This window comes from Accumulibacter sp. (assembly GCF_029255285.1).
In the GTDB taxonomy this organism is placed as follows: domain Bacteria; phylum Pseudomonadota; class Gammaproteobacteria; order Burkholderiales; family Rhodocyclaceae; genus Accumulibacter.
Map to the genome: position 1 here is coordinate 1 of NZ_JAPUVI010000110.1, position 52,302 is coordinate 52,302.

A 52,302-nucleotide genomic window follows, 5' to 3' on the forward strand; every position below is an offset into this window, starting at 1 on the left:
CAGCGGCACCCGGCGATCCTTGTTGCCTTTGGCGTCGCGGATATGCACGCGGGCGCGGGCGCCGTCGATGTCGGCGACGGTCAGCCGCAATCCTTCGCCCAGGCGAAGCCCGAGACTGTAGAGAGGGTCATCAGCACTCAAGCACCAACTCACGCAACTCACGAACTCACGCACGCTCACGGGGTCACGCGCGCTCACGGGGTCACGCGCGCTCACGGGTCAGCTCACGGGGTCACACACTCACGACACTCACGGGGTCAGGTCTTTCTTTTTTTCTTCCTCGCGGCAGCTCACGGGCAGCTCACGCAGCTCACGCGCAGCTCACGGGGTCAGGTCTTTCTTTTTTTCTTCCTCGCAGCTCACGGGGTCCTCACGGGGTCAGGGTCCTCACGCGTCCTCACGGGGTCAGGTCTTGCTTTTTTTCTTCCTGGCGCACGGTCCTCACGGGGTCAGGTCTTTTTTTTTCTTCCTGGCGCGCGCATTCGCCGAGGCGCACGATCTTGCTTACGCGGGAGTAGTGCAAACCGAAGTAATCGCCGATTTCCTTCAGGGTGTACCCGCCGCTCGCGTACGCCCCGGCGATGGCGCTGTTCCGATCGTCGCATTGCCGTACGAAGTCAGCGAGAGGCTTTGGGACGGGCCGAGCCCGGGCCTGCGGAACCTCGCGCAGATCGCTGCCGGCAGGAAGGCGGCTGCGCACTGAATCGACAAACACGTCAGACCCCAGGAACAGTTGCTGTTTGAGTTGTCCCCACGGCGTCGTCGCTTGGCGGTGTCCTTCGGCAACGAAGCGACTGTACGCCGCAACCGCTTCCGGCATGGTCTCGCCGAATGCTGACAGGACCCACCGCGTCGCCAACCAGTCCGGCGTGCATTCATCGCCAATCGTCGCGCGATAGCTGCTCCACTGCCAGTCTCCAGGAGTGCGGACCATCGCTGCACGAACCGGGTTGAGAACGACGTAGCGGGCGAGTTCCAGCAGGTAAGCGTCCTTTTCGACCACTATTGCTTTGTAGCGACCTTGAAAGACGTGCCCGACGCGATGATGGGACTTGTTGAAAGCCTGCGTGTAGACACCGTTGAGCTGCCTCATGCCCTTGGAGAGATTCGCATCCGGCGTTTCTACGAGCAGGTGATAATGATTGCTCATCAAGCAGTACGCATGGATCGTCCAGTTGAAACGACCCACCACGCCGCTCAGCACCGCCAGAAACAAGCGCCGGTCCGCATCAGAGAGGTAGATGTCCTCTCTCCCGTCACCTCGCGCCGTAACGTGGTACAGGCCGCCAATAAACTCGATGCGAAGTGGTCTTGCCATGTGACTGATTCTAAGGTGCAACGGAGAAAAATGAAAGACCTGACCCCACAACCTTATGACCCCACAACCTTGACCCCACAACCCATGACCCCACAACCCATGACCCCACAACCACATGACCCCACAACCACAACCCCACAACCACAACCCCACAACCACAACCCCACAACCACAACCCCACAACCACATGACCCCACAACCACACAACTGCACAAAAGACCTGACCCCACAACTGCACATGACCCCACAACTGCACACAACTGCACTTTGGCAGAATTCATGCAACATATACTACACCGTCGCCGAATGGACGGCTTAGGCGAAATGAAGCCGCTACCCGTGGCCTTGCGGTCGACGAAATTTGATGTGGGGATACTCTGTGGGGGAAACGGGAGCGAGGACTGACAAGGGAGTCAGGAACCGACGCGCGAAGGCGGCAGACCGTCAGGCGCCGCGGCGAAAGAACTCATCGAGCGACGGCGGAAAGGAACCCGGCACCCGGCTGATCAAGCCAGCCCGCCGCGCTTCCGTTCAAGGTGCGCCCGAGAAGAGTTTTCTCCGCGCCGGTACGCCTCGGGTATCCCTCGGCGATCGCGCGTGTCTATACTTTAGTGTAGGCAACTTGTCCGGGAGAACGAACATGATGAGTTACGCGGCAGAACCTATTCGGCCGGCGGCGGTGGCCGGCAGTTTCTATCCGGGATCGTCGGCGGTTCTGGCGCGCGATTTGCGTGCTTTGCTGAGTCGCGACACCGGGATCCCGGCCCGGCAGCCGAAGGCCATCATCGCCCCGCATGCGGGCTATGTCTACTCGGGACCGATCGCCGCCCGCGTCTATGCCCCGCTCAGCGCCTGGCGGGCCGGCATCCGGCGCGTCGTGCTGCTCGGTCCGACGCATCGCGTCGCGGTCGATGGACTGGCCGTTCCGTCCTCGACGGCCTTCGCCACGCCGCTCGGGACGGTGCCGGTGGACCGGTCGGCCATCGCTCTGATCGAGCAACTGCCGCAAGTTCTGGTGAGCGACGCGGCGCACGCTTTCGAGCACTCGCTGGAGGTGCAACTGCCGTTTCTGCAGAGCGTCCTCGACGAGTTCATGCTCGTTCCGCTGGCCGTCGGCCGCGCCTCGGCGACGCAGGTCGCCGAAGTGCTCGAATGCCTGTGGGGCGGCGACGAAACGCTGCTCGTGATCAGTTCCGACCTCTCGCACTATCTGCCCTACGGGCTGGCGCGCGAAACCGACACGGCGACCGCGCGCCAGATCGTGGCACTTGGTCCGCCGGTCGACCATCAGCAGGCCTGCGGTGCGACGCCGGTCAACGGCCTGCTGCTGGCCGCCCGTCGCCACGGGCTGCGGGCCCGGCTGGTCGACCTGCGTAACTCGGGAGACACCGCCGGCGACAAGTCGCGCGTCGTCGGTTACGGGGCTTTCGCCTTCAGCGCGGAGCCCGAACATGCTGGCTGACGCTCTCGGCAGGGCCCTGCTGAGCACCGCGCGCAACGCCATCGACCAGCGCTTCGGGCGGCCGGGGCAGGGCGTCGAACCGCTCCCGGAACTGAACGAGGCGGGTGCCAGCTTCGTGACGCTGACCCGGGAAGGCCAGTTGCGCGGTTGCATCGGCAGTCTGGAAGCCTACCGTCCGCTGGCCATCGACGTGGCCGAAAACGCCATCGCCGCCGCCTTTCGCGATCCCCGCTTCGCGCCGCTGACGGTGTCCGAGTGGCCGCGCATCCGGGTCGAGGTTTCGCTGCTGACGCCGGCCGAGGACTTCCCGGTGGCCAGCGAGTCGGACGCTTTGAGCCGTCTGCGGCCCGGCGTGGACGGCGTGATCCTGAGCTATGGCAGGCGGCGCGCGACTTTCCTGCCGCAGGTCTGGGAATCGCTCCCCGAGCCGCGGCGCTTTCTGGCGCAGCTCAAGCTCAAGGCCGGGCTGGCGGCCGATTTCTGGCACGAGGATGTGGTCCTGGCGCGTTACGGAGTACGCAAATGGAAAGAGACGTGAAAGACTCGCCGAAAGTGCCGGAATCGGCTCATCCGGCCCGCTGGTGGCACACGATCGACGACCGACGGATCCAGTGCGACCTCTGTCCGCGCGATTGCCGGCTGCACGAAGGTCAGCGTGGCGCCTGTTTCGTGCGGCAGAACATCGGCGGTCAGATGGTGCTCACGACTTACGGCCGTTCTTCGGGCTTTTGCATCGATCCGATAGAGAAGAAGCCGCTCAACCACTTCCTCCCCGGTTCGTCGATCCTCTCCTTTGGCACCGCCGGCTGCAACCTGGCGTGCAAGTTCTGCCAGAACTGGGACATCTCGAAGTCGAAAGACATGGACCGTCTGCTCGACGCCGCCAGCCCGGAGGGCATCGCCGCCGCGGCGCTGGCCTATGGCGCCGCATCGGTGGCCTTCACCTACAACGACCCGGTGATCTTCGCCGAGTACGCGATCGACACGGCGCTTGCCTGTCACGCGCGCGGCGTCCGGACGGTCGCCGTAACGGCCGCCTACATCCATGCGTTGCCGGCGCGCGAGTTCTACGCCGTGATGGACGCCGCGAACGTCGATCTGAAGGCTTTCAGCGATGATTTCTACTTCAAGCTTTGCGGCGGCCACCTGCAACCGGTACTCGACGTTCTGGCCTACATCCATCATGCCACCAAGTGCTGGCTCGAGATCACCACTCTGCTGATTCCCGGGCAGAACGACTCGAGCAGCGAGATCACGGCGCTCGCGCAATGGGTGGCGCGCGAACTGGGGCCGGATGTGCCGCTGCACTTCACCGCTTTCCACCCTGACTGGAAAATGGACGATCTGCCGCCGACGCCTCGCGCCACCCTGACGCGGGCGCGGCGTATCGCGCTCGACGCCGGTTTGCACTATGTCTACACCGGAAACGTCCATGACAGCGAGGGCGGCACGACCTTCTGCCCGAGTTGCCAGGCGGCGCTGATCGAGCGTGACTGGTACGTCATCCGCCGTTACGATCTGCCCGCCGATGGCCGCTGCCCGCATTGCGCGACGCAGATCGCCGGCCACTTTGCGCGCTTCGGCAAGCCGTTCGGACCGCGCCGCGTACCGGTGCGGCTGGTGCGCCCTTGAACGGGCAGCGCGCCATCGAGCGCGCCAACGCGCTGCTGCCTGGCCGGCTGACGCTGCCTGCCGACGCCTTGGCGTTGGTCCTCCTGGCGCACGCCGGCGCCACTCCCGAAGCTGGCGGCGACGCGCTGGCGAGCGAGTTGGGCAAGGCCGGCTTGGGTTCGCTGAAGGTCGACCTGCTGCGCGACTCGGAGGAGCGTTTCGCCGACCTGCACCACAACGTCACGCTGCTCGCCCGGCGCCTGCTCGACGATCTCAAATCGATCACCTGGCGGATGTTCCTCGGCGAACTGCCGACCCTGCCGATCGGCCTCTGCGCCGCCGGCGACTGTTCGCCGGTCGCGCTGCGCGTCGCCGCGCTGCGCGACAAGGACGTCTTTGCCGTGGTTTGCCGGTCCGGCCTGATCGATCTCGCGGGGACGCTCTACCTGCGTTCGCTGACCGCGCCGCTGCTCGTTTTCGTCGCTGACGACGACGAGCGGGTGGTGGCCAGCAATCGGCGGGCCTTGCGCGAGTTGTCGTGCCGCAAGGAACTGATGTTGCTGCCGTCAGGTGGCGAAGTGTCCGACCCGGTGACCGTCGGCCAGTGTTTGGCGCGGGAGACGACACGGTGGTTCGTGCGCAACCTGCCCATCCGTACGGCTTGAACGACGCGCGGCCGGCGGGCGAACCGGCGGACGTTTGCCCGGCGCCGATCGTCGCTTACAATCGCCAGCGCGGCGCGCCGAAGCGCTCGTGCCGCCGCGCGGCGCGACAGGCGGTTTGACGATCGTAGCGCCATGACGGCCGGCTGCGCGACAGACCATCACCCGAGGATGTTTGGCATGCGTCAAAAGATTTCGCTCATCGTGCAGCCGGGCGACAGTTTCTTTCCCATCGTGCGTGCGATCGACCGCGCCGAACGCACGATTAACCTGACCGCTTTCCGGATGGACGATCCGATCGTCCAGCGCGCCTTGATCGAGGCTCAGCAACGCGGTGTCCGGATTCGCGTGCTCATTTCGAGCAGCGCGCGGGGCTGGGAGGAGAGAAACCGCAAACTCCTCAAGGACGCCAGGGAAGCCGGCATCGCGACGCGGGAGCCGGCGGGTGACAGCAAGCGGGCCCGATATCACTATAAGGTGATGACCGTGGACGACGAAGCGGCGCTGGTTTTCACCTTCAACCCGACGCGCGAAAACCTGCACTACACGCGTGATTTCGGCATCGAGATCTATAGCCCGGCGATCACCGCCGAGATCAACCGGCTGTTCGACGCCGACTGGGACGACCTGCCCTTCGTTCCGAACGACTCCTCGCCGCTGCTCATCAGCCCGTTCAACAGCCGGCAGAAGTTCGAGCGCTGGCTGGCCGCCGCGGAACACTCGATCCAGATCGCCGACGCCAAACTGGAGGATCCGGCCATCGTCAAACTCCTCGTGCACAAGGCGCGCAGCGGCGTCCGGGTGCGCGTCCTGGGCGACGAGGCGCACGGCGGCCGGCTGCCGCCCGAGATCGCCTTCGGGGTCGTGCCGCGCTACAAGCTGCACGCCAAGTGCACCATCGTCGATGGGTCGGCCGCGCTGGTCGGCAGCATGAACCTGCGCGCCGAAAGCCTCGACCGGCGTCGCGAGTTGGGCATCCTGGTCGATGACGGCGACGTGTTGCACCGCTTGCAGGCCGTTTTCGAGAGCGACTGGGAGCGCAAGGCGGCGGCCTTCGACCACAGCACGACGCAGGTGATGCGCGCCGGGTGGATGACGCCGCGCGAGCCGCCGGAGAGTCCGGCGGCGGGTCTCGTTCTCCTCTCGCGCACCAATGCCCTGCGGCGGCATCCGGTGCGCGAGGGCGTGACGACCATCGGGCGGGCACAGGAGAACGACGTGGTGATCCGCGACGCTCTGGTCAGCCGCTACCACGCGCGCATCACCTGCGACGCGCTGAGTTGCCGGATCACCGACCTGGCGAGCGGCAACGGCACCTTCCTGAATGGCGGGCGAATCACCGAAACGACCTGCCTGCGTCCCGGCGACGTCATCCGTATCGCCGATAGCGAAGAGTTCCGCCTTCTGGAACTGTAGGAGCGTTGCCGGCCAGCGGCGCATCGACGCCCGTCTTGCGCGCTCCGGCGGACCTACCCGAAAACGGCAAAATGGTTTATATTGCGCTGCAACAGACGCGCCTGCGGCGCCCGGACTGGCGGTCACATCCCGCGCCGGCCGGCACGATCGTCGCTGCAGCGTAGGAGACGTGGCGCGCCGCCCGTCTGCCAGGCCCGGCGCGCTGCCGCGGCCGCGGCAAGTCCGGAACGTAGAATATCTCACCGCGCCGCCACGGCGGCCAGAAATCAGGACCCTTTCATGAAACAAGATCCTCCCTCCCTGTTGAGCAGAATTTCCCTGGCCTTCAGCAGCTTTTTCGCGATCATCGCCGACGGCCATTTCGCGGCTCGTGTCCAGGCCTTGCGTGCCGACGAACAGCGCAGCGAACCGTCGACCGCGGCGCCGGCGCCTGCGCCGGCGCTCCGGCCGGCCGCACCGCCGCTGCGCGAAGCCGCGCCTGACGGCGCGCTCCAACTGCTCGGCCTGTTGCAGCGCGAAGCGCGCTTCGTCGACTTCATCGAGGAAGACGTCGCCGCCTACGCCGACGCCGATGTCGGCGCCGCGGCGCGCGTCGTCCATGAAGGCTGCCGTAAGGTACTGCGCGAGAACTTTACGATCAGTCCGGTACGCGACGAGGCCGAAGGCAGCCGTATCACGCTGCCGGAGGGCTTCGACGCCGCGGCGATTCGCGTCACCGGCAACGTCGTCGGCCGTCCGCCCTTCGCGGGCAGCCTCGCGCATCGTGGCTGGCGGGTCGTCGAAACGCGCCTGCCCAAGCTCTCCGGCAGCCACGAACTGCGCATCGTCGCTCCGGCCGAGGTGGAGCTATGAGCGAAGCACGCTTTTCGATCGGTATCGACCTGGGGACGACGCATTGTGCCCTCTCTTACGTGGACATCGGCGGCAGCGACGGCGAACAGGTCAGTCAGCAGGTACTGGCCATTCCCCAACTGACGGCGCCCGGTTCGGTCGAGGCGCGCGGGCTGCTGCCCTCGTTCATCTATCTGCCGCATGCGAGTGAACTTGCTGCCGGCGACCTCGATCTGCCGTGGACCGCCGAGCAGGAATACGCGGTTGGCGAAATGGCGCGCAGCCGCGGCGCGGCGACACCGATCCGCCTGGTGTCGAGCGCCAAGAGCTGGCTCTGCCATGCCGGCGTCGACCGACGCGCCGCGATCCTGCCGAACGATGCGCCACCGGAAGTGGCCCGTCTGTCGCCGCTCGAAGCGTCCTTGCGCTACCTCGCCCATCTGCGTGCGGCGTGGGACGAGGCGCAGCCGGCGGCTCCTTTTGCCGACCAGGAGATCGTCGTCACCATTCCTGCGTCTTTCGATCCCGCAGCGCGCGAACTGACGGCCGAGGCGGCCAAGGCGGCCGGATGTGGACGCATGATCCTGCTCGAGGAGCCGCAGGCGGCGCTCTATAGCTGGATCCAGAAAAGCGCCGGCGGCTGGCGAAAGCAGGTGCGGCCGGGGGACATCATCCTGGTGGTCGATGTCGGTGGCGGAACCAGCGACTTTTCGCTGATCGCCGTCCTCGAACGCGACGGCAAGCTCGAACTGCACCGCGTCGCGGTCGGTGAGCACATTCTGCTCGGCGGCGACAACATGGACCTGGCGCTGGCCTACGCCGTCGCCGCCAAACTGTCGGCCCAGGGCCACAAGCTCGACGCGTGGCAACTGCGTGCGCTGACGCATGCCTGCCGGTCGGCCAAGGAAACGCTGCTCGGGGATCCGGCGATCGCCGCCGTACCGCTGGTTATTGCCAGCCGTGGCGCGAAGCTGATCGGTGGCTCGATACGCAGCGAGTTGACGCGCGAAGAACTCACTGCCACGCTGCTCGAAGGCTTCTTCCCGCGCGCGGCGATCGCCGATCGCCCGCAGGGGCGTGGCCGCGCCGGATTGACCCAGCTCGGGCTGCCCTATGCGCAGGACGCCGCGGTCACTCGCCACCTGGCGGCTTTCCTCGCTCGGCAGCGTGCGGCGACGGCCGATCTCGACGGTTTCGTCGGCCAACTGCCTGACGATGCCAGTTTTCTTCATCCGACCGCGGTGCTCTTCAATGGCGGCGTCTTCAAGTCCGACCTGCTGGCCGAGCGCACGCTGACGACGATCAATTCCTGGCTGGTCGGCGAGAACGCGCCACTCGCCCGTCTGCTCGAAGGTGCCGACCTCGACCTCGCCGTCGCCCGCGGCGCCGCCTACTACGGATACGTTCGCCGCGGCCAGGGGGTGCGCATCCGCGGCGGAACCGCGCGCTCCTACTACGTTGCCGTCGAGTCGGTGATGCCCGCCGTGCCTGGTCTGCAACCGCCGGTGCAGGCGCTTTGTCTGGCTCCTTTCGGCATGGAGGAGGGGACCGAGGCCGCCTTGTCGACGCAGGAATTCGGTCTCGTCGTCGGCGAACAGGTGCGCTTCCGCTTCTTCGGCTCGTCGGTCCGCCGTCAGGACGAGGTGGGAACGCTGCTCGAGGACTGGGAACCGGACGAACTGCAGGAACTCGACGAAATTCAGACTACCCTGCCCAGCGAAGGCCGCGCCGCCGGCGAGGTGGTGCGCGTCAAGCTGCATGCGCGGGTGACCGAAGCCGGGACTCTCGAACTCGAGGCGCTGCCGCACGGTGGCGACGAGTGCTGGAAGGTCGAATTCGACGTGCGCGGCGGCGCCGGCGACTGACGCCGTGCCCAAGCCCTACATCGTCGGCATCGATCTCGGCACCAGCAATACCGTCGTCGCTTACGCGGCGCCGGGCAAGACGCAGGTCGAACTGTTCTCCATCGAGCAACTGGTCGGCCTCGGCCAGGTCGCCGCGCGGCCGCTACTGCCTTCGGTGCGCTACCATCCGGCGGCCGGCGAAATCAGTCCGGGCGACCTGCAGCTTCCCTGGGAGATGGCCGGTGGCGGCGAGGCGGTGATTACTGGCCGTTTGGCGCTCGATCTCGGGGCCCAGGTTCCGGGCCGTCTGGTGGCCAGCGCCAAGAGCTGGCTGTCGCACGCCGCGGTGGACCGGCTGGCGCCGATCCTGCCCTGGGGTGGCGACGAGGAAGTCCTCAGGGTCTCGCCGGTAGCCGCCAGCGCGAGCTATCTGGCGCACGTCCGGGCCGCTTGGCGGCACCGCTTCCCGAGCGCGCCGCTCGAAGAGCAGCAGGTGGTCCTGACCGTTCCGGCGTCCTTCGACGAAGGCGCCCGCGCGCTGACGCTGGCCGCTGCGCGGCAGGCCGGACTGGCCAATCTGCGCCTGCTCGAGGAACCCCAGGCGGCCTTCTACGACTGGCTGTTCCGGCATCGACACCGGCTCGCCGAGGAGCTTGCCGAGACGCGACTGCTGCTCGTCTGCGACGTTGGCGGCGGCACCACCGACCTGACGCTGATTCAAGTAGCGATGCGGGACGGCGAACCGCAACTGACGCGCATCGGCGTCGGTGACCATCTGATGCTCGGTGGCGACAACATGGATCTTGCTCTCGCCCATCTCGTCGAAGCGCGCCTGCCGGCCAGCTCCGGACGACTGTCGGCGGCGCGTTTTTCTCAACTCACGGCACGTTGCCGCGTCTCCAAGGAGCAACTCCTGGTCAGCGGTGCGCCCGAGACGGTAGCCTTGACCTTGCTCGGCGGCGGTGCGCGGCTGATCGGCGGCGCGCGCAGCCTGGACCTCGCACGCGACGAGGTTCGGCAACTCCTCGTCGATGGCTTCTTCCCCGGCGTCCCGGTCGACGCCGCGCTACAGCAACGGCGCGCCGCGATCGTCGAATTCGGATTGCCCTATCCGGCCGATCCGGCGATCACGCGCCACCTCGCCGCCTTTCTTCAGCGCCACGCGTCGGCGGCGCGCCAGGCTCTGGCCGACGACGGCGCCGGCGGGTCGAGCGTGCCGATCCCCGACACCTTGCTGCTCAACGGCGGTGTATTCCGCTCCGCGGCGCTCGCCGAGCGTCTGCGCGAGACGCTCGGCGCCTGGCGCGGCAGCGCGCTGCGCGTCCTGCACAACGACGACCCGGACATCGCCGTGGCACGCGGCGCCGTCGCTTATGCGCTGGTCCGCCAGGGACACGGCCGGCGCATCGGCGGCGGGTCGGCGCGCAGCTATTTCCTTGTCCTCGACGAGGCCGGGCAGCGGCGGCGAGGCATCTGCCTGCTGCCGCGCGGCAGCGAGGAAGGACACGAAGTCCGCCTGCCGGAACGCAGCTTCGGCTTGCGCCTCGGCCAGCCGGTGCGCTTCCACCTCGCCTCGTCGGTCGCCGATACGTCCTACCGGCCGGGCGAGATCAGCGAACTGGGCGACGAGGACTTCATTCGCCTGCCGCCGATCGCCACCGTCGTCCAGCCGCTGGCCGGTAGCAGCCAACGCGAAGTACGCGTGCAACTGATTGCCGCGATGACCGAAGTCGGGACGCTGGAACTCCATTGCGTCAGCCTCGACGACGCCGCGCGCCGCTGGCTGCTCGAATTCCAGTTGCGCGGCGAGGCCGGCGAAAGCTTCGTTTCGCCGGCCGCCTTGCCGCCGCGTTTCGCCAGCGCCGTGCAGTGCATCGAGCAGGTGTTCGGGGCGCCGTCGCAAGCCCTCGACAGCAAGGAGGTGCGGCGTCTGCGCGGCCAGCTCGAGCATCTGCTCGGCAAGCGCGAGGACTGGGAAACGCCGCTGCTGCGCGCTCTTTTCGACGCCTTGCTGCAGCGCGCCCGACGGCGCCGTCGATCACCCGAGCACGAGCGGCTGTGGCTCAACCTGGCCGGCTATTGCCTGCGTCCCGGCCTCGGCTATGCGCTCGACGACTGGCGGATCGAACAACTGTGCCCGCTGCTCTCGCAGGGGATCGAATACAGCGGCGAAAGCCAGAACTGGTCGGAATGGTGGACGCTGTGGCGCCGCGCCGCCGGCGGTCTGCCGGCAGCGGTACAGGAACAGCTTTTTGGCGAGTTGTTGCCGGCACTGCGCAGCGAGGCGACGAGGAGCCGCCACCGGCGGCCGGCGCTTGCCGGTAGCCAGGATGACATGCTGCGCTTGGTGGCGTCGCTCGAACGACTACCGATCGAGCGCAAGATAGAATTCGGCGATGGCTTGCTGGACCGCCTGCGCAAGGCGGCGGAGAAGCCGCTGGGCTGGTGGGCGCTCGGCCGCATCGGCGCCCGTCAGTCGCTTTATGGTAGTGCGCATCAGGTCGTCCCGCCGGAGGTCGCCGGACGTTGGCTGGAAGCCCTGCTGGCCACCGACTGGAAGAAGGTCGAGCCGGCCGCCTTCGCCGCCACCCAACTGGCGCGCCTGACCGGCGACCGTTCGCGCGATCTGCCGGTGGCGCTGCGCCAACAGGTCGTCGCGCGGCTGACGGCGATCAATGCCAGCGACTCCTGGGTCAAGCAACTGGAGAGCGTGGTCGAACTCGACCGGGCGGACGAACGCCTGGCTTTCGGCGAGTCCTTGCCGGCTGGCCTGCGACTGGTCGGCGTGGGAGAGCCAACACGGAACAAGTGCGACGAAGTTTCCTGAGCCGCACGGCAAGTCGCCATAAATTCGCTGCATTGGCTTTTCGCGGGGCTTTTCCGGATAATCCGCGATTGCCCTGACAAGGGGCGGCGGCGTCACCAAAGGCAACGCATACCCGACAGTCGAGTCCGGAATTTTCGAGGAGTAAGCAATGCGCCCGCAACGAGGAACAGATCGTCGTCAGAGCCAGTCGGCACTACCGGCCGGACTGCCTGAACGCCGCTGCGGACCGGAGCGCCGCCGACTCCAGCTTACCGAGGAATCGATCGCCCTGCTCGAACAGCGTCTTGCCGCACTGACTCCGGACGATGACGACGACCCGGCTGAAGACGGCTGGGACAAGCTGATCATTCCTGTCGATTAGGCGGCGAGGGCTTTCTCGGCGAAGCTTCGAGAAGCGGCAACGGCAGGTCGCCGCGCCGTTCGAAAGGCAAAGTGCCCGCACCGGCCACGCCGAGGCGGCCGGCGATGCGGTAGTCGACCCGGTCGCGACCTCCTTTCTGTAGCTCGCGCAGTTGCTTCAGCGCATTGCCCAGCGTGCTGGTGGCCGTCACGTCGAGGACGGCTTCGCCCCAACGCGGAACCGTAACCGCCTTGTCCGACGAGCCTTTGAGGAAGGGTTGACCGTTGAGGTCGACAGCGAAGTCCAGGCCTTCGATCGGCAAGTCGGCTTCGTTCGGGTTGCGGATGCGCAACTGCAAGACGAAGCGCTGTTCCAGGAGGCCGAGCTGCAGCAGTTGCAGTCCGGCGACGCCGACTTCGGGTGGCCGGGAGAATCCGGCGAGATTCGCACAAGCCGCCAGGCAGGCGAGCACGACGATGGCAAGGGTTCTTTTCACTCGCCGCGTCCGGTTTCGACCAGTGCCCCGGCGGCGCTTGGCAAGTCGCGCCGGGCCCATCCGCTTCCAACCTCGAGGACACGCAGCAGGGCGGCCGTGTCCGCGTGTCCCCACCCGCTGGCCAGCAGCGCGTTGAGCTGCTGGCACACCGGCCCGCTGACCGGCAAGGGTACGCCGAGACGGTAGGCTTCGGCCAGCACGACGCCGTAGTCCTTGTGATGCAGGCGTGCCTCGACGCCGGCCGCGAAATCTCTGTCGACCATCCGGCGACCCATCACCTCGAGCACCCGGCTGTCGGCCGAGCCGCCGGCCAGCGCCCGGCGCACTTTGGCGGGATCGGCGCCGGCCGCGCGCGCCAGGTGCAGTGCCTCGGCCAGCGCCTGAATGGCGCCGACCATGACCATCTGGTTGCACGCCTTGGCGACCTGTCCGGCACCGCTATCGCCGACATGGACGATCGTCCGGCCGAGAATTTCGAGCAGCGGCCGCGCGCGTTCGAGTACCGCCGCCTTGCCGCCGACCATGATCGCCAGCGTCGCCGCGACGGCGCCCTGTTCGCCACCGGAAACCGGTGCGTCGAGCATCTCGACGCCCTGAACGGCGAGCCGCCGGGCCAGCGCGCGCGCCGTTTCGGGGGCGATGGTGCTCATGTCCACGAGGATAGAACCGGCCGCCAGGCCGGCGCCGAGACCGTCGGGCCCGAGCACGACGCTTTCGACGTCGGCACTGCCGGTGACCATGGTGAACACGACGTCGGCACGGCGGGCGACATCGGCCGCCGTCGCGCAGCGCTCCGCGCCGGCGGCGAGCAGCGGCTCGGCGGCCGCTGCACGACGCGCCCAGACCGCCAGTCGATGCCCGGCGTGCCGCAGGTGCAAGGCCATCGGCCGGCCCATCGCACCGAGGCCGACGAAGCCGAGACGCATCAGGACTCGGCGCCGGACAGGCGCTCGAGCAACTTGAGAATGGCGATCGAATCCTCTTCGCCGAGCCCCGAACCGACCATGGCGTTGTACATCTGCGCCGTCGCCGCCGACACCGGCAGGCACAGTCCGAGTTCGTGCGCGCTTTGCATGACGATGTTCATGTCCTTCTGGTGCATCCAGGACTTGAAGCCGGGTTTGAAGTTGCGGTCCAGCATACGCTGACCGTGATTCTCGAGGATCCTGGAATAGGCGAAGCCACCGAGCAGCGCCTCGCGCACGCGCGCCGGATCGACGCCGCTGCGGGCGGCGAAGTTGAGCGCTTCGGCGACGGTCAGCACGCCGACGCCGGTGACGATCTGGTTGGCCGCTTTCGCCACCTGTCCGGCACCGGCGTCGCCGACGTGAACGACGTTCTTGCCCAGGCAGGCGAAAGCCGGCCGGGCCGTCCCGAAGGCAGCGGCGCTGCCGCCGACCATGATCGACAACGTTCCGGCGATCGCGCCGACCTCGCCCCCGGAGACCGGTGCGTCGAGAAAGTCGACCCCTTGCTCGGCCAGCCGGGCGCCAATGTCACGCGCCGCCGCTGGCCGGATGGTGCTCATGTCGATAGCCACCAAGCCGGGCTGGGCGGCGCTGGCGACGCCCAGCTCGCCGAGCATCACCTGCTCGACGTCGGGCGCGTCGGCGACCATCGAAATGACCACGTCGGCGCCTTCGGCGACGCCGGCCGGACTGCCGGCGCCGACCGCGCCGGCGTCGAGCAGCGGCTGCATCGACACCGCCCGCCGCGCCCAGACGGTCAGCGAGTGGCCGCCGGCAAGCAGATTGAGCGCCATCGGGCGCCCCATGATACCCAGACCGATGAATCCGATTTTCATTGACGCTCCCTTTCCGGCCAGCCCATGAGCCGAGCCTGCAACAACGCGGCTGCCGCGGCCCTTCAGCCGACGACGGTGACGACGATCCGGCGCCGCTGCGGATGCGTCCGATGCTCCCAAAGATAGATTCCTTGCCAGGTGCCAAGGCACAGTTCGCCGCCGCCGACTGGCACCACCACCGAGGCTCCGGCGACGATGTTGCGCCCGTGCGCCGCCATGTCGTCGTCCCCCTCGCTGTCGTGCCGATAGGCGGCGTCGCCGTCGGGCGCCCAGCGCGCGGCCAGCGTCTCGAGGTCGCGGCGCACCGACGGATCGGCATTCTCGGTCAGCACCACCGAGCAACTGGTGTGCTGGACGAAGACGTTGGCCAGGCCGGTCGCGATGCCGGCCGCGCGGACGATCTGCGCCACTTCGCGGGTGATCTCGAGCGTCCCGCGGCCACGACTGTGAACGTCGAAAAGCTGCTGGTAAGCCATGTTTTTTCCTCTTCCGGCGCTAGAACGCCGATCCCGGCAGCTTCAGAAATTCGATCTCGGCCGGCGTCGACACACGACCCAGGATGGCGTTGCGGTGCGGATAACGGCCGAAGCGCTCGATGATCGCCCGATGCCGCAACGCGAAGTCGAGATTGCCTTCCATCCCCGGCGTGGCGAACAGCGCGACGGCCAGCGCCTGGATGGCGGCCGACTCGCTGTGCATGTAGGGCATGTAGAGAAAAGCCCGACGGTCGGCGGGGAGTGATCGGTCGGCACCGGCGGCGACGGCCTCTTGGGCAAGGACCAAAGCCATGCCGTCGGCAGCGAAGGCGGTTGCCTGGCCCCGGTAGATGTGGCGCGAAAACTGGTCGAGGACGATGACCTCAGCCAGCCGGCCATCGGCCGCATGGCGCCAGGCGTATAGCTCGCCACGCAGCGCTGCGGCGTGAACGGCGGCAAAACGCGCGGCGATCCGCCGGTCGAGGTCGTCGTTTGCCGACCACCACTGGGCGGACGCCAACTCACCGAACCAGAAACCGAGAACGTCGCTCGGTGCCATCAGGCGACAGCCGCGGTGCGGCACACATCGATCAGCATCGGATTTTCTCCTCCCTCAAGGCTCGTGGTGGACTTTGGCGCGCAGCAGCTTGACGGCCCCCCGCCTGACTTTGCGGTCCACGCGCCGAGTCTGCGAAGCGCGGCTCGGCCGTGTCGGCCGGCGTGGCGGTGCCCGGAAAGCGGCGCGGGCGATCAGTTCGCGCAGACGGGTCAGCGCATCGATCCGGTTACGCTCAAGGCTGCGGTGTGCCTGCGCCTTGATGACCACCACGCCATCGGCGCCGATCCGCTGGTCGCGCAGTTGCCGCAGGCCCTCTTTGACTTCGGCGGGCAGCGACGAAGCGGCGCTGTCGAAGCGCAGGTGAATCGCATTCGACACCTTGTTCACGTTCTGGCCACCGGCGCCCTGGGCGCGAATCGCGACGAACTCGATCTCCTCCTCGCGCAATTTGATCTGTTCCAGTCCACCACTCATCGTCAGCTCAGCGACTCCCGGTCGGTACGCCAAGGTCGAGCGCGCGCCACCCGGCGTGGCCCAGTTCGCGCAGTGTCTGCAGGTTGCGCTCGTAGATCGTCGCGGCTTCTGGGAAAGCCGCCGCCGCCCGCTCGACGCTCGCCTCGCGCAGCAGATGCAGCGTCGGGAAGGGCGACCGGTTGCTGCAGTTGGTCACATCGTCCGCCGCTGTGCCGGCAAACACATAGTCCGGGTGGAAGCTGGCGACCTGGACGATGCCCTCGAGCCGATGGAGACGCAGCACGACGTCGGTGAGATCGAGAAAGCGCGTGAAGTCGGCGAAGTCGTTGAGCACTCGGGGGTGGATCAGCAGCGTCGTCTCGATGTCTTCCGGGATGCTCGCCAGCAAAGTCTGAAGCTCGCGCTCGAGGTCGGCCAGCAGGGCCTCGTCGTCGTCTGCCGGGCTGACGACGTAGCGTATCCGACCCTTGGCATGCACGCTCCTGGCGAAAGGACAGAGCTCGAGGCCGATCACGGCACGTTCGAGCCAGCGACGCGTTGCGGCGACGACCTGATCGGGGCTGGGCAGGAAAGGTGTCAGGCCATCGGCGGGCTGGGGCGCAGTGCGTCGGGGAAGCATTCTTGGCAGTTTAGCGGCTCGCGTCGGCCAAGGCAAAGGTGCGAGTCGAAAATCAGGGAGCGAGTCACTTGTCGGGGTTTTTGGCAAGTGATGTGTCCGTTTCATGTTGCTCCAAACACTCGTCAGGGGGAAGACGCCTGCGGTCGATCTGGCAGCACGCCGGGCGAAGTGGCAACGGCAGCCCGGCGCCGGGTTGACTACAATGCTAGGGACGGTTTCCTAGCGAGCGTTTGCGTCACGCCGCTTGGTGAGTGCCAACTTTCTGCGCGGCTGGAGAAAGGGCCATGAATAGAGAATCTGACACTGAGGAAGCACGGTCGGCCAGTGCGCTGCGGTGCGAGGCGCCGGTCGCCGGGTGGCGGGCGCTTTTTCCTCCGGCCCAGTGGCTTGCGGCGTATCGGCCACAGTGGCTGGCGAATGACGCGGTGGCCGGTGTCACTCTCGCGGCCTACGGCATTCCGGTGTCGCTCGCTTACGCCTCGCTGGCCGGTCTGCCAGCGCAGTACGGCATCTACTGTTATCTGGTTGGCGGTTTCTTCTACGCGCTGTTCGGCTCGTCACGCCAGTTGGCGATCGGTCCCACTTCGGCGATCTCGATGCTCGTGGGCGTCACCTTGGCCGGCATGGCGCAGGGCGATCCCGAGCGCTGGGCCGATATCGCGTCACTGACGGCCGTGGTCATGGCCGCCATGTGTCTGTTGGCCTGGCTGTTGCGCTTGAGTTCGCTGGTCAACTTCATCAGCGAGACCATCCTGCTCGGCTTCAAGGCCGGTGCCGCGCTGACCATTGGCATGACCCAGCTTCCCAAGCTGTTCGGGGTTCCCGGCGGTGGCGAGCATTTCTTCGAACGGATCGTCATTCTCGCTGGCCAGATCCCGGATACCAACCTCGCCGTGCTCGCTTTCGGGCTGGCCGCGCTCGCTGTCCTGCTGCTCGGGGAAAGGTTCCTGCCCGGCCGCCCGGTGGCACTGTTCGTGGTGGTGGTGGCTATCATCGTGTTGTCGGTGACGCCACTCGCCGAACTCGGCTTCAAGGTCGTCGGCGCCTTGCCGCAGGGCTTGCCCGATTTTCGTCTGCCAAGCTTGCGGCTGCGCGACGTCGATGGAGTCATCCCATTGGCTTTCGCTTGCGTGTTGCTGGCCTACGTCGAAGGGGTTTCGGCAGCACGCAGCCTGGCGCAGGCGCGAGGCTATGAAATCGACGCGCGCCAGGAGTTGCTTGGATTGGGTGCGGCGAATCTGGGCGCGGCCTTCTTCCAGGCCTACCCGGTGGCCGGTGGTCTGTCGCAATCCTCGGTGAACGACAAGGCGGGTGCCAAGACACCGCTTGCGCTGGTCTTCGCCTCGCTGACGATCGGTGTCTGTCTGATGTACCTGACGGGAATGCTTTACAACCTGCCGAACGTCGTCCTTGCCGCCATCGTTCTGGTGGCCGTCAAGGGTTTGATCAATATCCGTGAACTGCGGCACGTCTGGCGGGTCAGTCGTTTCGAGTTCGGCGTCTCGATGGTGGCTTTTGCCGGCGTGCTGCTGCTCGGCATCCTGAAAGGCGTCATGGTCGCCGTGCTCGTCTCGATGCTGTTGCTGATACGCCGCGCGGCGCACCCGCATGTCGCCATTCTCGGTCGTATCCCGGGTAGCCGGACGTTTTCCGACAGGGAGCGCAACCCGGACAACGAGTCGGTCACCGGCGCGTTGCTTTTCCGTGTTGAGGCGTCGCTGCTCTACTTCAACGTCGAGCACGTGCGCGACTCGGTTTGGCAAGCCATCCGCTCGACCAGCGGGCCGCTTCAGTTGGCGGTCTGTGACTTGTCTGCGTCGCCCATGGTCGATCTGGCCGGCGCGCGAATGCTCGGCAAGCTGCACGATGAACTCGCGGCCGCCGGTATTCGCCTGCGCTTGGTGGCGGCACACGCTGCGGTGCGCGATATCCTGCGGGCCGAAGGGCTGGAGGAAAGCATCGGCTATTTCGGCCGCCGGATCACGGTCGCCGACGTGGTCGACGAGTTTCTGGACGGCGGCGCCGCAGGAGTAGGAGTGGTGGCCAGTGGGGCGGCCGCTACGACCTAGTCGAGCGCGCGGCCGCCAGGTACACCTTGCGCTACCGGTGACTCAGTAAACCTCGGGCACGTACTTGAGCGGCAACTTCGGTTCCCGATAGTCGCCCGGTTTCTGCCGTTTGGGCAGGGTGATCTTCGGTGGCTTGACGACTTCGTAGGGAATGCTGCTCAGGATGTGCTTGATGATGTTCAGGCGGACGCGCTTTTTGTCGTTGGAACGCGCGACGAACCACGGCGCCCACTCGGTATCGGTTTCTCGGAACATGTCGTCGCGCGCGCGCGAGTAGTCGTACCAGCGGCTGTAGGACTTGAGATCCATCGGCGAGAGTTTCCACTGCTTGCGAGGGTCGGTGATGCGCGCTTCGAGCCGGCGCGTCTGTTCGTCCATGTCGACTTCGAGCCAGTACTTGAGCAGGATGATGTTGTTGCTCTTGCCGACCAGAAGCTTTTCGAACAACGGCGCCATCCTCAGGAAACCCTCGACCTGCTCCTCGGTGGCGAAACCCATGACGCGTTCGACGCCAGCGCGGTTGTACCAGCTACGGTCGAAGATCACCACCTCGCCAGCCGCTGGCATGTGTGGCAGGTAGCGTTGGGCGTACATTTGGGTCTTCTCGCGCTCGGTCGGCGCCGGCAGCGCGACGACGCGGAATACGCGCGGGCTGACGCGGCCGGTGATGGCCTTGATCGTGCCGCCCTTGCCGGCACCGTCGCGGCCTTCAAAGACGATGACTACCTTGAGTCCCTGCTTGACCACCCATGTCTGGAGGTGGACCAGTTCGGCCTCGAGTTTTTCGAGTTCCTTGAGGTAGGCCCGGTTGGAGATCTTTTTCTCCACCGCGACGGCGGGCTCTGTCGCCTCAGTTGCTTCGCTCGTAGTCGACTCGGACGGCATGTCCGGATTGATCATCGTCTCCGCTGCGGCCTTTCGTGTTGCCTTGCTTTTCTTGCCCATCGTTGACTCCTTTCAAGATGTCTGCGGACCCTATCGCCGCGGCAGATGAGCGGTCGCCAGGCCAGCGAGCAAACTGCGGGCGCTCGGCGACGTGGTCGAAGCGTCACTGCGCAGAGCCCGCGCTGGCGACTTTTTCTGCTTCGCTCACCCAGCCGCCACCCATCGCCAGGTAGAGATTGATCATCGCCTGCAACTGCGCCTGTTGCGTCTGCGTGTACTGAAGCTGGACATTGAACAAGCTGCGCTCGGCGTCGAGGACTTCGATATAGCTCGTGTAGCCGTTCTCGTAGCGCAGCCGGGCGGTGCCGGCGTACTGCTGGAGCGCCGCAACCTGACGTTTCTGCGCCTTGAGTTGTTCGCGGGTCCGGTCCTGGTTGACGAGAGCGTCGTTGACTTCGCGGAAGGCTTCCTGGATCGCCTTCTGGTAGGCCAACAGCGCTTGCTGTTGCGACGCCTCGGCCGCCTGCACCTGTCCGGCAATCGCGCCGGCGGTGAAAATTGGCATGCTGATCGGTGCGCCGTACTGCCACACCTTCGACTGGCTGTCGAAAAGCTTGCTCAGGCTGGTGCTGGCGAAACCGAAAAGCCCGGTCAGCGAGATGCTCGGAAAGTACGCTGCCTTGGCCGCGCCGATCAGTGCATTGGCGGCAATCAGGCTCTGCTCGGCGCGCCGGATGTCGGGCCGGCGCTCGAGCAGGTCCGATGGCAGGCCGGCGGGAATGGCTGGCAGTGCCAACTGGTCGATATCCTTGCCGCGGACGATCGGGCCGGGGTTGCGGCCGAGCAGAACGCTAAGGCCATTTTCCTGCTGCACGATGGCCTTTTCCAGCGGCGGGATGCTGGCCAGCGCTTCTTCGTACTGGGATCGGTTCTGGCTCAGCTCGAGTAGCGAGATGACGCCGCCCTCGAAGCGCAGCTTGAAAATCTCGTAGGACTCGCCACGGCTCTTCGCCGTCGCCCTGGCAATCTCCAACTGGCGATCGAGATCGCGCAGGTTGACGTAGGCGCCGGCGACGCTGCCGACCAGAGACAGGATGACGGCCCGTCGTCCTTCCTCACTGGCCAACAGTTGCGCCCGCGCCGCCTCGGTCTGGCGGCGGAGGCGGCCCCAGAGGTCGATCTCCCAACTCGCATTCAAGACCGCCTGATAGCTGTTGTAGGTCGATGGCTCGGCGCCGCCCGGCAGCGTGCTCCGCTGCCGACTGACCTCGTAACCGACTCCGATCTGTGGGAACAGGCCGGCGCGGACGAAGCCGTAGTTGCCGGCGAATTCCTCGATGCGCGCCGCGGCGATCTTCAGATCCTTGTTTTCGCGCAGCGCGGTCGCCACCAGATCGTCCAGCACCGGGTCGCCAAATTGCTCCCACCAGGCCGTATTGGCGAGATCACGGGCGTCCTGTTCAGTGAGGCGCCAAGCCGCTGGCGTGTCTACCGACGGACGGACGTAGTCGGGTCCGACCATGCAGCCGCTGGCCAGCAAAGCCAGCAGTGCGACGAGCAGGGGCTTACGCATGGCTGGCGCCCTCCTTGTCAGCAGGATTTTCCGGCGTCGCGGGCAGTTTGCCATCGTTCCTGTCGACCTGATGCTTACCGCGCACACCGGTCTCTCCCTTGTGGCTGAGTTTCTCGACGACGTAGAAAGTCACCGGGATCATGAAGATGGCCAGACAGGTCGCCGCCAGCATGCCGCCGATCACCGCACTACCCATGACCTGGCGCGAAATGGCGCCGGCGCCGCTGGCAATCGCCAGCGGTACGCAGCCAAGGATGAAAGCGAACGAGGTCATCAAGATCGGTCGCAGGCGCAATTGGGCGCCCTTGAGCGTCGCTTCGACGAGCGACAACTCGCCTTTTTCGTACTCCATCTTGGCGAATTCGACGATCAGGATGGCGTTCTTGGCCGCCAGGCCAATCAGCATCACGAGGCCGATCTGCGCATAGACGTTGTTCTCCTCGCTCCGCAGGAGCAGGGCGGCGAAGGCGCCGGCAACGGCGATCGGAGTGCCCAGGAGAACGGAGAACGGCAGCGACCAGCTCTCGTACTGAGCCGCCAGGATGAGAAACACGCAGAGCAGCGAGAAGGCAAAGATGACCATCGGCGACACACCTTGTTGCGCCTTCTGCTCCTGGTAGGACATGCCCAGATAGTCGTAACCCATCTCGCTGGGCATCGTTTCCGCGAAGACCTCTTCGAGCGCGCGCATGACCTGCGCCGAACTGTAGCCGGGTGCCGCCGACGCATTGATCTGCGCGCTGCGGTAGAGGTTGTAGCGCATCGTGAACTCCGGACCCGAGATGTTGCGCACCGAAGTCAGGGCCGACAGCGGTACCGCTTCGCCTTTGTTGTTGCGCACGTAGAACTGTCCGACGTTCTCGATATTGGTCCGGTAGTCGCCTTCGGCTTGCACGTACACCTGCCATTGCCGTCCAAAGCGGTTGAAGTAGTTGATGAAGCCGCTGCCCAGGAAGCTCTGCAAGGTCTTGTACACGTCGTTCAGGTTGACGCCTTGCTTGAGAACCTTGTCCTGGTCGACGTCGATGAAAAGTTGCGGCACGGTCGGCCGGAAGGTGGTCGACAGGCCCGCGAGTTCAGGACGTTTGCGTGCGGCCTCGATGAACTTGGTCGTGTGTTCGGCCAGGAAGGCGATGTCTTTGCCGGCGCGATCCTCGAGAATGAAGGTGGCGCCGCCCGACACGCCGACCCCCGGAATCGCCGGCGGCGGGAACGAGAAGCCGATGGCACCGCTGATGCCGCCGAGCTTGTGCGTCAGTTCGGACTTGATTGCCGCGTACTGTTCCTCGGGCTTCTTGCGCTCGGCCCAATCTTCGAGCGTGATGAAGAAGAAGGCGCTGTAGGTGTTCTGGACCTGGCTCAGCATGTTGTAGCCGATGATCGTCGTGGTGTATTTGACGCCCGGCACCTTCATGATCAGTTCTTCAGCCTGGCGGGCAATTTCCGCCGTGCGCTGCAGCGAAGCGCCGTCGGGAAGTTGGATTCCGGCATAGACGTAGCCCTGATCCTCGTCGGGGAGGAAGCCGACGGGGACGATCTTGCCGAAGAGCCCGGCGGCCGCGGTGAGCGCGACGAGGAAGAAGAGGCTGAGTACGCTGCGCCGGATGGCGATGCGGCAGATGCCGACGTAGCCGCCGGTGATCCGGCCAAAAACGCCGTTGAACCAGTCGTAGAACTTCTGCAGCGGGCCGCTTCCCTTGACCTTCGGTCGCAGCAGCAGCGCGCACAGGGCCGGGCTCAGGGTGAGCGCGTTGAACGCCGAAATGATCACCGAGATGGCAATGGTCACCGCGAACTGCTGGTAGAGCTGACCTGTGATTCCAGGAATGAAGGCGGTGGGAACGAAAACCGCCGCCAGGATGACGGCGATGGCAATCACCGGTCCGGTGACTTCCTCCATCGCGCGCAGCGTGGCGTCCTTGGCCGACATGCCGTGTTCGATGTGGTGCTCGACCGCTTCGACGACGACGATCGCATCGTCGACCACGAGGCCGATCGCCAGTACCAAACCGAACAGCGACAGGGTATTGATCGAAAAGCCGAACATCGGAAAGAGCATGAAGGTGCCGACGAGCGACACGGGGACGGCCAGCAAGGGAATCAGCGTCGCGCGCCAGCCTTGCAGGAAGACGAAGACGACGATCATCACCAGCACCAGCGCTTCGATCAGCGTGTGCTGGATCTCCTTGATTCCCTCGGTGACCGAGAGCGTCGTGTCGAGAGCGACGACATAGTCGAGGTCGGGCGGGAAGCTCTCCTTGATTTTGGCCATCAGCGCTTTGGCACCGTTGGCGGCCTGCAGGGCGTTGGCGCCCGGCATCTGGTAGAGCGCCACCAGTGCCGCCGGTTTGCCGTTGAGCCTGCCTTGCATGTTGTAGGTCTGGGCGCCGAGCTCGATGCGGGCGACGTCGCTGACTCGAACGATCGAACCGTCCGCGTTGGCGCGCAGGACGACTTTGCCGAACTCCTCGGTACTCTGCAGTCGGCCCTGAGCACGCACCGCGTAGGTGAACTCCTGGCCCGGCGGCACCGGTTCGGCACCGATGGTGCCTGCCGGATTGACCGTGTTCTGGGCGTTGACGGCGTTGATGATCTCCGGAATGGTGATGTTCAGCTTGGCCAACTGGTCCGGTCTGACCCACAGACGCATCGCGTACTGGCCGGCGCCGAACACGGTGACGCTGGCGATCCCCTTGACGCGCGTCATCTGGTCGTTGATGTTGATGTACGCGTAGTTGGCGAGGAAGATGTTGTCGTAGGTACCATTCGGCGAATAGAGCGCGAACATGATGAGCGGCGAAGAGGTCGACTTCTGGACCGTCACCCCGTAGTTGCGCACGTCCGAGGGGAGTTGCGATTCGGCCTGTCCCTCACGCATCTGCGCGAGAAGCTGGTCGGTGTTGGCGTCGGTCGCGATGTCGAAGTTCACGGTCAGCGTCGACTGGCCATTGTTGGCGTTTATCGAGAACATGTAGTTCATGTTGTCGACGCCCGACATCTGCTGTTCGATCGGTGTCGCCACCGCTTGCTCGACGGTCAGCGCGTCGGCTCCGGTGTAAGTGCTGTTGACCTTGATCTCGGGGGGAACGATGTTCGGGAACTGCGCGATCGGCAGCCCCGACATGGCGATCAGGCCGATGATGGTCATCAGAATAGAGATGACCATGGCGACGATCGGCCGATTGATGAAGAACTTGGACATGGCCGCTTACCCCTTGCTCGCCGTGGTCGGCGAGGCCGGCTTGGCCGGGCTGGCAGCGGCCGGCGCTTCGGCGAAGGGCTTCGCCGTGACGGTCATCCCCGGGCGGACCTTCTGCGTTCCCTCGGCGATCACCTGCTCGCCGGGCTGCAGCCCCTTGCTGATGATCCACTCCGTGCCGACGCGCTCACCGACGCTCACCGGGCGGATGTCCACCTTGTTGTCCGCCCCCACGACCGCTACCAGGTACTTGCCCTGGACTTCCGTGACGGCGCGCTGCGGCACCAGCAGGGCACCCTTGTCGACCGACATCGTGGCCCGGATCTTGCCGTACTGGCCGGGTCGCAACAGATTGTCCGGATTGGCGAACAGCGCCGCCGCCTTGAACGTCCCCGTGCTCGAGTCAACCTGCCGGTTGAGCAGGAGGAACTTTCCGGGGTGAGGGTAGAACGATCCATCAACGAGGATCAGATCGAGCGGCACCTGTTTGCTGTTGGCGTTCTTTTCGCCGGTCACCTTGAGGTATTCACGTTCGCTGATGTTGAAATAGACCTTGATCGGGTCGACGGTCGACACGGTCGTCAGTTCGCTCGCCATGCCCGGGCTGAGGAGGTCGCCGATCTGTGCTTTGGCGATGCCGGCAATGCCGGTCACCGGCGAAGTGATCTTGGTGAAACCCAGATTCAGTTTTGCCGTCCGCAAGGACGCTTCGGCCGCTTCGAGCGCGGCCTTGGCCGAAAGGTCGGCACCGGTGGCGTCGTCGAGGTCTTTCTGACTGACTGCGTTCATTGCCGCCAGCGGCCTGATGCGGGCCAGATTGGCGCGCGTGGTTTCGTAGCGCGCGGCCTGTTGCGCACGCACTCCCTTCGCTTCGTCGACAGCGGCTTCGAAAGTTCGCGGGTCGATTTCGAACAGCGGCTGGCCCTTTTTCACCAGGTCGCCTTCACGGTAGTTCTGCTTGATCAGGTAGCCGGTGACCTGCGGGCGGATGACGGCGTTCACATTGCCGTCGAGCGAGCCGATCCATTCCATGTAGATTGGCACGTCACGCTGTGCTACTCCAACGACCTCGACGACGGCGGCGGCTGGCGGGCCGGCTTTGGGCTTTTCGCAGGCTGTGGTGATCACCAGCGCCGCCGCGGCGAGACCAGTGGCGATGTAACGGAGAGCGCGCGGTGCGGCGGCGAACGATGATGGGCTAGTCGTCATGACGGCTCCTGCTGAGGGATTTCTTGGAGAGGCTGGCCGCGCCGCGGGTTGTGTTACCTCCCACGGCGTCGAACAAATAGAACACATAGGCAAAGGGAACGAGGTCTTCTCAGGATATCGCCGCGCGACAAATCCTCGAGCGCGAGACATGGCGACACAAGATTTTCGGACAGTGGACCATTGTTCTTCACGTTGCAGCGACTATCAAGTCACTCAGTATGGCGCAAGCTTAATGGCAAATCCAGTCTTGCCATTGGTTCTTGGGGTGATGGGTGGCGCTGGCGTTACCCCGACGGAGTTCGACCGGCGCCAGTCCTCCGGGCGTGCGCGGGAACGCACGCCGGCCCCCAATTCGGGCGGCCAGCCTCCGGGCAAGCTGGCTAGCGCGGCTCACCGCCCAGTGCTGCCAGCAGATCGTCGAGCAGCTGCGCAACTTCGCCGGCCATCAGCGTGAAGTCGATGTCGAAGCGTTCGTCTTCGTTTTCCGACTGGCCATCGGCCTGTTCCTTGAGAAGGTCGAGAAAAGCCAGTCGCTTGATCTGCAGATTGTCATCGAGGAGAAACGAAATGCGATCGTTCCAGGTCATCGCCAGACGCGTAACGACCTTGCCGGCGGCAACGTGTTGGCGAATCTCATCGCCGTCGAGCGCGTGTTTGACGTAACGTACGGTGGCTTTCTCGGCCGAACGCAGTTCGAGATCCTGGTCGAGCGTGAAGCCGACCGGGGCTTCACCGTCGGCTAGCCAGACGGTCATCGCCGCGGAAGGCGATTGCGTCACCTTGAGCACCTTGGCCGGCAGGGCGTCGAGCGATTTGCGCAGGTGCTCGACGAACTCCTCGGCTTTGGCGGGCGAAGCCGAGTCGATGACCAGCCAGCCGTTGATCCGGTCGATCCAGGCGAAAGTCGTTCGCCGGCGGATGAAGGCGCGCGGCAGCAGTTCGATAGTCATCTCGTCCTGGATTTCGCGCCTCTCCTTGCGGCCGACACGGCGTCCCTCGGCTTCCTCGATGGCCTTTGCCTTGTCGCTGACGAAGCGCTTGACGATCGAGGCGGGCAGCAGTTTTTCCTCGACGCCAAGGGCGAGCAGCCACTTCTGGTTGACCGCATGGAGCAGTGGGCCACCGTCGCGTGGCGCCACCCAGCCGACGCTGCGCGCTTCGGTGGCCTGGCAGCCCGGCAGCGTCAAGCGGGCGAGGCATTCCTCAAGGTCGGGCGCGCCGATGGCCCAGTCTTTCGGCAGCCGGTAGAGATAGAGATTCCTGAACCACATGGACAGCCTCGAAAAAAGTCGGCAATTATAGGCTTGAAACCCGGCGTGCTGACGGCGATCCGGCGGATCGCTGGGGCAAATAGCGTTATCCTATGCTGCCCGCCGCTGCCGTCAGCGGCGACCGGGGAGCGCCAGGATTCGCCGTCAGTCGCCCGGGCAGCCGATAAACCAATGCACAAACCTCTCGCCATCGCCGCCCTGCTGCTCGCTCTGCCCGCCGCCGCGGCCATTCCGCAGTTGTTCGCGCCGGCCGATGTGCGCGAACTGCTGAGCGAGCACCTCGACCTCACCGATCTTCCCGACGCGACGGCGCAGGCGGCGTTCGAGCGGCGAATGCCGCGTGAAGTGGGTGATCTGCTTGCCACCGAGGGTTACTTTTCTCCCACCGTGGTCCTCCGCCGGGATGGCGAAGAATTGCGACTCGAGGTCGATCCGGGCCCGCGCTCGCGGATCGGTCATGTCCTTGTCGAGATCGACGGTCCGCTGGACGCGGAGCGTCGCGAGTCGCTGCAGCGAGGCTGGAAGCTGAAGACCGGTCAAGCCTTCCGGCAGGCCGCGTGGGACGACGCCAAGCAGTCGCTGCTGGCCGACATGCTGGCGGTCGACTTTGCGGGCGCCCGCTTGCGCGAGACGCGGGCCGAAGTCGATGTCGAGGCACAGCGCGTCGACTTGCGGGTGATGGCCGACAGCGGTCCGCGCTACCGTTTCGGCGAACTGCGAATCAGCGGCCTGCAGCGTTACTCGCCGCAACTGGTCGAGCGCTACAATCACCGGGTCAAGCCCGGCGAGGCCTATCGCGAAGAGCATCTGCTGGCCTTTCAGGCCAGCCTGCAGAGTACGCCCTACTTTTCCTCCGTCGTCGTGACGCTCGAGCGCGGCGACGACGATGGCGCGGCGTTGTCGACCGGCGACGGCTGGGTGACGGCCCCGGTGCGCGTGCAACTGCGCGAGCGCGCTCCTTACCAGGTGTCTCTCGGCGCTGGCTACAGTAGCAACACCGGCGCACGGGTCGAGGCGGCCTATCGCAGCAGCGACTTCCTGAGCCGCGCCTGGGAACTGCAGACTGGCCTCCGTCTCGAGCAGTTGCGCCAGACGGCCTATGCCGACGTGTTTTTCCCTATCGACCAGCGGCAACAGCGGGATGGTGTCGGTACGGCGGTCGAGAATTCCGACATCGAGAAACTCGGCATCAAGCGGGTCGCCGTCGGCGCCACTCGCGTTCAGCAGCGCGGCAGCGTCGAGCAACGGCTGAGCCTCAACTGGCAGCGCGAAGAGCAGTCGCCGCAGGGGGCGCCAGTGACGACCAATCGGGCGCTGACCGCGATGGTGGGCTGGACTTGGCGGCGGGCCAAGGATCCGCTCGACCCCGCCGAGGGGGTGTCGCTGCAGTTGCAGGTCGGCGGCGCCAGCAAACAACTGCTGTCCGATCAGAACTTCGTGCGCGGCTATTTGCGTTACAGCCAGGGGATTCCGCTCTCGGCGACCGATGCGCTGCTGTTTCGCGGCGAACTCGGGGCGACCCTGGCGCCGTCGTCGCAGGGCATCCCGCAGGACTTCCTGTTTCGGGCCGGCGGCAGCAACTCGGTGCGCGGCTATCCCTATCTCAGCCTGGGCGTCAAGGAGGGTGCGGCTACGGTCGGCGGACGCTATCTGGTGACGATGAGCGGCGAATACACGCACTGGATCAACTCGACCTGGGGAGCGGCGGCCTTCGTCGACGCCGGCAACGCGGTCGATGAGCCGTCGGCCATGAACCTGGCCGTCGGCTATGGCATCGGCGCGCGCTGGAAGAGCCCGGCCGGACCGCTCGGCATCGACCTCGCGTATGGTCAGCGCGACGGTACGCTGCGCTTCGACTTCTCCTTGGCGATACCGTTTTGAGCGGCGATCCGGAGCGAGACCCAGGTGCGGCCAGCGAGCTGCGGCAGACGACCGCGCCGCGGCCGGTGCGGCGTCGGCCTTGGCCGTGGCTGGTCGCGCTGGCGGTCCTCGTCTTGCCCTTGCTGGGCGCTGGCTGGCTGCTTGCGAGCGAGGCTGGTTTGCGCTTCGCCTGCGCGGCGCTTGGGCGGCTGACGGCCGGCCAGCTTCGTCTGGAAGGTCCGGCGGGGACGTTGGCGGGCTCGTTTTCGCTGCAACTCGTCCATTGGCGCGATGCGACGCTCGACCTTCAGTTGCGCGAACTGCACGTCGACTGGCAGCCGGCCGCGCTGCCGCAGGGGCGACTCGTCGTCGGTCGTGTGGCGGCGGCCAGCGCACGCCTTGCGACCGCGGCCAGCGGCGCTCCGCCGCGCCTTCCCGAGAGTCTGCGGATCGGTTGGCCACTCGAAATCGAGCAACTGACTCTCGGACGCTTCGAAGCGGGCGAGCATGACCAGCCGGACGGCCAGGCGGCAACGATCGCCGAATCGCTGGTCGGACGCCTGTCGAGCGACGGCCGGCAGCACCGTCTGCATGAGCTGCGGGCGCGCGTCGCCGGCTTGGCTGTGGCGGGCGAAATCACGCTGGCCGCTGAGCCGCCTTTCGCCCTGGCCGCCGAGGCGGCGATCACGGGCGAAGTCGCCGCACGACGGCTGGCTTTCGATCTCGTCGCCGACGGCCGGCTGGACGACTTCGTCGTCGCCGGCCGCGCACGGCCACTGGCCGCGGCAGAAAGCGATGCGTTTGCCGGCGAACTGAGGGCGCGCATCAGTCCGCTCGCGCCGCAGCCGATCGTCGAAGCGGTGGTGAAGATCTCCGGGATCGATCCGGCGGCCTGGGTGGCAGGTGCCCCCCAGGCGCAACTCGACCTGCTTGCCGACCTGCCGCCGCGGCAGGCGGCGGGGAGCGATCTGAGCGGGCGTTTGGCGGTCGTCAATCGGCGCCCGGGAGGCGTTGATCGGCAACGCCTGCCGGTCGAAACCTTGTCCGCCGCTGTGCGGCTCGGCGCCGGCCAATGGCGCCTGGACGACCTGGAGGTCGGCCTGTCCGGTGGCGGTCGCTTGCGCGGTAGCGCCGAGTGGCGCGCCGAGCAGCTGGCGCTGCGGGTTGCGGTGAGCGCGCTCGACGCCGCCGCGCTGCACGGTGCACTGCGGCGCACGCAACTGGCCGGCCCGCTGCGCGGCACCCTGGGCCTCAATCGACAACAGCTCGAAGTCGATCTGCGCGATCCACGCTTCACGCTGCGGGGCAAAGTCGCTCTCGATCCGGCGACCGTCGCCGTCGAGACGCTCGAGCTGGCGGCTGGCGACGCGCGGCTCGATATTAGCGCCGAGCTTGCGCGAGTCGAGACGGGCCGCTTCACGCTGCGCGGCCGCTTGAAGGATTTCGACCCGAGCCGCTTTGCCAGGCTGCCGGCCGCACGCCTCAACGCGGACTTCGACGCCCACGGCCAGAGCCAGCCGCCGCTCGCCCTGGCACTGCGCTGGCAACTGCATGACAGTCGTCTCGGCCAGGAATCGCTGGCCGGCCGCGGGGAGATCGATCTGGCCGGGAGGCGCTTGCGCAAGGTCGACGTCGAAATGACGGCGGCGGGCAACCAGCTTTCCGCAACCGGTGCTTTCGGCGCGCCGGGCGATTTGCTCAACGTCTCGATCGCCGCACCGAGGCTGGACCCGCTCGGGATCACCGGCGACCTTGGCGGTCGGCTCGTTCTCGGTGGCAGCGCCGCGCTGCCTGAGTTGTCGGCGGAGCTGCACTCGACACGGTTGTCACTGGCCAAGCTCGGACAGATCCGCGGGCTCGATCTCGAAGCCCGACTGGCCGACGGCAGCCACGGTTCGCTTTCCGGAAAGCTGCGTATCGCCGCGGTGGACGGTGCGGGCGGAGCAGCGCTTCTGCGCGACGTCGCGCTCGATGCCGACGGCGTGCGCAGCCGGCATCGCCTGCGCGGCCAGTTCGGTCTGCCGGGCCAGCGCGACCTTCGCTGTCTGCTCGAAGGGGGCTGGTCGTCACCCCCCGCCGCCCTGGCCTGGATGGGTCAGCTCAGCGAACTGACGCTTTCTTCCGTCACCGATCGGCAACGGCCGTTTCTGCAACTCGCGGCAGCGACGCCACTGCGCGCGGCGGCCGGCAGCTTCAGCGTCGGTCCGGCGCAGTTCACCGGAGTCAACTGGTCCCTGCAACTCGATCGCTTGGCTTATGCCGACGAGCGCTGGCGGAGTGCCGGCAGCTTGCGCGGCTTACCGGTGGCGGCCACCCTGAACGAGTTTCCGGAGATCTTCGGAACTCCTGTCGCACAGGCCAACGGCGATCCTCTGCGCCTAGACGGCGACTGGGAAATCGGCGGCGACGGTCGGGCCGAGCGGTCGACCGGTGCGCTGCCGGCGGGACGTAGCGCTTGGCCGGCTGGGCGCCTGCGCTTGTCGCGGGCGGGCGGCGATCTAGTCATCGGCGCTTGGCCACTGGGCCTCGAAGAAGGCAGCCTGAGCCTGCAGACGAACGCCGGGCGTGTCGAGGGACGGCTGCGACTGCGCGGCAAGCGGCTCGGCGAGCTGGACGCCGATCTTTCGGCCGGCGCTTCGCGCAGCGCCCCGATCGACCGACTGGCGCCCTGGCGCGGGCGGCTCAAGCTGAACGCGCCCGATCTTGCCTGGGCCGGACCGCTGGTCGGCGACGGTTGGCAACTCGGCGGTCGGCTGGCTGGCGATATTGCTCTCGACGGCACGCCGGCACAGCCTCGCCTGAGCGGCGAATGGCGCGGCGAACAACTTGCCGTCCGCCTGCTCGACCAGGGAATGCGCCTGGAACGTGGCAAGCTGCTGCTGCGACTAGGTAGCGAAGCGTCCGGCGATCTGCGCCTCGTGCTCGAACAACTGGTTTTCGACAGCGAGCTGCAGGCGATGCCGCGCGTCCTGCTCCTCGACCCGGCGCTCGATGCGGCTCGCCTCAGCGGCCGGCCGGGGCGGCTCGAAGCGAGCGGCGAGCTACGTACCGGGCAGGCGGCTGGCGTTCTGTCGCTCAAGGCCGACCGTGTGGGCGTCGCGCAGCGCGCCGACCAGTGGATGCTGGTTTCCGGCGAGGCGCAGTTGAAGCTCGGCGAGCAAACGCTGGACGTCAGCGGTAAGGTCAGACTCGACGCCGCCTACTGGGAATTGGCCAAAGCCGGGACACCACGGCTCTCGGAAGACGTCGTGATCAAACGACAGGGACGCGAGGCGAACCGGCCTTCGGTGCCGGCACGCCTGCTGTCGGTAAATCTGAACGCCGATCTGGGTCGCCACTTCCACTTCCGGGGAGCCGGCGTCGAGAGCCGTCTGGTCGGCGCGATCGACCTGCGCTCGCAGGGTAGCGGGCCGCCGCGGGCCATCGGCACGATCCGGACGCGCGACGGTCGTTTCGACGCCTATGGTCAGCAACTCGATATCGAGCGCGGCATCGTCAATTTCCAGGGGCTGATCGACAATCCGGGGCTCAACATCCGGGCCATGCGCCGCAATCTGCCGGTCGAGGCCGGCGTCGAGGTGGGCGGAACGGCCAAGCGGCCGGTCATTCGGCTGGTCTCCGACCCCGAGGTGCCGGATGCCGAGAAGCTGTCCTGGCTGGTTCTCGGCCAGGGTCCGGAGCAGCAGGGCGGCAAGGATGCCTCGGTGTTGATGGCGGCGGCCGAGACGATTCTCGGCGGTCAGGACGGCGGACCGCTGAAAGCCATCCAGCGCAGTCTGGGAATCGACGAGTTCGGGCTGCGCACGGGCACGCTCGACGGTAGTGGCCGCTGGCAGACGAGCCGCGTCGCCAGCACCTCGGGCTTTGCCAGCAAAGACTCGACGACCGATCAGATCGTCAGCGTCGGCAAGCGCTTGTCGTCGAACGTCGTACTCAGCTACGACCAGTCGCTGAGCGCTACCGGCAGCGTCGTCAAGCTGACCGTCGACCTGAGCCGGAATCTTTCGCTGGTCGGTCGCGCCGGTACCGACAACGGGTTCGACCTGCTGTGGACCTATCGTTTCGGTCGGCAAGGCGCGAAATGAGCGTGCGCGAGCGAAGCGGCCCGCGGCGTGGCCGCGGCGCGACCTTCAACCCCGCCGGCCGCTTCGAGCGACGTGCCAGCGAGGCGCTAGACGACGGCTCGAGTGCCGCCGAAGCGCCAAGTGCACTGCCGACCGTCGTTGTCGAACAGGCCGCGCGCTCGATCATCTCGCACAACGATTCGCCCGACCTTCCCTTCACGCAGTCGATCAACCCTTACCAGGGTTGCGAGCACGGCTGCGTGTACTGCTACGCACGGCCGACGCACGCCTACCTCAACCTGTCGCCCGGCATCGACTTCGAGAGCCGCCTCTTTGCCAAGACGAATGCCGCTGACCTGTTGCGCGCCGAACTGGCCGCCCGATCCTACCGCTGCCAGCCGATCGCGCTGGGCGCGAACACCGATCCCTATCAACCGGTCGAGCGCGAACGGCGTATTACGCGATCGGTCGTCGATCTGCTGAGCGAGTGCCGACACCCGTTCACCATCACCACCAAGGGCGCGCTGGTCGAGCGCGACATCGACCTCATCGCGCCGGCCGCGGCGCTAGGGCTGGCGCGCGTCCTGATTTCCGTGCCGCAGCTCGATCACGATCTGGCGCGCCGGCTCGAGCCACGGGCCGCGGCGCCAGCGCGGCGCATCGAAACGATCCGTCGGCTGGCCGCCGCCGGGGTGCCGACCGGTGTCCTGGTCGCACCGCTGATCCCGTTTCTGAACGACCACGAGTTGGAGGCGGTACTTGCCGCAGCGCGTCGCGCCGGTGCGACGACGGCCGCCTTCATCGTCCTCCGCTTGCCGCATGAAGTGCGCGCACTCTTCGCCGCCTGGCTGCAAGAGCATCATCCGCTCAAGCGCGAGCGCGTGTTCAGCGCATTGCGCGACATGCGCGGCGGTCGCGACAACGACCCGCGCTTCGGCAGCCGGATGACCGGCTGCGGTCCCTTGGCCGATCTGCTGGCCAGGCGTTTCGCGCTGGCCAAGCGTCGGCTGGGCTTCAGCGAGGCGACGCGCGAACTGCGCTGCGATCTCTTCCGGCCGCCGCGAACGGACCGGCAGATCGATCTGTTCTGAGCGTCAGGCCGTCAGGGCGAGGTCTTGGCCAGCCGAAAACCGAGATCGGTGGCGCGGTACGAGGCTGCGCCCTTCTGTCGCGCCGCCGAGCGGACGTAGACCGGGCCGCTGCTCCAGCTCCCGCCACGCATCACGCGCTGCGCGCAATCGCCGCTCAGGCGTGCCTTGCCGTCGCTCGGCGCACCCGTATGGTTGGGATTCCAGCAGTCCTGTGTCCATTCGCTGACGTTGCCTATCATGTCGTAGAGGCTGAAACCGTTGCGGCCGAAGTAGCCGCCCGCGCTGCTATAGGCTTGGGCATCGCTGCAGTTGTGGGTCACCGGCCAGGCGAGAGCTTTCTTCAGCGACTCGTCGGCGACGTTGGCGTAGCGACAACTTCGGCTCGGTGGCTGCTCCGGGTCGGAGCCCTTGCCGGACTGGAACATGCGGGCGAAGAAGTTGCCGGTGTCGCTCCACGGGCGTGGCGTGACGGTACCGGCCCGTGCCGCATACTCCCACTCGGCTTCGCTCGGCAGCCGGTAGCCCGCGCTGCCGCCGTTGAGCCAGGCGATGTACGCCTGCGCGTCGTGCCAACTGACGCAGACGACCGGATGGCTGTCGGTCTGGGCAAAACCCGGTGCACGCCAGTTGGCGCTGCGCTCGACAGCAAACTCGCCGCCTTGCCGGGCGACGTGGCAGCCCGGACTGCGGCCGGGACGCTCGGCCTCGGTCAGGTAGGCGGTGGCGTCGACAAACTTGCGGAACTGACCGACAGTGACCTCGTAATAGGCAAGTTCGAAATTTCCGACGCGCACGTTGTGCTGCGGACGGGCGGCGTCGTCGGCTTCGGGATTGTCGCTCACGTCATCGCTCGCCGCGCCCATCGCATAGTCCCCCGCCGAGATGCGTGCCAGGCTCAACTCGTAGATTGCGGCCTGACGAAGTTCGTCCTGCTTTTTCTTTTCCGGTCGCTCGGGCGTGGTCTTGCGGTCGTCGGCCGGCCGCGGCGGCTCGCGCATCGCTGTCCGGCTCTGGCCGGCGGTGCTCGCCGCCGCCTCCTTGCGAAGCTTCTTCTGGGCGGCCTGCGCGAGGCCGGCAAAGCTCCCCCGCGGGTAGGCGGCGAGGTAGCTCTGGTAGGACTCGTCAGTGTTCAGTTGCTGCGCTTTCTCCCAGGCCTGTCGTTCGGCCTGCGCTTGCTGTTCCTTCTCCTGTGCCGCCAGTCGCTTCAGTTCGGTGCGCGCCAGCGCCGCATACTTGCCGCGCGGGAATTCCTTGAGATAGGTTTCGTAATACTCCTGGCTGCCTGCCGCCTGCACCTGTTGCCACATTAGCGTGTCCCGATCTTCCGCTGCCGCTTCGCTTTTCACACGCGGCGCCGGCACGGCCGGTACTGGCGCGGCCTGGCCCTGCGGTGTCAGGCTGGCCAGTTTGACGCGCGCCGCGGCCGCGTAAAGGCCTTTCGGATACTCGTTGAGATAGGCTTGATAGGCTGCCGCGGTGTTGGCCGCTTCCGCGGCCTGCCAGGCCGCGGCGTCGGCGTCGGCCGGCGCCTGCTGGATGGTGATCTGGGTCGGGCCGTGAATGACGAAATAGAAGTCGCCCGTCAGGCTGCCTTCCATCCACGGTTCCTGCTTGCCCTTGGTGGCATTCTTGACGCGCACCGTGACGCGCTTGAGCGCCTGTTCGATGGGCACGCCTTTTTCGTCTATCTGAGCCAGCAGTGCGGCGGTGTAGGTGCCGTTGATGCCGTCGCCGTCCTCGGCGACGCTGCCCGGCCGCGTCGCGTAGTGGATCAGCGTACCGCTTGGCGCCTGGATGCGGGCCAGGCCGGCACCGGCGCCCGAGCGGAAGCTGCGCGTGAACGGGTTGTTGCGGCAGGCATCGAGCAGCACGAGATTGACTCCTGCCTTCGAGTCCTCCATCGTGTTGAGAACGGTATTGACGTTCAGGCTCTGGTGCGGAACGTCCTCCTCGCTGGAAATTTCCGCGTCGACCGCAGGCAGGTAGTTCTCGCCGCGAATCTGCAGGCCGTGGCCGGCGTAGAAGAACAGCGCGACCGAGCCAGGACGGAGCTTGCTGCGGAATTCCCGCAGCGCGCCGCCGATGTCGCGTGCCTTGAGGTTCTCCCGCATCACCACGTCGAACTCCATCTTTTTCAATTTGTCGCGCATTGCGCGCGCGTCGTTCACCGGGTTCTTGAGCGGCGACTGCAGGTAGGCGGAGTTGCCGATGACCAGGGCGACGCGATGTTCGTTGTTTCTCGTCGGCGTAAACTCCTGTGCGGCGAGGGGCAGCGAAAGACTCAGCAGCACGCTGATCAGGACATGGGCGAGCAGGGCAGGGGGCATCGGCAGGGCCTCGCAGACAGTGGAACGGAACGAAGCAGACGTGCGAGATTATCAGACGCCGACCGGCGATGGCGCGCTCATCGACGCACTCCGGTGACTTTTTCCCGGCAGGCGGGAAATCAGGCGGTCGACGAGCCACCACCGCTGCCGGTGGCGGCTCGGCGCAGGCGGTCGGTGACCGCGGCCCAGGCCGGCGTGTCCGGCGTCTCCTGAACGACGATCAGGTCGGCTGCCGTCTGATCCAGTTCGCGCAGGGCGGCGTAGAGCGACCGGCCGTAGCCGCGTGCTTCGGCCGGCAGACGGCGCCAGGCGTGCGCGGCCTCGACGTCGTCCGAGAACCGGACGTGGCAGAGCACCGCACACCGGCGGCCGGTCTGGCGCAGGCTGGCGACGACCTCGGGCAGGCGGGCGGTCGTCACCAAGCGCATCGGCGTGGCTGGTGCATAGTGCGCGGCAAGCGACCCGGAAGCCCGTGGTGCGCCGTCGTTCATCCGCCGCGGGACGATTTCGGGCAGCACGCCGATGACCGAGCCGATCTGCTCCGGCGTCACCCGTCCCGGGCGCAGGAGACGCGGCGGCCGGCCAGCGCCCGGCGTCAGATCGAGAATCGTCGATTCGATGCCGACCTCACAGCGGCCGCCGTCGAGGATCAGTGGCACGGCCGCGCCGAGTTCATCGCGTACGTGCCCCGCTTCGGTCGGGCTGATGCGGCCGAAGCGATTGGCCGATGGTGCGGCGACGCCGCAGAGGCCCGCGACGCCACCGCCAGCTAGCGCGTAGGCGCGCAGCAAGGCGAGCGCCAGCGGGTGGGCCGGCACGCGCAAGCCGACGCTGTCCTGACCGCCGGTGACGGCGTCCGGCACGGCGTCGGAACGTTTGAGGATCAGGGTCAGCGGACCAGGCCAGAAGGCCTCGGCCAGTTCCCAGGCGTTGTTGGGGACGTCGCGCGCCCACTGTTCGAGGCCACCGTCGCACGCCAGATGAACGATCAGCGGGTGATCTGGCGGCCGGCCCTTGGCAGCGAAAATCTTGCTCACGGCGGCCGGGTTGGCGGCGTCCGCGCCAAGGCCGTAGACCGTCTCGGTCGGGAAAGCGACCAGTTCCCCAGCTTGCAGCAAGGCGACCGCCCGATCGAGGTCAGCTTGGTCAGGAAGCATCGGTGATGCCGATCGCCGTGCGGGCCGCCAGCGCGAGTTCCCGTGCCCGTTGCAGATCGACGGCGAGCACCGTGAAGTGCCCCATCTTGCGACCGGGGCGGGCGTGGTGCTTGCCGTAGAGATGCAGTTTGAGGCCTGGGACGGCATACAGCGCCGACCAGTCGGGCTCGCGATAGTGCTGGCCGGCGGCGGCGCTTTCGTACCACAGGTCGCCGAGCAGGTTGACCATGGTGGCTGCCGAGTGCGCGTCCGTCGCGCCGAGCGGCAGGCCGCAAAGGGCGCGTACCTGCTGTTCGAACTGGCTGCTGAGGCAGGCGTCGAGCGTGTAGTGGCCGCTGTTGTGCGGGCGCGGTGCCATTTCGTTGATCACCAGGTCGCCGTCGACGACGAAAAACTCGACCGCCAGAGTACCGATGTAGTCCAGGCGCTCGGCGATCGTCGCCGCCAGTTCGGCGGCGCGCCGACGCAATCGGGTCGCCGCCCGTGCCGGGACCAGCGAGACGTCGAGAATGCCCTTGCGATGGCTGTTCTCGATGGTCGGAAAGCTGGCGATCCGGCCGCTTTCGTCACGCGCCAGGACTATCGACAGTTCACCGTCGAGCGGCAGCTTTTGCTCGACAATGCAGATCTCCCCCTTGAACTGCTGGAAAGCGGTAATCGCTTCGGCGGGTCCGGCGACCACGGCTTGTCCACGGCCGTCGTAGCCGAAACGGGCAACCTTGAGGATACCCGGGAAAAGCCGGGAACTCGCCGCACGCAGCGACGCCTCGTTCGGTATGGCGGCGAAATCGGCGTGTGGCAGACCATGCTCGCGCAAAAAATTCTTTTCGGCGATGCGGTTCTGACAGACGCTGACCGCCGCCGCCGACGGACGCACGACGACGAACTTGTCGAGGTAGTCGAGCGTGCCGGCCGGTACGTTCTCGAACTCGGTGGTCACTGCGGCACAGCCCTGCGCCAGTTCGTCGAGAGCCGCGTAGTCGTCGTAGGCGGCGATCAGGTGACGGTCCGCGACCCGCGCGGCAGGGCTGTGCGGGTCGGGGTCGAGAACCCAGACCGCATAGCCCATCTCGTGCGCCGCGGCGACGAAGAAGCGGCCCAGCTGGCCACCGCCCAGCACGCCGAGTGTCGACGGGGGAAGAATCATCGTCGCGGCCGTAGCTGGCGTCCAGGCGCTTCCGCCGGCAAACTGCCGCAGGTTTCCGGGGGAGGGCGCCGGTGCGAGTGGCGCCACGTAGCGGGAAGGCGGCTCACACTTCCGGGAGTTTCATGGCCATCACCTTGTCGGCCTGCACCTGACGGAAGCGTGTCAGACGCCGCGCGAGTTCGGGATCGCCCGTGGCGAGCATGGCGACGGCAAAGAGGGCGGCGTTGGCGGCGCCGGCCTCGCCGATGGCAAAGGTGGCGACCGGAATCCCTTTCGGCATCTGCACGATCGAAAGTAGCGAATCGTGACCGGAGAGCGCTTTCGACTGTACCGGTACACCGAGTACCGGCACGAGGCTCTTCGCCGCCAGCATGCCAGGCAGATGCGCGGCGCCGCCAGCGCCGGCGATGATCGCCTTGAGGCCCCGTTGAGCGGCCGTTTGCGCGTAGTCGAAAAGCAGGTCCGGCGTGCGATGCGCCGATACGACACGGGTCTCGAACGGCACGCCGAACTCCTTCAGCATTACCGCCGCCGCCTGCATCGTCGGCCAGTCGGAATCGGACCCCATCAGGATGCCGATCAGCGGCTCACCGGTCGTCATCGGGTGGCCTCCCTTTCGGCCGCTTCGAGTGTGTTGGCGAGCAACATGGTGATCGTCATCGGCCCCACGCCGCCCGGAACGGGAGTGATCGCCGCGGCCACTTCGCTGACCGCGGCATAGTCGACGTCGCCACACAGCTTACCGTCCGGCAGGCGGTTGATGCCGACGTCGATGACCACGGCTCCCGGCCGGACCATCTCGGCGGTGACGAAGCGCGCCTTGCCGAGTGCGGCGACCAGCACGTCGGCACGGCGAGTGTGCGAAGCGAGGTCGCGCGTCTGCGAATGGCAGACGGTGACCGTCGCGCTGGCCTGCATCAGCAGCATGGCCATCGGCTTGCCGACGATGTTCGAACGTCCGAGGACGACGGCCTCCTTGCCCTTCAGGTCGATGCCGGCTTCGTCGAGGAGTTTCATGATGCCGTAAGGCGTGCACGGAATGAAGCGCGGATGGCCCTGCATCAGCGCGCCGACGTTCTCGGCATGAAAGCCGTCGACGTCCTTGGCGGGGGAGATCGCTTCGAGCACCGCGTCGGAGTCGAAGTGCCGGGGCAGCGGCAATTGCACGAGGATGCCGTGGATCGTCGGATCGGCGTTGAGTTCGGCGATTCTCGCCAGCACCACCTGTGGCGCGACATCCGGCGGGTAAGCGATCTTCTCGGAGTGGAAGCCAGCCTGCGCGCAGGCATTCACCTTGTTGCGCACGTAGACCTGCGAAGCGGCGTCCTCACCGACGAGGATCACCGCCAGACCGGGGCGCTTGCCACGTGCGGCGAGCGCTTCGGCGCGCCTGCCGAAGTCGGCGCGCAGCTTTTGCGCCAGCCGGTTGCCGTCGAGGATTTGTGCCGTCATCTTGCTGTCTCGTACCAGTGGCCAGGAAGGGGAGGGCAATTTTAGCGCAAGTCAGGCGGTCCCCGCTTCTGCTTTCTCCGCCGCGTCGGCCGCGGCCCGCCCGGCGGCGAAAGCGCGCCGGTTGAGTTCGACGATCTCCGCTTTCTTGCTCGCGAAGCGTGCCAGGATGCAGCGTTCGAGAACCTCGGCGGGGAAGGGCAGGTGGTCGGCGATGGCGCCCAGCATGACCGTGTTGCCGAGCCGGATGTCGCCGAGTTGGCGGGCGATGGCTGACGCGTCGAAAGGGACGACGTGCGTGCCGACGGCGTGCATCTCGGCGACCGGGTCGTCCGGATAGGCGTAGAGGCCGAGTTCGACGACCGGTGGCACGAGGCGCCCAGTGTTCATCAGCACCAGTCCGTCGGGACGCAGCATGTGCCGCCAGCGCATTGCTTCGGCGGCCTCGAAACCGAGCAACACGTCGGCCGAGCCGGGGCTGATCTGCGGCGAGAGCACTTTCGCGCCGAAGCGCAGGTGCGACGAGACCACGCCGCCGCGTTGCGCCATCCCGGCGACCTCGGTCTTCTTGACGTCGTGGCCGAGCGCGATCGCTGCTTCCGCCAGGATCTCGGTGGCGGTCATCACCCCTTGACCGCCAGTGCCGACGACGAGAATGTTGGTGGTGTCGAACTTGCTTGTTTCGGACATGGAATCGCAACCTCTCCCGTTTCCTAAGGGGTCTGCGAAAGCTCAGCGCTTTTGCGAATGATCTTGATCGGCATTGCCAGCGTGTCGACATGGACGATCGCGTCGGGCGCGCAAGGCTTCAGGCACAGGCCGCAGCCCGTACAGGCGGCGCTCTCGATGCGCACGAAAGCGAGGTCGACTTCACGGCCGCTCGGCTTCTTCACGCGGTCGCGGCGCGTCACGTGAATTGCCGGGCAGCCGACGTCGATGCAGTTGCCGCAACCGGTGCATTTATCCTCGACGACGGTATAGGGTTTGAGCGCGTGATAGTCCTTGATCAGCACACACGGCTGGCTGGTGATGATCACCGACGGCTCGGGGATCTTCGTTTCCTCGCGCAGCGTACGCAGCAGGATCGGCAGTTCATACGCGTTGACCAGGTGTACACGTTCTTCACGCACGCCGAGCGCCTTGACCAGCCTGACGAAATCGACGCGCGGCGCCTCCTGGCCGTGAATGTCGCGACCGCTGCCCGGGTTGTCCTGGCCGCCGGTCATGCCGACCGCCCGATTATCGAGCAGCAGGACGGTGACGTTGCCGCGGTTGTAGACGATGTCGAGCAGGCCCTGCATGCCCATGTGCAGGAAGGTCGAATCGCCGATCACGGCGACGATCTTCTTGTCCTTCTCGGTCTCGCTTCTCCCCTTGTCCAGACCGAGCGCCATGCCCATCGAGGCGCCCATCGAAATGACCGCGTCGAGCGCGTTCCACGGCTGGCCGAAGCCGAGCGTGTAGCAGCCGATGTCGCCCGAGATGGTGACGTTGCGCAATTGGGACAGCGTGTAATAGACGCCCAGATGAGGACAGGCGACGCACATCGTCGGCGGGCGTGGGAAAACGGCCAGCGGCGCCCGGGTCGCCTCCTGCGCGACCGTTTCGCCGAGCAGGCGGGCAACCGCCGGTTTGAGCACCTGGGGCGACAACTCGCCGGAACGCGGCAGAATGTCCTTGCCGCTGAGCGTCACTCCCTGCGCCTTCAGCTCGGTTTCGATCAGCGGCTCGACCTCTTCGACGACCACCAGGCGGTCGCACTCGGCGGCGAAGCGGCGCAAGCTGTCGAAGGGCAGCGGGAAGGAGAAGCCGAGCTTGAACACCGGGGCGTCGGGGAAACTTTCGCGGACGTGCATGTAGGCCGGGCCCGAGGTCACGAAGCCGACCCGGCGATCGATTCCATCTTCCGCGACGTTGAGTTCCGATACCTCGGCCGCGTCGCGTAGCCGGCGTTCACGATCGAACATCAACGGCAGGCGACGGCCCACGGCGCGCGGCTCCATCACCCAACGGTCGACATTCTTGGCGAAACCGGCTACCGGGCGCTCTTGGCGCTGGCCGACCTGCACCAGCCCCTTGACGTGACAGATGCGCGTCGTCAGACGCAGGATGACGGGCGTCTCGAAGCGTTCCGAGAGTTCGAAGGCGGCCAGCGTGAAGTCGTGAGCTTCCTGCGAATCGGCCGGCTCGAGCATCGGTACATGCGCGAAACGTGGCCAGAAGCGGGAATCCTGCTCGTTTTGCGAGGACGACAGGCCGACGTCGTCGGCGATGGCAATCACCAGGCCGCCGGCCACGCCGGTCAGCGTCATGGTCATCAGCGCGTCGGAGGCGACATTCATGCCGACGTGCTTCATCGCACAAAAGCTCCGCGAGCCGGCCATGGCGGCGCCGAAAGCGACTTCGAGCGAAACCTTTTCGTTGACCGACCATTCAGCATAGAGGTCCGGATACTTGGCCACGCATTCGAGCATCTCGGTGGCCGGCGTTCCGGGATAAGCAGCGGCGACCCTTGCGCCGGCTTCCCAGACGGCGCGCGCCACCGCCTCGTTGCCTGACATCAGAAGCCGGCCAGTGACCGCCTGGCCGGCGATCGGGATCACAGCTTGTGCCGTCATCGGTTCTCCTCAAGAAAAAATTTCGGCAAAGGTTCAGACCTTAGCGGCTGATCGGCGCTCTCGGCTTGATCCAGGTCAACTTCCCCGGCCGCTTGCTGTCAATACCATGGCGCCTAGTGACTCGACACGCTGCGCTGCGGGACGATTATTGCACGATACAGAATAGTATTTTACAATACGGGATACGTTCAATTGTTGCGCTGCGGTACCGCGTTGCCAGGCAACGTATTACGCTCTCGGTTGCCGTCGATCCCGGCAAGCCGCGAAGCCTCATCCATTTCACGATTCTGCAGCCCAGGAGACCCTAATCATGGCAGCTTTGCCCGAAAACGCGCTGTCGGCCGGCATCGGCGATGCGGACCCGCAAGAAACCCAGGAATGGCAGGACGCCCTTGGCGGCGTGATCGAAAAGGAAGGCGCCGAGCGCGCGCATTTCCTGATCGAGTGCCTGATCGCGCAAGCGCGGCAGGAGGGCATCGACATTCCGTACAGCGCCGCCACCGAGTACGTCAATACCATTCCGGTCGAACAGCAGCCGAAATACCCCGGCAACGCCGACCTCGAAATCCGGATTCACAACTACATTCGCTGGAACGCCATGGCGATGGTCGTGCGCGCCAACAGGAACAGCAACGTCGGCGGCCATATCGCGTCATTCGCTTCGGCGGCCGCGCTCTACGACGTCGGCTTCTCGTGGTTCTGGCACGCGCCTTCGGAACAGCACGGCGGGGATCTGATCTTTTTCCAGGGTCACTCGGTGCCCGGCGTCTACGCGCGCGCCCACCTGCTCGGGCGGCTGACCGACGAACAGATGGACTGCTTCCGGCAGGAGGTCGACGGGCGAGGCGTTTCGTCGTATCCACACCCCTGGTTGATGCCCGATTTCTGGCAGTTCCCGACCGTTTCGATGGGTCTCGGCCCGATTCAGGCGATCTATCAGGCGCGTTTCATGAGGTATCTCGACAGCCGCGGCTTCATCACCGCCGGTGACCGCAAGGTGTGGGCCTTTCTCGGCGACGGCGAGACCGACGAAGTCGAGTCGCTGGGTGCCATCGGCATGGCGGCCCGCGAACGGCTCGACAACCTGATTTTCGTCATCAACTGCAACCTGCAGCGTCTCGACGGTCCGGTGCGCGGTAATGGCAAGATCATCCAGGAACTCGAAGGAACTTTTCGCGGCGCGGGATGGAACGTCATCAAGCTGGTCTGGGGAACCCAATGGGATACGCTTTTCCTGCGCGACAAGAAGGGCATCCTGAAGCAGCGGATGATGGAGGCCGTGGACGGCGAGTATCAGACCTTCAAGGCCAAGGATGGCGCCTACGTTCGCGAGCACTTCTTCAACACCCCGGAACTCAAGGAACTCGTCGCCGACTGGACGGACGACCAGGTCTGGTTGCTCAACCGTGGCGGGCACGACATTTTCAAGATCTTCAGCGCGTACAAGAGTGCCGTCGAGCACAAGGGGCAACCGACGCTGATTCTGGCCAAGACGATCAAGGGCTACGGCATGGGCCAGGCCGGCGAGGGCATGAACATCTCGCACCAGCAGAAGAAGCTGGATTACGAGGCGATCAAGCGCTTCCGCGACCGCTTCAATCTGCCGGTACGCGACGATCAGATCGAGGAGCTGCCTTATCTCAAGTTCGCCGAAGGCTCGGCCGAACTGACCTACATGCGGCAGCGGCGCATGGATCTGGGAGGCTACCTGCCGAAACGTCGGCGCACTGCCGCGCCGCTCGAAGTCCCGGATTTATCGGCCTTCGACGCGTTGCTCAAGGCGTCGGGCGAGGGACGGGAGGTGTCCACGACGATGGCCATCGTCCGCTTTCTCAACATCCTGCTCAAGGACAAGAAGGTCGGCCGCCACGTCGTTCCCATCGTGCCCGACGAATCGCGCACTTTCGGCATGGAGGGCTTGTTCAGGCAGATCGGCATCTGGAACCAGGAAGGCCAGAAGTACGTTCCTGAAGATCACGACCAGTTGATGTTCTACAAGGAGTCGAAGGACGGCCAGGTGCTGCAGGAGGGAATCAACGAGGCCGGCGCGATGAGCGACTGGATCGCTGCCGCTACGTCGTACTCGGTGCACGGCGTGCAGATGATCCCGTTCTACATCTGCTACTCGATGTTCGGGCTGCAGCGCACGATGGATCTCTGCTGGGCGGCTGGCGACCAGCGCGCGCGAGGCTTCCTGATCGGCGGCACGGCCGGACGGACGACCCTGAACGGCGAAGGTCTGCAGCACGAGGACGGTCATTCGCAGGTGCTGTCGGCACTGATCCCCAACTGCATCAGCTACGACCCGACCTTCTCCTTCGAGATCGCGGTGATCATGTGCGAAGGCCTGCGCCGGATGCACCAGGAGCAGGAGGATGTCTTCTACTACATCACGGTGATGAACGAGAACTACGAGCATCCGGAGATGCCGGCGGGTGCCGAGTCCGACATCCTGCGGGGCATGTATCTGCTGCGCCGCGGCCATTCGTCGGACAGCAATCCACCGGCCCCGCGCGTGCAACTGCTCGGTTCGGGGACGATCTTCCGTGAAGTGATTGCCGCCGCCGATCTGCTCAAGAGCGACTGGGGTGTCGACGCCGACTTGTGGGGCTGCCCGAGCTTCACCGAACTGGCGCGCGACGGTAACGACGTGCAGCGCTGGAACCTGCTCAATCCGACGGCCAAGCCGAGACTGTCGCACGTCGAAAGGTGTCTTGCCGATACACGCGGGCCGATCGTCGCCGCGACCGACTACGTGCGCCTGTTCGCCGACCAGATTCGTCCTTTCCTGAACCGGCGTTACGTCACGCTGGGCACCGACGGTTTCGGCCGTTCGGATACGCGCGAGAAGTTGCGCCACTTCTTCGAGGTCGATCGTCGCTGGGTCACGATCGCCGCGCTGAAGGCCCTGGCTGACGACGGAACGATAGAGCGGAGCAAGGTCGCCGAAGCGATCGCCCGCTACGGCATCGACGTGAACAAACCCAACCCGGCGACGGTTTAAGGGAGCCTCCTGATGAGTCAATTGATCGAAGTAACAGTCCCGGACATCGGCGACTATCACGACGTGCCGGTGATCGACATCTGTGTCAAGGAAGGCGACACGGTGAAGCTGGACGATGCGCTGGTCACCCTCGAATCCGACAAGGCGACGATGGATGTACCGTCTTCGGCCGCTGGCGTCATCCGGGAGCTCAAGGTCCGGCTTGGCGACAAGGTTTCGCAGGGCACGGTGGTGGTGCTGATCGAAGCGGCCGATGCCGCGGCGGCTGCGGCAAGCGTGCCGGCCAGCACGGCGGCGGTGCCAACGCCGCCAGCGGTCAGCACGCCGGTGCCGGCGGCGTTGCCGGCCGCGCCGTCGCCGGTCGATTCCCCGGCCGCGGTTCCACCCGTTCCAGGTCTCGCGCCCGGTGCCAGAACGCATGCCAGTCCGTCGGTGCGCCTGCTGGCGCGCGAACTCGGCGTCGACCTGAACAAGGTCACGGCCAGTGGCCCGAAAGGTCGCATTCTCAAAGAAGACGTCAGCGCCTACGTGAAGGGTGTACTGACCGCCGGCCCGGCGGCCGTCGCCCCGTCGCTCGGCGGCGGACTCGACCTGCTGCCCTGGCCGAAGGTCGACTTCACCAAGTTCGGTGCCGTCGAAGTCAAGCCGCTGGCGCGCATCAAAAAGATCTCGGCGCAGAACCTGGCCCGCAACTGGGTGATGGTGCCGGCGGTCACCTACCACGAAGACGCCGATATTACCGATCTCGAGGCGTTTCGCGTGGCGACCAACCGGGAGAACGAAAAGTCCGGACTGAAGATCACCATGCTGGCCTTCCTGATCAAGGCGTGCACCGTCGCGCTGAAGAAGTTCCCCGAATTCAACAGCTCGCTTGACGGCGACAACCTGGTACTCAAGCAGTACTACCATGTCGCTTTCGCCGCCGACACGCCGAGCGGTCTGGTCGTTCCGGTGATCAAGAATGCCGACCAGAAGTCGGTCAGCCAGCTCGCGGCGGAAAGTGGCGATCTGGCCAGAAAGGCACGTGACGGCAAGCTTTCGCCGGCCGAGATGTCGGGTGCCTGCTTCACCATCTCGAGCGTCGGCGGCATCGGCGGCACGCATTTCTCGCCGATCGTCAATGCGCCCGAAGTGGCCATCCTCGGCGTCAGCAAGTCGGTCATGAAACCGGTGTGGAACGGCAAGGAGTTCGCGCCGCGACTGATCCTGCCGCTGTCGCTGTCGGCCGACCATCGCGTCATCGACGGCGCTCTGGCCACCCGTTTCAACGTCCATGTCGCGCAACTGCTCGCCGACATGCGGCGCGTGCTGCTTTGATCGGGAGACAGACATGAGCCAGATCATTGAAGCCAAAGTGCCCGACATCGGCGATTACCACGACGTGCCGGTGATCGACGTCTGCGTCAAGACCGGCGACACCGTCAGGGTCGACGATCCGCTGGTCACTCTCGAATCCGACAAGGCGACGATGGACATCCCGAGCAGTGTCGCCGGTGTCGTCAAGGAGGTGAAGGTCGCTCTCGGCGACAAGGTGTCCGAAGGGTCGGTCGTCGTCCTCATCGAAACGGGCGGTGGCGAGGCCGCCGCCGCACCCCCGGTTACCGCCTCGGCGCCGGCAGCCAGCGCCGTTGCGGCACCGCAAGCCGCGGCGCCGATCAGCGGCAAGGCCGACATCGAATGCGAAATGTTGGTCCTCGGTGCCGGCCCGGGAGGCTACTCGGCGGCTTTCCGCAGTGCCGACCTCGGCCTGCAGACGGTCCTCGTTGAGCGCTACCCGACGCTTGGCGGTGTCTGCCTCAACGTCGGTTGTATTCCGTCGAAAGCCCTGCTGCACATCGCCGGCGTCATGGAAGAAGCGCAGCACATGGGCGACTGCGGCGTCAGCTTCGCCGCCCCGAGCATCGACCTCGACAAACTGCGTGCCCATAAGGACAAGGTCGTCGGCCGGCTCACCGGCGGTCTCGCCGGCATGGCCAAGGGGCGCAAGGTCGAAGTCGTGCAGGGCGTCGGCCAGTTCGTCGACCCGCATCACCTCGAAGTCGCACTCGCCGAAGGCGGTAGCAAGCTGATTCGCTTCCAGAAAGCGATCATCGCCGCCGGTTCGCAGCCGATCGCGCTGCCCTTCATGCCCGACGACCCGCGCGTCGTCGACTCGACCGGCGCTCTCGAGCTGCGCCAGATTCCGGGACGCATGCTGGTGGTCGGTGGCGGCATCATCGGTCTGGAGATGGCCAGCGTCTACTCGGCACTCGGCTCGCGCATCACGGTCGTCGAACTCGGGGGCGTCCTGATGCCGGGTGCTGACCGTGATCTGGTCAAGGTATGGGAGAAGAAGAACGCCCATCGCTTCGACCGTATCCTGCTCAATACCGGCGTCGTTGCCGCCGCCGCCACTCCCGCCGGCATCGAAGTCAGCTACAGCAACGACGAGAAGGAAACCTTCGACCTCGTGCTGGTCGCCGTCGGTCGCTCACCGAACGGCAAGAAGCTGGCGGCCGAGAAAGCTGGCGTTGCGGTCGACGAGCGTGGCTTCATTCCCGTCGACCGCCAGTTGCGGACCAACGTCCCGCACATCCACGCCATCGGCGACATCGTCGGGCAGCCGATGCTGGCTCACAAGGGGGTACACGAGGCGCATGTCGCTGCCGAAGCGGCGAACGGCGGCAAGCGTTGCTTCGACGCCCTGCAGATCCCGTCGGTCGCCTACACCGACCCCGAAATCGCCTGGGCCGGCAAGACCGAAGAGCAATGCCGGGTCGAGGGAATCACCTACGGCAAGAGCGTCTTCCCCTGGGCGGCGTCGGGACGGGCTCTGGCCAACGGTCGTGAAGAGGGCTTCACCAAACTGATCTTCGACGAGGCGACGCACCGCATCATCGGCGGCAGCATCGTCGGCACCGACGCCGGCGACCTGATCGGGGAAGTTTGCCTGGCGATCGAAATGGGTTGCGACGCCACCGACATCGGTCACACCATCCACCCGCACCCGACGCTCGGCGAGTCGGTTGGGATGGCGGCGGAGGTCTATGAGGGAGTGTGCACGGACCTGCCCGCGGTGAAGAAGAGGTAGGCCGGCAAGGGCCCAGCGCCCGCTGACGCCGCCGCCTACGAGGTTGGGCGGCGTCAGACCTTTGGCGGCGGGAAACGCTACGTCCGGGTGCGCGCGACGTCGGTGGCCGGCTCGGAAACGACAGCCGATGTGGCGGGCGGCCTCCGATCGTGCGGCCCGGGCAAGCGCCGCGAGGCGTATCGAGGGACGGAAGTGGTGAAGGGCATCATTCTTGAGGCGGGCCGTCCCGCTCTGGAGTTCGACGGGCGCTTTCAGTCGCCGCGCAACTGCACCGACTTGTATTCAAGAAACTCTTCCAGTCCGTACTCGCCCATCTCGCGCCCGATTCCCGATTGACGGAAGCCGCCGAACGGGGCGCGGACGTTGAAGCTGCCACCGTTGATGTCGACCTGGCCGGTGCGCAGGCGTCTGGCGAGGCGCATTGCGCGCCCTTCGTCGGTCGACCAGACAGCGCCCGAAAGGCCGTAGATCGAATCGTTGGCGATGGCGACGGCAGCCTCCTCGTCGCCATCCGGGTAGGTCAGGATGGCCAGCACCGGTCCGAAGATCTCTTCCTGCGCGACGCAGCTTTGTGGCGGCACGCGACCGAGTACCGTCGGTTGTACGTAATAGCCGCGGCTCAGTCCGGCCGGCATGGCCGGGCCGCCGCAGAGCAATTCGGCGCCTTCCGCGACGCCGCGCACGATGTAGTCGCGCACGCGATCGCGCTGCGCGGCCGACGCCAGCGGACCGAGCTTGCTGCCTTCCGCGAACGGATCGCCGACGGTAAAGCTCTGCGCTGCTTCGACGGCCAGCCGTGCCGCTTCGGCGTAGCGCGACTCGGGGACGAGAAGGCGTGTGTGCGCGCTGCAGGTCTGGCCGGAATTGAGGTAGCAGGCGGTGACGACGCCACGGATGGCGCGGGCGAAATCGGCGTCGTCGAGGACGATCGCCGCCGACTTGCCGCCCAGTTCGAGAGCGACGCGCTTCACCGCTTGTCCGGCGAGGGCTGCGATCTGCTTGCCGGCGCGTGTCGAGCCGGTGAAGGAGATGGTGTCGACCTCCGGGTGGCGCACCAGTGCTTCGCCGACCACTGGCCCGTAGCCGGTGACGAGGTTGAACACACCGGGCGGCAGGCCGATTTCGTCGATCACTTCGGCCAGTATGAAAGCGCTGAGCGGCGCGATCTCCGAAGGCTTGAGCACCACCGTGCAGCCGGCGGCAAGCGCCGGAGCGAGCTTGGTGGCGACCTGGTTGAGCGGATAGTTCCACGGCGTGATGCAGGCCGCAACGCCGGCCGCCTCGCGTATCACCAGCGAATTGCCGACCCGTTGTTCGAAAACGAACTCGCGGGCCATCTGACCGTAGATTCCGAAGTGCGTGATCGGCAGTCCGGCCTGGATACGGGTCGACAGCTTGAGCGGCATGCCGACTTCCGCACTGATCGCGCGGGCGATCTCGTCGGCGCGTGCCGCGAGGCCGTCGCGAATTCGCTCCAGCGCCGCGCCGCGCTCGCTTGGCGGTGTCGCCGCCCAGGGCTCGAAAGCGGCGCGGGCGGCGCGTACCGCGGCATCGGCATCGGCCTCGTTGCCTTGCGGAATGCGGGCGATGACCTCTTCGCTGGCGGCACCGAGAACGTCTATCGTTCCCTCGCCCTGCGGCGTGACCCAGCGGCCACCGATGTACAGCTTGTCAGTTTGCAGCATCTCGTCTCCTTGGTTGTGTCGTTGCGCTGGGCGGCAGAATACCACGCCACCGGGCGACCTTCAGCGGCCGCTCCAGAGCGCTTGCCGCTTGCCGAGGAAAGCCGCAGTGCCGATGCGGAAGTCGTCGCTCGCGGCGACCAGTCCGAAGGCGTCGGCGCCGAGTTGGGCCGCTTCCTCGAGCGACAGGTTGAGCCCGCGATGCATCGCTTCCCAGGTCAGGCGGACGGCGATCGGCGATTGCGCGAGGATGTCGGCGACGATGGCCTGCGCTTCGTCGAGCAGCCGGTCGGGGTCGACGACGCTCTGTACCAGGCCGATTTGCCGCCCTTCATCGGCGTCGACGGCACGACCGCGCAGCAGCATCTCGGCCGCCCGGCCGCGGCCGACCAGGCGCGGCAAGCGGGTGGTGCCGCCGAAGCCGGCCACGGCGCCGATCTTCACCTCCGGATGGCCGAGCTGCGCTGTGCGCACCGCAACACGGAGCAGGCACGATTCGGCCAGTTCGAGACCGCCGCCGAGCGCCACGCCGTTGATCGCCGCGATCACCGGCTTGCCGAGCGTTTCGATGCGGTGATTGACCTCGACGGCGAGGCGGGCGAAGTCGCGTACGGCGAGCGGCGAAGCGGCGTTCAGGTAGCCGATGTCGGCGCCGGCGCAGAAGGCTCGCCGCCCGCTGCCGGTGACGATGACGGCGCGCACCGTAGGGTCGTCGCGCAACTCTTCGAATAGTGCGGCGAGGCGCTGCAAGATGGCGAGGTTGAGCGCGTTGAGCGCCTGCGGGCGGTTCAGCGTCAGCACGACGACGCCGGCGGTTTGCTGCTGGATGACGAGCGTGGAATCGAGGGTCGCATCAGACATGGCGGTTCTCCTGGTTGATTGGCGAGAACCAAGCCTAGGGGAAACGGTCGCGACCGGGGATGAAACACTTGCTCGCCGGCGATGAAAGTTCTTCATCCTCGGCGTGGGCGCCGATGCTTGCGGCGGCGAGCCACCGGGTGGCCGGCCGCGGCTTCAGCCGCTGTCGCGCAACCAGTCGACGAGCGCGGCGACCTCCGGGCGCGGCGTGGCGCCGGCGGCGGTGACGATGTAGTAGGCGCGCTCCGATTCCTGCTCGACATCGAACAGCCTGACCAAAGTGCCGGCGGCGAGTTGGCGTTCGACCAGGGCGCTGAGCACCAGGGCAACGCCTTGCGAGTACTCGGCGGCGTCGATGAGCAGCGAGACTTCGCTGAACGAGGGGCCGGTCTGGGGTTCCGGCCAATCGAGGCCGGCGGCGGCGAACCAGGGCTTCCACTTCGCAACGGCTTGGCGCAGCAAGGTGGCCCGTGCCAGGTCGGCCGGCGTTCGTAGCCACGGGTGGGCGATCAGATAGGCCGGGCTGCAGACCGGAAACAGGCGAACACGCAGCAGCTCGATCGCCGCCAGCCCTTCCCAGTTGCCGAGCCCGAAACGCAGGCCGACGTCGACCTCGCCGCAACGGAAGTCGAGAAAGCGCGACGTGACGTTGATCTCGAGGCTGATCTCGGGATGCCGGCGCTGGAAGCCGGCCAGGCGCTGGACCAGCCAGTTCGAAGCCAGCGCTGGCGGCAGGCTGAGGCGTATCGCCCGCGCCGGCGGCGCGCCGACGGCGGCCAGGCCGCCGCGCAGCGCGTCGAGCGCCTGGCCGACGTGGACAAGAAACTCTCTGCCTTGGGCTGTCAGGGAGATCACATGGCCGAGGCGGACGAAGAGGGGAACGCCGAGCAGCCATTCGAGCTGGGTGATGCGGTGACTGACGGCGCTCGGCGTGATCGACAGCGCGTCGGCGGCCTTCGCGAAGCTGCCGTGGCGGGCCACCGCCTCGAAAGCTTCGAGACCGTTGAGCGGTGGCAGGCGCGGCGTTGTC

The 52,302-nt window shown here is 66.3% G+C and carries 39 protein-coding genes and 1 pseudogene; 16 read left to right on the forward strand and 24 right to left on the reverse strand.

Translation table 11 applies throughout. The annotated features are described in order from the left end of the window. Together Q1M07_RS17720 and Q1M07_RS17725 are read right to left on the reverse strand one after the other, a co-directional pair. A pseudogene (locus Q1M07_RS17720) lies at nucleotides 1–123 on the reverse strand (tyrosine-type recombinase/integrase); the annotation flags it as partial. Nucleotides 124–397: 274 nt separating this feature from the next. Beyond that, nucleotides 398–1,318: a transposase gene (locus tag Q1M07_RS17725; RefSeq protein WP_300456292.1), complete on the reverse strand. Its 921-nt coding sequence runs from the start codon at nucleotides 1,316–1,318 to the stop codon at nucleotides 398–400. A 643-nt stretch (nucleotides 1,319–1,961) separates the two neighbouring features. Here Q1M07_RS17725 and amrB point away from each other — a divergent pair. From amrB to Q1M07_RS17770, 9 genes are all read left to right on the forward strand, one after another. After that, a complete protein-coding gene (amrB, locus tag Q1M07_RS17730; RefSeq protein WP_300456295.1) occupies nucleotides 1,962–2,780 on the forward strand; it encodes an AmmeMemoRadiSam system protein B in 819 nt (272 codons plus the stop codon). Further along, entirely contained in the window at nucleotides 2,770–3,318 is a 549-nt protein-coding gene (amrA, locus tag Q1M07_RS17735; protein ID WP_300456182.1) for an AmmeMemoRadiSam system protein A, read from the forward strand. Before amrB ends, amrA begins: the two co-directional genes overlap by 11 nt. Continuing rightward, complete coding sequence (amrS, locus tag Q1M07_RS17740) at nucleotides 3,303–4,412, forward strand: AmmeMemoRadiSam system radical SAM enzyme (protein WP_300456185.1); 1,110 nt, start codon at nucleotides 3,303–3,305, stop codon at nucleotides 4,410–4,412. Before amrA ends, amrS begins: the two co-directional genes overlap by 16 nt. Beyond that, nucleotides 4,409–5,056 (forward strand): hypothetical protein, encoded by a 648-nt coding sequence (locus Q1M07_RS17745; protein WP_300456188.1) that lies wholly within the window; start codon nucleotides 4,409–4,411, stop codon nucleotides 5,054–5,056. The genes amrS and Q1M07_RS17745 overlap by 4 nt, the downstream gene beginning before the upstream one ends. Nucleotides 5,057–5,233: 177 nt before the next feature. Beyond that, nucleotides 5,234–6,469, forward strand: coding sequence for a phospholipase D-like domain-containing protein (locus Q1M07_RS17750; RefSeq protein ID WP_300456191.1), 1,236 nt, complete (start codon nucleotides 5,234–5,236; stop codon nucleotides 6,467–6,469). Nucleotides 6,470–6,748: 279 nt separating this feature from the next. Beyond that, nucleotides 6,749–7,321, forward strand: a complete 573-nt coding sequence (locus Q1M07_RS17755) for a DUF2760 domain-containing protein (protein WP_300456193.1) — start codon at nucleotides 6,749–6,751, stop codon at nucleotides 7,319–7,321. Then, on the forward strand, nucleotides 7,318–9,165 hold the full coding sequence (locus Q1M07_RS17760; RefSeq protein ID WP_300456197.1) for an Hsp70 family protein: 1,848 nt from the start codon (nucleotides 7,318–7,320) through the stop codon (nucleotides 9,163–9,165). The genes Q1M07_RS17755 and Q1M07_RS17760 overlap by 4 nt, the downstream gene beginning before the upstream one ends. Before the next feature lie 4 nt (nucleotides 9,166–9,169). Beyond that, the gene (locus Q1M07_RS17765) at nucleotides 9,170–11,971 is read left to right on the forward strand and encodes an Hsp70 family protein (protein WP_300456202.1); all 2,802 of its coding nucleotides are present in this window, start codon (nucleotides 9,170–9,172) and stop codon (nucleotides 11,969–11,971) included. Between the two features lie 148 nt (nucleotides 11,972–12,119). Further along, nucleotides 12,120–12,332, forward strand: coding sequence for a hypothetical protein (locus Q1M07_RS17770; RefSeq protein ID WP_300456204.1), 213 nt, complete (start codon nucleotides 12,120–12,122; stop codon nucleotides 12,330–12,332). Here the strand turns inward: Q1M07_RS17770 and Q1M07_RS17775 are convergent. The 7 genes from Q1M07_RS17775 to Q1M07_RS17805 all read right to left on the reverse strand — a co-directional run bounded on the left by Q1M07_RS17775 (nucleotide 12,316) and on the right by Q1M07_RS17805 (nucleotide 16,739). Continuing rightward, nucleotides 12,316–12,807, reverse strand: coding sequence for an LEA type 2 family protein (locus tag Q1M07_RS17775; protein ID WP_300456207.1), 492 nt, complete (start codon nucleotides 12,805–12,807; stop codon nucleotides 12,316–12,318). The genes Q1M07_RS17770 and Q1M07_RS17775 overlap by 17 nt on opposite strands. After that, entirely contained in the window at nucleotides 12,804–13,733 is a 930-nt protein-coding gene (locus tag Q1M07_RS17780) for an NAD(P)-dependent oxidoreductase (RefSeq protein WP_300456211.1), read from the reverse strand. Before Q1M07_RS17780 ends, Q1M07_RS17775 begins: the two co-directional genes overlap by 4 nt. Next, a complete protein-coding gene (locus tag Q1M07_RS17785) occupies nucleotides 13,733–14,611 on the reverse strand; it encodes an NAD(P)-binding domain-containing protein (protein WP_300456214.1) in 879 nt (292 codons plus the stop codon). Before Q1M07_RS17785 ends, Q1M07_RS17780 begins: the two co-directional genes overlap by 1 nt. Nucleotides 14,612–14,673: 62 nt before the next feature. After that, nucleotides 14,674–15,087 (reverse strand): secondary thiamine-phosphate synthase enzyme YjbQ, encoded by a 414-nt coding sequence (locus Q1M07_RS17790; protein ID WP_300456217.1) that lies wholly within the window; start codon nucleotides 15,085–15,087, stop codon nucleotides 14,674–14,676. A gap of 19 nt (nucleotides 15,088–15,106) precedes the next feature. Next, nucleotides 15,107–15,646, reverse strand: coding sequence for a DUF924 family protein (locus Q1M07_RS17795; protein WP_300456220.1), 540 nt, complete (start codon nucleotides 15,644–15,646; stop codon nucleotides 15,107–15,109). Between the two features lie 54 nt (nucleotides 15,647–15,700). Beyond that, the gene (gene arfB, locus Q1M07_RS17800; RefSeq protein WP_300456223.1) at nucleotides 15,701–16,120 is read right to left on the reverse strand and encodes an alternative ribosome rescue aminoacyl-tRNA hydrolase ArfB; all 420 of its coding nucleotides are present in this window, start codon (nucleotides 16,118–16,120) and stop codon (nucleotides 15,701–15,703) included. Nucleotides 16,121–16,127: 7 nt separating this feature from the next. Then, complete coding sequence (locus Q1M07_RS17805; protein ID WP_300456226.1) at nucleotides 16,128–16,739, reverse strand: DUF1415 domain-containing protein; 612 nt, start codon at nucleotides 16,737–16,739, stop codon at nucleotides 16,128–16,130. Between the two features lie 284 nt (nucleotides 16,740–17,023). Here Q1M07_RS17805 and Q1M07_RS17810 point away from each other — a divergent pair, with 284 nt between their 5' ends. Beyond that, a complete protein-coding gene (locus Q1M07_RS17810) occupies nucleotides 17,024–18,808 on the forward strand; it encodes a SulP family inorganic anion transporter (protein WP_300456229.1) in 1,785 nt (594 codons plus the stop codon). Between the two features lie 42 nt (nucleotides 18,809–18,850). On the opposite strand, the gene ppk2 is transcribed toward Q1M07_RS17810, so the two are convergent. From ppk2 to Q1M07_RS17835, 5 genes are all read right to left on the reverse strand, one after another. Next, nucleotides 18,851–19,753 carry a polyphosphate kinase 2 gene (ppk2, locus tag Q1M07_RS17815; protein ID WP_300456232.1) on the reverse strand — a complete coding sequence of 301 codons (903 nt, stop codon included), beginning with the start codon at nucleotides 19,751–19,753 and terminating at the stop codon, nucleotides 18,851–18,853. Nucleotides 19,754–19,856: 103 nt separating this feature from the next. Then, nucleotides 19,857–21,266, reverse strand: a complete 1,410-nt coding sequence (locus tag Q1M07_RS17820; RefSeq protein WP_300456234.1) for an efflux transporter outer membrane subunit — start codon at nucleotides 21,264–21,266, stop codon at nucleotides 19,857–19,859. Further along, on the reverse strand, nucleotides 21,259–24,468 hold the full coding sequence (locus Q1M07_RS17825; RefSeq protein ID WP_300456236.1) for a multidrug efflux RND transporter permease subunit: 3,210 nt from the start codon (nucleotides 24,466–24,468) through the stop codon (nucleotides 21,259–21,261). Before Q1M07_RS17825 ends, Q1M07_RS17820 begins: the two co-directional genes overlap by 8 nt. A gap of 6 nt (nucleotides 24,469–24,474) precedes the next feature. Next, nucleotides 24,475–25,674, reverse strand: a complete 1,200-nt coding sequence (locus Q1M07_RS17830) for an efflux RND transporter periplasmic adaptor subunit (protein ID WP_300456238.1) — start codon at nucleotides 25,672–25,674, stop codon at nucleotides 24,475–24,477. Between the two features lie 380 nt (nucleotides 25,675–26,054). After that, nucleotides 26,055–26,945: a recombination-associated protein RdgC gene (locus tag Q1M07_RS17835; RefSeq protein WP_300456241.1), complete on the reverse strand. Its 891-nt coding sequence runs from the start codon at nucleotides 26,943–26,945 to the stop codon at nucleotides 26,055–26,057. 171 nt (nucleotides 26,946–27,116) lie between these two features. On the opposite strand from Q1M07_RS17835, the gene Q1M07_RS17840 reads away from it, so the two are divergent. From Q1M07_RS17840 to Q1M07_RS17850, 3 genes are read left to right on the forward strand one after another with little or no spacing between them, the layout of a single operon-like run. After that, nucleotides 27,117–28,826, forward strand: a complete 1,710-nt coding sequence (locus Q1M07_RS17840) for an autotransporter assembly complex family protein (RefSeq protein ID WP_300456245.1) — start codon at nucleotides 27,117–27,119, stop codon at nucleotides 28,824–28,826. Then, nucleotides 28,823–32,890: a translocation/assembly module TamB domain-containing protein gene (locus tag Q1M07_RS17845; protein ID WP_300456248.1), complete on the forward strand. Its 4,068-nt coding sequence runs from the start codon at nucleotides 28,823–28,825 to the stop codon at nucleotides 32,888–32,890. Before Q1M07_RS17840 ends, Q1M07_RS17845 begins: the two co-directional genes overlap by 4 nt. After that, the gene (locus Q1M07_RS17850; protein ID WP_300456251.1) at nucleotides 32,887–33,960 is read left to right on the forward strand and encodes a PA0069 family radical SAM protein; all 1,074 of its coding nucleotides are present in this window, start codon (nucleotides 32,887–32,889) and stop codon (nucleotides 33,958–33,960) included. Before Q1M07_RS17845 ends, Q1M07_RS17850 begins: the two co-directional genes overlap by 4 nt. Nucleotides 33,961–33,971: 11 nt before the next feature. Here the strand turns inward: Q1M07_RS17850 and Q1M07_RS17855 are convergent, their stop codons facing one another. The 7 genes from Q1M07_RS17855 to Q1M07_RS17885 form a co-directional block, all read right to left on the reverse strand. Further along, complete coding sequence (locus tag Q1M07_RS17855) at nucleotides 33,972–36,287, reverse strand: SUMF1/EgtB/PvdO family nonheme iron enzyme (protein ID WP_300456254.1); 2,316 nt, start codon at nucleotides 36,285–36,287, stop codon at nucleotides 33,972–33,974. Nucleotides 36,288–36,406: 119 nt separating this feature from the next. Continuing rightward, nucleotides 36,407–37,444: an L-threonylcarbamoyladenylate synthase gene (locus Q1M07_RS17860; protein ID WP_300456257.1), complete on the reverse strand. Its 1,038-nt coding sequence runs from the start codon at nucleotides 37,442–37,444 to the stop codon at nucleotides 36,407–36,409. Next, entirely contained in the window at nucleotides 37,434–38,591 is a 1,158-nt protein-coding gene (locus tag Q1M07_RS17865) for a 5-(carboxyamino)imidazole ribonucleotide synthase (RefSeq protein ID WP_300456260.1), read from the reverse strand. Before Q1M07_RS17865 ends, Q1M07_RS17860 begins: the two co-directional genes overlap by 11 nt. A gap of 103 nt (nucleotides 38,592–38,694) precedes the next feature. Further along, a complete protein-coding gene (gene purE / locus Q1M07_RS17870) occupies nucleotides 38,695–39,192 on the reverse strand; it encodes a 5-(carboxyamino)imidazole ribonucleotide mutase (RefSeq protein WP_300456263.1) in 498 nt (165 codons plus the stop codon). Beyond that, entirely contained in the window at nucleotides 39,189–40,043 is an 855-nt protein-coding gene (gene folD, locus Q1M07_RS17875; RefSeq protein WP_300456266.1) for a bifunctional methylenetetrahydrofolate dehydrogenase/methenyltetrahydrofolate cyclohydrolase FolD, read from the reverse strand. Before folD ends, purE begins: the two co-directional genes overlap by 4 nt. 51 nt (nucleotides 40,044–40,094) lie before the next feature. After that, a complete protein-coding gene (locus Q1M07_RS17880; RefSeq protein WP_300456269.1) occupies nucleotides 40,095–40,730 on the reverse strand; it encodes an indolepyruvate oxidoreductase subunit beta in 636 nt (211 codons plus the stop codon). Nucleotides 40,731–40,753: 23 nt separating this feature from the next. Next, nucleotides 40,754–42,658: a thiamine pyrophosphate-dependent enzyme gene (locus Q1M07_RS17885; RefSeq protein WP_300456272.1), complete on the reverse strand. Its 1,905-nt coding sequence runs from the start codon at nucleotides 42,656–42,658 to the stop codon at nucleotides 40,754–40,756. A 310-nt stretch (nucleotides 42,659–42,968) separates the two neighbouring features. Here Q1M07_RS17885 and aceE point away from each other — a divergent pair, with 310 nt between their 5' ends. From aceE to lpdA, 3 genes are read left to right on the forward strand one after another with little or no spacing between them, the layout of a single operon-like run. Next, on the forward strand, nucleotides 42,969–45,662 hold the full coding sequence (aceE, locus tag Q1M07_RS17890; RefSeq protein ID WP_300456275.1) for a pyruvate dehydrogenase (acetyl-transferring), homodimeric type: 2,694 nt from the start codon (nucleotides 42,969–42,971) through the stop codon (nucleotides 45,660–45,662). 12 nt (nucleotides 45,663–45,674) lie between these two features. After that, nucleotides 45,675–46,979 (forward strand): dihydrolipoyllysine-residue acetyltransferase, encoded by a 1,305-nt coding sequence (aceF, locus tag Q1M07_RS17895; RefSeq protein WP_300456278.1) that lies wholly within the window; start codon nucleotides 45,675–45,677, stop codon nucleotides 46,977–46,979. Between the two features lie 13 nt (nucleotides 46,980–46,992). Beyond that, nucleotides 46,993–48,732 carry a dihydrolipoyl dehydrogenase gene (gene lpdA / locus Q1M07_RS17900; protein WP_300456281.1) on the forward strand — a complete coding sequence of 580 codons (1,740 nt, stop codon included), beginning with the start codon at nucleotides 46,993–46,995 and terminating at the stop codon, nucleotides 48,730–48,732. 251 nt (nucleotides 48,733–48,983) lie between these two features. Here lpdA and Q1M07_RS17905 read toward each other — a convergent pair whose 3' ends face one another. From Q1M07_RS17905 to Q1M07_RS17915, 3 genes are all read right to left on the reverse strand, one after another. Then, nucleotides 48,984–50,417 (reverse strand): aldehyde dehydrogenase family protein, encoded by a 1,434-nt coding sequence (locus tag Q1M07_RS17905; protein WP_300456284.1) that lies wholly within the window; start codon nucleotides 50,415–50,417, stop codon nucleotides 48,984–48,986. Between the two features lie 60 nt (nucleotides 50,418–50,477). Continuing rightward, complete coding sequence (locus Q1M07_RS17910; protein ID WP_300456287.1) at nucleotides 50,478–51,275, reverse strand: enoyl-CoA hydratase-related protein; 798 nt, start codon at nucleotides 51,273–51,275, stop codon at nucleotides 50,478–50,480. 153 nt (nucleotides 51,276–51,428) lie between these two features. Further along, nucleotides 51,429–52,302, reverse strand: an 874-nt coding sequence (locus Q1M07_RS17915; RefSeq protein WP_300456290.1) for a LysR substrate-binding domain-containing protein, incomplete at its 5' end; no start/stop codon positions are given.

What these genes read in the sequence shown, in the direction of transcription:
- Q1M07_RS17885 (WP_300456272.1), bottom strand. Translation starts at nt 42,658, where the DNA reads ATGACGGCACAAGCTGTGATCCCGATCGCCGGCCAGGCGGTCACTGGC.
- Q1M07_RS17830 (WP_300456238.1), bottom strand. Translation starts at nt 25,674, where the DNA reads ATGACGACTAGCCCATCATCGTTCGCCGCCGCACCGCGCGCTCTCCGT.
- Q1M07_RS17865 (WP_300456260.1), bottom strand. Translation starts at nt 38,591, where the DNA reads ATGATTCTTCCCCCGTCGACACTCGGCGTGCTGGGCGGTGGCCAGCTG.
- Q1M07_RS17760 (WP_300456197.1), top strand. Translation starts at nt 7,318, where the DNA reads ATGAGCGAAGCACGCTTTTCGATCGGTATCGACCTGGGGACGACGCAT.
- ppk2 (WP_300456232.1), bottom strand. Translation starts at nt 19,753, where the DNA reads ATGGGCAAGAAAAGCAAGGCAACACGAAAGGCCGCAGCGGAGACGATG.
- aceF (WP_300456278.1), top strand. Translation starts at nt 45,675, where the DNA reads ATGAGTCAATTGATCGAAGTAACAGTCCCGGACATCGGCGACTATCAC.
- Q1M07_RS17785 (WP_300456214.1), bottom strand. Translation starts at nt 14,611, where the DNA reads ATGAAAATCGGATTCATCGGTCTGGGTATCATGGGGCGCCCGATGGCG.
- lpdA (WP_300456281.1), top strand. Translation starts at nt 46,993, where the DNA reads ATGAGCCAGATCATTGAAGCCAAAGTGCCCGACATCGGCGATTACCAC.
- Q1M07_RS17910 (WP_300456287.1), bottom strand. Translation starts at nt 51,275, where the DNA reads ATGTCTGATGCGACCCTCGATTCCACGCTCGTCATCCAGCAGCAAACC.
- Q1M07_RS17855 (WP_300456254.1), bottom strand. Translation starts at nt 36,287, where the DNA reads ATGCCCCCTGCCCTGCTCGCCCATGTCCTGATCAGCGTGCTGCTGAGT.
- Q1M07_RS17850 (WP_300456251.1), top strand. Translation starts at nt 32,887, where the DNA reads ATGAGCGTGCGCGAGCGAAGCGGCCCGCGGCGTGGCCGCGGCGCGACC.
- amrA (WP_300456182.1), top strand. Translation starts at nt 2,770, where the DNA reads ATGCTGGCTGACGCTCTCGGCAGGGCCCTGCTGAGCACCGCGCGCAAC.
- amrS (WP_300456185.1), top strand. Translation starts at nt 3,303, where the DNA reads ATGGAAAGAGACGTGAAAGACTCGCCGAAAGTGCCGGAATCGGCTCAT.
- Q1M07_RS17790 (WP_300456217.1), bottom strand. Translation starts at nt 15,087, where the DNA reads ATGGCTTACCAGCAGCTTTTCGACGTTCACAGTCGTGGCCGCGGGACG.
- Q1M07_RS17750 (WP_300456191.1), top strand. Translation starts at nt 5,234, where the DNA reads ATGCGTCAAAAGATTTCGCTCATCGTGCAGCCGGGCGACAGTTTCTTT.
- Q1M07_RS17795 (WP_300456220.1), bottom strand. Translation starts at nt 15,646, where the DNA reads ATGGCACCGAGCGACGTTCTCGGTTTCTGGTTCGGTGAGTTGGCGTCC.
- Q1M07_RS17810 (WP_300456229.1), top strand. Translation starts at nt 17,024, where the DNA reads ATGAATAGAGAATCTGACACTGAGGAAGCACGGTCGGCCAGTGCGCTG.
- arfB (WP_300456223.1), bottom strand. Translation starts at nt 16,120, where the DNA reads ATGAGTGGTGGACTGGAACAGATCAAATTGCGCGAGGAGGAGATCGAG.
- Q1M07_RS17805 (WP_300456226.1), bottom strand. Translation starts at nt 16,739, where the DNA reads ATGCTTCCCCGACGCACTGCGCCCCAGCCCGCCGATGGCCTGACACCT.
- folD (WP_300456266.1), bottom strand. Translation starts at nt 40,043, where the DNA reads ATGACGGCACAAATCCTCGACGGCAACCGGCTGGCGCAAAAGCTGCGC.
- amrB (WP_300456295.1), top strand. Translation starts at nt 1,962, where the DNA reads ATGAGTTACGCGGCAGAACCTATTCGGCCGGCGGCGGTGGCCGGCAGT.
- Q1M07_RS17860 (WP_300456257.1), bottom strand. Translation starts at nt 37,444, where the DNA reads ATGCTTCCTGACCAAGCTGACCTCGATCGGGCGGTCGCCTTGCTGCAA.
- purE (WP_300456263.1), bottom strand. Translation starts at nt 39,192, where the DNA reads ATGACGACCGGTGAGCCGCTGATCGGCATCCTGATGGGGTCCGATTCC.
- aceE (WP_300456275.1), top strand. Translation starts at nt 42,969, where the DNA reads ATGGCAGCTTTGCCCGAAAACGCGCTGTCGGCCGGCATCGGCGATGCG.
- Q1M07_RS17825 (WP_300456236.1), bottom strand. Translation starts at nt 24,468, where the DNA reads ATGTCCAAGTTCTTCATCAATCGGCCGATCGTCGCCATGGTCATCTCT.
- Q1M07_RS17755 (WP_300456193.1), top strand. Translation starts at nt 6,749, where the DNA reads ATGAAACAAGATCCTCCCTCCCTGTTGAGCAGAATTTCCCTGGCCTTC.
- Q1M07_RS17725 (WP_300456292.1), bottom strand. Translation starts at nt 1,318, where the DNA reads ATGGCAAGACCACTTCGCATCGAGTTTATTGGCGGCCTGTACCACGTT.
- Q1M07_RS17820 (WP_300456234.1), bottom strand. Translation starts at nt 21,266, where the DNA reads ATGCGTAAGCCCCTGCTCGTCGCACTGCTGGCTTTGCTGGCCAGCGGC.
- Q1M07_RS17770 (WP_300456204.1), top strand. Translation starts at nt 12,120, where the DNA reads ATGCGCCCGCAACGAGGAACAGATCGTCGTCAGAGCCAGTCGGCACTA.
- Q1M07_RS17780 (WP_300456211.1), bottom strand. Translation starts at nt 13,733, where the DNA reads ATGCGTCTCGGCTTCGTCGGCCTCGGTGCGATGGGCCGGCCGATGGCC.
- Q1M07_RS17835 (WP_300456241.1), bottom strand. Translation starts at nt 26,945, where the DNA reads ATGTGGTTCAGGAATCTCTATCTCTACCGGCTGCCGAAAGACTGGGCC.
- Q1M07_RS17905 (WP_300456284.1), bottom strand. Translation starts at nt 50,417, where the DNA reads ATGCTGCAAACTGACAAGCTGTACATCGGTGGCCGCTGGGTCACGCCG.
- Q1M07_RS17880 (WP_300456269.1), bottom strand. Translation starts at nt 40,730, where the DNA reads ATGTCCGAAACAAGCAAGTTCGACACCACCAACATTCTCGTCGTCGGC.
- Q1M07_RS17840 (WP_300456245.1), top strand. Translation starts at nt 27,117, where the DNA reads ATGCACAAACCTCTCGCCATCGCCGCCCTGCTGCTCGCTCTGCCCGCC.